The 57,671-nt window shown below is 56.0% G+C and carries 50 protein-coding genes (2 of these 50 cut by a window edge); 37 read left to right on the forward strand and 13 right to left on the reverse strand.

All coding sequences use genetic code 11. The annotated features are described in order from the left end of the window. Window positions 1-118, forward strand: partial view of a cyanophycinase gene (locus Q4G72_RS12130; RefSeq protein ID WP_303311689.1) — the final stretch only. It extends 824 nt beyond the left edge of the window; only the last 118 of its 942 coding nucleotides appear in the window; the start codon falls outside the window, past its left edge; it ends in the stop codon at window positions 116-118. A 106-nt stretch (window positions 119-224) separates the two neighbouring features. Here Q4G72_RS12130 and Q4G72_RS12135 read toward each other — a convergent pair whose 3' ends face one another. After that, window positions 225-1,208 carry an isoaspartyl peptidase/L-asparaginase family protein gene (locus tag Q4G72_RS12135; protein ID WP_368408992.1) on the reverse strand — a complete coding sequence of 328 codons (984 nt, stop codon included), beginning with the start codon at window positions 1,206-1,208 and terminating at the stop codon, window positions 225-227. A 143-nt stretch (window positions 1,209-1,351) separates the two neighbouring features. On the opposite strand from Q4G72_RS12135, the gene Q4G72_RS12140 reads away from it, so the two are divergent. From Q4G72_RS12140 to Q4G72_RS12150, 3 genes are all read left to right on the forward strand, one after another. Continuing rightward, window positions 1,352-1,780, forward strand: a complete 429-nt coding sequence (locus Q4G72_RS12140) for a DUF3127 domain-containing protein (RefSeq protein ID WP_044513802.1) — start codon at window positions 1,352-1,354, stop codon at window positions 1,778-1,780. 139 nt (window positions 1,781-1,919) lie between these two features. Further along, entirely contained in the window at window positions 1,920-2,798 is an 879-nt protein-coding gene (locus tag Q4G72_RS12145; RefSeq protein WP_303311690.1) for an SDR family oxidoreductase, read from the forward strand. Between the two features lie 101 nt (window positions 2,799-2,899). Next, window positions 2,900-3,523 carry an AlbA family DNA-binding domain-containing protein gene (locus Q4G72_RS12150; protein WP_303311691.1) on the forward strand — a complete coding sequence of 208 codons (624 nt, stop codon included), beginning with the start codon at window positions 2,900-2,902 and terminating at the stop codon, window positions 3,521-3,523. Window positions 3,524-3,841: 318 nt separating this feature from the next. On the opposite strand, the gene Q4G72_RS12155 is transcribed toward Q4G72_RS12150, so the two are convergent. Continuing rightward, window positions 3,842-4,372, reverse strand: a complete 531-nt coding sequence (locus Q4G72_RS12155; RefSeq protein ID WP_303311692.1) for a DinB family protein — start codon at window positions 4,370-4,372, stop codon at window positions 3,842-3,844. A gap of 214 nt (window positions 4,373-4,586) precedes the next feature. On the opposite strand from Q4G72_RS12155, the gene Q4G72_RS12160 reads away from it, so the two are divergent. The 3 genes from Q4G72_RS12160 (at window position 4,587) to Q4G72_RS12170 (ending at window position 9,646) form a co-directional block, all read left to right on the forward strand. After that, a complete protein-coding gene (locus Q4G72_RS12160) occupies window positions 4,587-7,625 on the forward strand; it encodes a T9SS-dependent choice-of-anchor J family protein (protein ID WP_303311693.1) in 3,039 nt (1,012 codons plus the stop codon). Between the two features lie 129 nt (window positions 7,626-7,754). Continuing rightward, complete coding sequence (locus Q4G72_RS12165; RefSeq protein ID WP_303311694.1) at window positions 7,755-8,261, forward strand: YkvA family protein; 507 nt, start codon at window positions 7,755-7,757, stop codon at window positions 8,259-8,261. Between the two features lie 83 nt (window positions 8,262-8,344). Then, on the forward strand, window positions 8,345-9,646 hold the full coding sequence (locus Q4G72_RS12170; protein ID WP_303311695.1) for a metal-dependent hydrolase family protein: 1,302 nt from the start codon (window positions 8,345-8,347) through the stop codon (window positions 9,644-9,646). Window positions 9,647-9,652: 6 nt separating this feature from the next. Here the strand turns inward: Q4G72_RS12170 and Q4G72_RS12175 are convergent, their stop codons facing one another. Beyond that, window positions 9,653-10,408, reverse strand: coding sequence for a glycosyltransferase family 2 protein (locus Q4G72_RS12175; RefSeq protein ID WP_303311696.1), 756 nt, complete (start codon window positions 10,406-10,408; stop codon window positions 9,653-9,655). A 98-nt stretch (window positions 10,409-10,506) separates the two neighbouring features. Between Q4G72_RS12175 and Q4G72_RS12180 the strand changes: the two genes are divergently transcribed. Then, complete coding sequence (locus Q4G72_RS12180) at window positions 10,507-10,806, forward strand: YciI family protein (RefSeq protein ID WP_303311697.1); 300 nt, start codon at window positions 10,507-10,509, stop codon at window positions 10,804-10,806. A 72-nt stretch (window positions 10,807-10,878) separates the two neighbouring features. Further along, a complete protein-coding gene (locus tag Q4G72_RS12185; protein WP_303311698.1) occupies window positions 10,879-11,730 on the forward strand; it encodes a LysM peptidoglycan-binding domain-containing protein in 852 nt (283 codons plus the stop codon). A gap of 140 nt (window positions 11,731-11,870) precedes the next feature. On the opposite strand, the gene Q4G72_RS12190 is transcribed toward Q4G72_RS12185, so the two are convergent. Next, a complete protein-coding gene (locus tag Q4G72_RS12190) occupies window positions 11,871-12,749 on the reverse strand; it encodes an SDR family oxidoreductase (RefSeq protein WP_303311699.1) in 879 nt (292 codons plus the stop codon). Between the two features lie 106 nt (window positions 12,750-12,855). Between Q4G72_RS12190 and Q4G72_RS12195 the strand changes: the two genes are divergently transcribed. From Q4G72_RS12195 to Q4G72_RS12205, 3 genes are all read left to right on the forward strand, one after another. After that, window positions 12,856-13,707: an NAD(P)H-binding protein gene (locus Q4G72_RS12195; protein WP_303311700.1), complete on the forward strand. Its 852-nt coding sequence runs from the start codon at window positions 12,856-12,858 to the stop codon at window positions 13,705-13,707. Window positions 13,708-13,746: 39 nt separating this feature from the next. Continuing rightward, complete coding sequence (locus Q4G72_RS12200) at window positions 13,747-15,012, forward strand: BaiN/RdsA family NAD(P)/FAD-dependent oxidoreductase (protein WP_303311701.1); 1,266 nt, start codon at window positions 13,747-13,749, stop codon at window positions 15,010-15,012. Between the two features lie 190 nt (window positions 15,013-15,202). After that, window positions 15,203-15,649, forward strand: coding sequence for a PA2169 family four-helix-bundle protein (locus tag Q4G72_RS12205; RefSeq protein ID WP_303311702.1), 447 nt, complete (start codon window positions 15,203-15,205; stop codon window positions 15,647-15,649). Between the two features lie 160 nt (window positions 15,650-15,809). On the opposite strand, the gene Q4G72_RS12210 is transcribed toward Q4G72_RS12205, so the two are convergent. Together Q4G72_RS12210 and Q4G72_RS12215 are read right to left on the reverse strand one after the other, a co-directional pair. Further along, a complete protein-coding gene (locus Q4G72_RS12210; RefSeq protein ID WP_303311703.1) occupies window positions 15,810-17,777 on the reverse strand; it encodes a DEAD/DEAH box helicase in 1,968 nt (655 codons plus the stop codon). A 380-nt stretch (window positions 17,778-18,157) separates the two neighbouring features. Beyond that, entirely contained in the window at window positions 18,158-18,352 is a 195-nt protein-coding gene (locus tag Q4G72_RS12215) for a cold-shock protein (RefSeq protein WP_044513832.1), read from the reverse strand. A gap of 180 nt (window positions 18,353-18,532) precedes the next feature. Between Q4G72_RS12215 and Q4G72_RS12220 the strand changes: the two genes are divergently transcribed. After that, window positions 18,533-18,955: an acyl-CoA thioesterase gene (locus tag Q4G72_RS12220; protein WP_303311704.1), complete on the forward strand. Its 423-nt coding sequence runs from the start codon at window positions 18,533-18,535 to the stop codon at window positions 18,953-18,955. 116 nt (window positions 18,956-19,071) lie between these two features. On the opposite strand, the gene Q4G72_RS12225 is transcribed toward Q4G72_RS12220, so the two are convergent. Beyond that, window positions 19,072-19,914 (reverse strand): hypothetical protein, encoded by an 843-nt coding sequence (locus tag Q4G72_RS12225; protein WP_303311705.1) that lies wholly within the window; start codon window positions 19,912-19,914, stop codon window positions 19,072-19,074. Window positions 19,915-20,213: 299 nt separating this feature from the next. On the opposite strand from Q4G72_RS12225, the gene Q4G72_RS12230 reads away from it, so the two are divergent. From Q4G72_RS12230 to Q4G72_RS12260, 7 genes are all read left to right on the forward strand, one after another. Continuing rightward, on the forward strand, window positions 20,214-23,624 hold the full coding sequence (locus tag Q4G72_RS12230; RefSeq protein WP_303311706.1) for a UvrD-helicase domain-containing protein: 3,411 nt from the start codon (window positions 20,214-20,216) through the stop codon (window positions 23,622-23,624). 301 nt (window positions 23,625-23,925) lie between these two features. Next, window positions 23,926-25,296 (forward strand): rhomboid family intramembrane serine protease, encoded by a 1,371-nt coding sequence (locus tag Q4G72_RS12235; protein ID WP_303311707.1) that lies wholly within the window; start codon window positions 23,926-23,928, stop codon window positions 25,294-25,296. Window positions 25,297-25,333: 37 nt separating this feature from the next. Continuing rightward, the gene (locus Q4G72_RS12240) at window positions 25,334-28,300 is read left to right on the forward strand and encodes a PD-(D/E)XK nuclease family protein (RefSeq protein WP_303311708.1); all 2,967 of its coding nucleotides are present in this window, start codon (window positions 25,334-25,336) and stop codon (window positions 28,298-28,300) included. Window positions 28,301-28,406: 106 nt separating this feature from the next. Continuing rightward, on the forward strand, window positions 28,407-28,844 hold the full coding sequence (locus Q4G72_RS12245; RefSeq protein WP_303311709.1) for a nucleoside deaminase: 438 nt from the start codon (window positions 28,407-28,409) through the stop codon (window positions 28,842-28,844). A gap of 18 nt (window positions 28,845-28,862) precedes the next feature. Further along, window positions 28,863-29,165 (forward strand): hypothetical protein, encoded by a 303-nt coding sequence (locus Q4G72_RS12250; RefSeq protein ID WP_303311710.1) that lies wholly within the window; start codon window positions 28,863-28,865, stop codon window positions 29,163-29,165. Beyond that, window positions 29,138-29,530: a hypothetical protein gene (locus Q4G72_RS12255; RefSeq protein ID WP_303311711.1), complete on the forward strand. Its 393-nt coding sequence runs from the start codon at window positions 29,138-29,140 to the stop codon at window positions 29,528-29,530. Before Q4G72_RS12250 ends, Q4G72_RS12255 begins: the two co-directional genes overlap by 28 nt. A 112-nt stretch (window positions 29,531-29,642) precedes the next feature. Then, on the forward strand, window positions 29,643-31,421 hold the full coding sequence (locus tag Q4G72_RS12260) for a chloride channel protein (RefSeq protein WP_303311712.1): 1,779 nt from the start codon (window positions 29,643-29,645) through the stop codon (window positions 31,419-31,421). 154 nt (window positions 31,422-31,575) lie between these two features. Here the strand turns inward: Q4G72_RS12260 and Q4G72_RS12265 are convergent, their stop codons facing one another. Further along, a complete protein-coding gene (locus tag Q4G72_RS12265) occupies window positions 31,576-32,763 on the reverse strand; it encodes a cation:proton antiporter (protein WP_303311713.1) in 1,188 nt (395 codons plus the stop codon). Window positions 32,764-32,839: 76 nt separating this feature from the next. On the opposite strand from Q4G72_RS12265, the gene Q4G72_RS12270 reads away from it, so the two are divergent. After that, a complete protein-coding gene (locus Q4G72_RS12270; protein ID WP_303311714.1) occupies window positions 32,840-34,102 on the forward strand; it encodes a BaiN/RdsA family NAD(P)/FAD-dependent oxidoreductase in 1,263 nt (420 codons plus the stop codon). Here Q4G72_RS12270 and Q4G72_RS12275 read toward each other — a convergent pair. Next, window positions 34,099-34,374: a hypothetical protein gene (locus tag Q4G72_RS12275; protein ID WP_303311715.1), complete on the reverse strand. Its 276-nt coding sequence runs from the start codon at window positions 34,372-34,374 to the stop codon at window positions 34,099-34,101. The genes Q4G72_RS12270 and Q4G72_RS12275 overlap by 4 nt on opposite strands. A gap of 217 nt (window positions 34,375-34,591) precedes the next feature. On the opposite strand from Q4G72_RS12275, the gene Q4G72_RS12280 reads away from it, so the two are divergent. Next, window positions 34,592-36,043: a DNA integrity scanning protein DisA nucleotide-binding domain protein gene (locus Q4G72_RS12280; RefSeq protein WP_303311716.1), complete on the forward strand. Its 1,452-nt coding sequence runs from the start codon at window positions 34,592-34,594 to the stop codon at window positions 36,041-36,043. Window positions 36,044-36,077: 34 nt separating this feature from the next. On the opposite strand, the gene Q4G72_RS12285 is transcribed toward Q4G72_RS12280, so the two are convergent. Beyond that, on the reverse strand, window positions 36,078-37,067 hold the full coding sequence (locus Q4G72_RS12285; protein WP_303311717.1) for an aldo/keto reductase: 990 nt from the start codon (window positions 37,065-37,067) through the stop codon (window positions 36,078-36,080). Window positions 37,068-37,228: 161 nt separating this feature from the next. Here Q4G72_RS12285 and Q4G72_RS12290 point away from each other — a divergent pair, with 161 nt between their 5' ends. The 5 genes from Q4G72_RS12290 to Q4G72_RS12310 all read left to right on the forward strand — a co-directional run bounded on the left by Q4G72_RS12290 (window position 37,229) and on the right by Q4G72_RS12310 (window position 40,370). Next, on the forward strand, window positions 37,229-37,720 hold the full coding sequence (locus Q4G72_RS12290; protein ID WP_303311718.1) for a DUF4112 domain-containing protein: 492 nt from the start codon (window positions 37,229-37,231) through the stop codon (window positions 37,718-37,720). Between the two features lie 58 nt (window positions 37,721-37,778). Continuing rightward, entirely contained in the window at window positions 37,779-38,231 is a 453-nt protein-coding gene (locus Q4G72_RS12295) for a hypothetical protein (RefSeq protein ID WP_303311719.1), read from the forward strand. Beyond that, entirely contained in the window at window positions 38,228-38,899 is a 672-nt protein-coding gene (locus Q4G72_RS12300) for an SCO family protein (RefSeq protein WP_303311720.1), read from the forward strand. The genes Q4G72_RS12295 and Q4G72_RS12300 overlap by 4 nt, the downstream gene beginning before the upstream one ends. Next, the gene (locus tag Q4G72_RS12305; protein ID WP_303311721.1) at window positions 38,899-39,321 is read left to right on the forward strand and encodes a c-type cytochrome; all 423 of its coding nucleotides are present in this window, start codon (window positions 38,899-38,901) and stop codon (window positions 39,319-39,321) included. Before Q4G72_RS12300 ends, Q4G72_RS12305 begins: the two co-directional genes overlap by 1 nt. Before the next feature lie 95 nt (window positions 39,322-39,416). Further along, window positions 39,417-40,370: an enhanced serine sensitivity protein SseB C-terminal domain-containing protein gene (locus tag Q4G72_RS12310; RefSeq protein WP_303311722.1), complete on the forward strand. Its 954-nt coding sequence runs from the start codon at window positions 39,417-39,419 to the stop codon at window positions 40,368-40,370. A gap of 59 nt (window positions 40,371-40,429) precedes the next feature. On the opposite strand, the gene Q4G72_RS12315 is transcribed toward Q4G72_RS12310, so the two are convergent. Continuing rightward, window positions 40,430-40,960, reverse strand: coding sequence for a DUF2062 domain-containing protein (locus tag Q4G72_RS12315; protein ID WP_303311723.1), 531 nt, complete (start codon window positions 40,958-40,960; stop codon window positions 40,430-40,432). A 98-nt stretch (window positions 40,961-41,058) separates the two neighbouring features. Between Q4G72_RS12315 and Q4G72_RS12320 the strand changes: the two genes are divergently transcribed. The 3 genes from Q4G72_RS12320 (at window position 41,059) to Q4G72_RS12330 (ending at window position 43,941) form a co-directional block, all read left to right on the forward strand. Beyond that, window positions 41,059-41,997 carry a YihY/virulence factor BrkB family protein gene (locus tag Q4G72_RS12320; RefSeq protein WP_303311724.1) on the forward strand — a complete coding sequence of 313 codons (939 nt, stop codon included), beginning with the start codon at window positions 41,059-41,061 and terminating at the stop codon, window positions 41,995-41,997. Between the two features lie 71 nt (window positions 41,998-42,068). After that, window positions 42,069-43,457 (forward strand): DEAD/DEAH box helicase, encoded by a 1,389-nt coding sequence (locus tag Q4G72_RS12325; protein ID WP_303311725.1) that lies wholly within the window; start codon window positions 42,069-42,071, stop codon window positions 43,455-43,457. 136 nt (window positions 43,458-43,593) lie between these two features. Further along, entirely contained in the window at window positions 43,594-43,941 is a 348-nt protein-coding gene (locus Q4G72_RS12330) for a low molecular weight protein tyrosine phosphatase family protein (RefSeq protein ID WP_303311726.1), read from the forward strand. A gap of 16 nt (window positions 43,942-43,957) precedes the next feature. On the opposite strand, the gene dinB is transcribed toward Q4G72_RS12330, so the two are convergent. Together dinB and Q4G72_RS12340 are read right to left on the reverse strand one after the other, a co-directional pair. After that, entirely contained in the window at window positions 43,958-45,046 is a 1,089-nt protein-coding gene (dinB, locus tag Q4G72_RS12335) for a DNA polymerase IV (RefSeq protein ID WP_303311785.1), read from the reverse strand. An 89-nt stretch (window positions 45,047-45,135) separates the two neighbouring features. After that, window positions 45,136-48,642: a PAS domain S-box protein gene (locus tag Q4G72_RS12340; protein WP_303311727.1), complete on the reverse strand. Its 3,507-nt coding sequence runs from the start codon at window positions 48,640-48,642 to the stop codon at window positions 45,136-45,138. A 359-nt stretch (window positions 48,643-49,001) separates the two neighbouring features. On the opposite strand from Q4G72_RS12340, the gene Q4G72_RS12345 reads away from it, so the two are divergent. The 7 genes from Q4G72_RS12345 to Q4G72_RS12375 all read left to right on the forward strand — a co-directional run. Further along, complete coding sequence (locus Q4G72_RS12345) at window positions 49,002-49,547, forward strand: RNA polymerase sigma factor (RefSeq protein WP_303311786.1); 546 nt, start codon at window positions 49,002-49,004, stop codon at window positions 49,545-49,547. Then, the gene (locus Q4G72_RS12350) at window positions 49,522-50,448 is read left to right on the forward strand and encodes a HEAT repeat domain-containing protein (RefSeq protein WP_303311728.1); all 927 of its coding nucleotides are present in this window, start codon (window positions 49,522-49,524) and stop codon (window positions 50,446-50,448) included. The genes Q4G72_RS12345 and Q4G72_RS12350 overlap by 26 nt, the downstream gene beginning before the upstream one ends. Next, window positions 50,396-51,265: a DUF4097 family beta strand repeat-containing protein gene (locus tag Q4G72_RS12355; protein ID WP_303311729.1), complete on the forward strand. Its 870-nt coding sequence runs from the start codon at window positions 50,396-50,398 to the stop codon at window positions 51,263-51,265. Before Q4G72_RS12350 ends, Q4G72_RS12355 begins: the two co-directional genes overlap by 53 nt. After that, a complete protein-coding gene (locus Q4G72_RS12360) occupies window positions 51,262-52,089 on the forward strand; it encodes a DUF4097 family beta strand repeat-containing protein (protein WP_303311730.1) in 828 nt (275 codons plus the stop codon). The genes Q4G72_RS12355 and Q4G72_RS12360 overlap by 4 nt, the downstream gene beginning before the upstream one ends. Window positions 52,090-52,484: 395 nt before the next feature. Next, window positions 52,485-54,959 (forward strand): DUF5916 domain-containing protein, encoded by a 2,475-nt coding sequence (locus Q4G72_RS12365; protein WP_303311731.1) that lies wholly within the window; start codon window positions 52,485-52,487, stop codon window positions 54,957-54,959. A gap of 225 nt (window positions 54,960-55,184) precedes the next feature. Further along, on the forward strand, window positions 55,185-56,123 hold the full coding sequence (locus Q4G72_RS12370; protein WP_303311732.1) for a zinc-dependent peptidase: 939 nt from the start codon (window positions 55,185-55,187) through the stop codon (window positions 56,121-56,123). Between the two features lie 114 nt (window positions 56,124-56,237). Next, window positions 56,238-57,671, forward strand: the 5' portion of a protein-coding gene (locus Q4G72_RS12375; protein WP_303311733.1) for a M2 family metallopeptidase. Its footprint extends 423 nt past the window's final position; only the first 1,434 of its 1,857 coding nucleotides appear in the window; the start codon lies at window positions 56,238-56,240; the stop codon falls past the right edge of the window.

Raw genomic sequence — 57,671 nt, forward strand, 5'->3', positions numbered from 1 at the left:
GCATGTGCTGGCAAAGGGCAACGTGTATGATATAAAGGAGCGCCGTTTTTACTGCGACCGGCCAACCCATGATCAGCACCTGCTCACGCTGGCGGATGGCTCGCACGTAGCACATTAATTTCCTTAACACAAGGCAAGCAAAAGCCCGTCGTCTGAGCTCAGACGACGGGCTTTTGCCTTTAGAATAGGGGCAGTTGGAAAGCCCCTATATATATAAGGAGTAGTTACTCGGAATAAATGCCAATTTCCAGCGGTGAGCCGGAGGTTCGACTGGCCCGGTACATGCCCTCCGAGTTGAAGGGCATGGCTATATTGCCGGCCGCATCTACTGCCACCAGGCCGCCCTCTCCCCCCACCGGCGCCAACTTATCATGCACTACAACGCGGCAGGCTTCTGCCAGGCTCAGGCCGCGGTATTCCATGAGGCAGGAAATATCGTGGGCCACCACCGCCCGCAGGAAAAACTCACCGTGGCCAGTACAGCTAATGGCGCACGTGGTATTATCGGCAAACGTGCCTGCCCCAATAATGGGCGAATCCCCTATGCGAGAGTAGCGCTTGTTGGTCATGCCGCCGGTGCTGGTAGCTGCGGCCAGATTGCCGTACCGGTCGCGGGCAACCGCGCCCACGGTACCCATTTTCTTTTTAGGGTCTTCCGAGAAAGTACCGGGCTCTACCAGCGGAGCCGGCTGTTTAACCGCCTGACTGTGGTCCAGGCGTACGCGTCCCTCCAGAATAGCTTCCTGGAGCTGGTCGTAGCGGTGCTGAGTAAAAAAGTAGGCGGCAGGCTGCGTGGGTAAGTTATGCTCCCGGGCCAGCTCATCGGCGCCGGGCCAGGCCAGCAGTACATGCTCGGTGTGTTCCATAACTAGGCGGGCCGCCTGGATGGGGTTTTTCACGGTGCGCACACCAGCCACAGCGCCGGCGGCGCGGTTACGCCCATCCATAATGGCGGCATCCATTTCGTGGTGGCCATCGTGGGTGAACACGGCACCGCGACCGGCATTAAATAAAGGGCAGTCTTCCAGGGAGCGTACGGCCATTTCTACCGCGTCCAGGGCCGGACCACCAGCTTCCAGCACGGCATAGCCGATTTCCAGAGCCGTTTGTAATGCTCCGCGGTAAGCCTGCTCCTGAGCGGCCGTCATGCGGGCCCGGGCTATGGTTCCGGCCCCGCCATGCAAGGCCAGCGCCAATTCATTCATCATAAGAGTACTACCTGCAAGGTGAAAAATACGTAGCTAACCCTACGGCCCCAAGCCAGGCAAGTTCACTGACCAGGCACCGGAAGGGTCGTTTTTTTTTCGTAGGTTTGACCTACTGTTTTCACTTCCCCAAACTATCCTTTCTTATGGCTTACGATGCTACCGGCCGCCTGCACGAAATCTTTGACGAGCAGCAGGTGAGCGAAAAATTCCGCAAGCGCGAATTCGTGCTGGAAGTTATAGATGGCCAGTACCCTGAGCATATCAAATTCCAGTTGGTGCAAGACAAAACCGCTCTCATCGACCAATACAAAGTGGGCGACGAAGTTAAGGTAACTTTTAACCTGCGGGGCCGCGGCTTCAACAAAAACGGGCAGATGCTGTATTTCACTAATCTGGAAGCCTGGAAACTGGAACCTGCTTCCGGTGGTGCCAGCGGTGGTGGTGCTTCAGCTGGCGGCTACAACCAGCAGCAAGCTGCTCCACGTCCGGCGGCCAACCAGAATCAGAATCTGCGTGCGCAACCTTCGGCAGCTCCTATTGCCGGCGACGATGACAACGACCTGCCTTTCTAAGGTGAAGTAGCTTTGCTTCCACAAAGAAAATGCCGCTCTCTATGGAGAGCGGCATTTTCTTTTGCTAAAAACCTGCAAACAGTAAACTCCTACCCTGCCTTTACACGTTTATGCGGCAGTGTTTTTTATTTCTTTCCCTATGGCCTTTTCTTCCCCAACTTCTGATATGCACGGCAAAACGGTTCTGATTACCGGCGCCTCGGGAGGAATTGGTTTGGCCACCGCCCGGCAGCTGGCCCGGCTAGGTGCCCAGTTGGTACTGGTGTGCCGAAATCCGGAAAAAGCAGAGCAGGCCCGGGCTTTAGTACAGGAAGCCGCCGGCCCTGAAACGCCAGTGGATGTTTTGCTTTGCGACATGTCGCTGCTTAGTAATGTTCGCAGGCTAGCCGCAGAAGTGGCCCAGCGCTATCCTAAGCTGGATGTATTGATAAATAATGCCGGGATGATGCCAGGCCCCTTTACCATTACGGAAGAAGGCCATGAACTGAGTTGGGTAACGAACCATCTATCAGTCTTTACTTTGACCAACCTGCTGCTTCCCCAATTGATGGCAGCAGAGCAGGCCCGAATTATTACCTTGGCTTCAGAGGCACATTGGCTGGGCCAGATAGAAGCCTCGCAAGAGGCCCGCAACGACCCGCATCGATACAGTGCCATCACCGCTTACTGCGACTCCAAGCTGGCTAATATCTTGTTTACCAACGAGCTGGCTCACCGGCTGGAACTCACGAGCATTACGGCCAACTGCGTACATCCCGGCATGGTAAATTCAGGGCTTATTAATTCCCAGACCCCGCTGTTGATGAAAACCATGTGGTGGATGGCAATGCCCTTTATGATTAACACGGAGCAAGGGGCACAAACCAGTATTTACCTGGCTACCTCACCCGAGGTGGCCCGCATTAGCGGGAAATACTTTAAGCGCAGTAAGCCCGGCCGTAGCTCTGGCAAAGCCCAAAGCCGCGCCGAAGCCAGCCGCTTATGGCGAATTTCCGAAGAAGAAACCGGTATTGAATAAGCTTCATCCTGTAGAGACCCTCGGTATTGCCGGCTATTGAGCCAGGTTTTCTACTTAGCCGCTTTCCTCACGTATCAAGCTCATATTCTTCCGCACATTTCATGTCTGAGTTGCTTGAATTGATAGCACAGGGCGAGGGCGAACGGCTGGAATTCAAAAAGAAGACCACCCATCCCACCCGTATTGCCCGCACGCTGGTATCTCTGGCCAATACTCATGGTGGCCAGGTACTGGTGGGCGTAGAAGATGATGGGCGTGTGGTGGGTGTGCGTGATGCCGAAGAGGAAATGTACGTACTACGGCTGGCCGCCGAGCTGTACACCGATCCGCCAGTGCCGCTCAGCTTCCAGGAAGTGGAAGAGGATGGTCGTACCGTTTTGATTATAACCGTGCGTGAAAGCCGGCAGAAACCCCACCGGGCGCAGGTGGCAGAAGGCGACTGGCGGGGCTACGTGCGTGTGCGCGACGAAAGTGTGCAAACCAGTCAGCTCACGGAAAAGGCCCTGACGCTGGATGACGAGCCCGGGTTGGAAAAGCTTCCGCTCAATAAAGAAGAATTGGCCGTGCTGGATTACTTAAGCAAGAACCCGCGCATTACGCTCGCGCAATACATGAAACTGCTCAATATTGGGCAGCGCCGCGCCTACCGTACCCTCATCAAGCTTACCCTACACGGCTATATCAAGCACCACGACAAGCAAAAGGAGGTGTACTATACCCTCTAGTTGCCACTCAGCCACCACAAGCAGACCAAACTCCGCTTATTTATGCCGGCCAATATCATGGGCCCAAACACAGCGAAGCCGCCCGCGTAAACTACGCGGGCGGCTTCGCTGTGTACATGAAGAGGTTTAATCCTGGCGGCTGTCGCGGGCTTTCTTTTTCTCTTCTTTAGCCGCTTTTTTCTCCTTAGTTGTTTTAGCCGGCTCCTTCTTTTTTTCTTTGCGGGGTTCTTGTGCTTTTGCCATGATGGAGAGAAGTGAGGTAAGTAAATCTGTTTTTATTGCCTAACGAAAAGGCGGCTTTCAGTGTTGTGGAGGGCTTTATTTGAGGCCGGGCAAATACCGCTCGCGCAGAAGCTGCAGGTGGTGCGCCTCATGGCCGGCCATGATATAAGCTAAGGCCCGCACACTAACCGGATTATTGCTGGCCGTGCCCATTCGCTCTAAGGCATCCGGCTGGAAAGAGCGGAGTAAGCTCAGCGAGGCCGCCCGCACGGTATCATATTCCTCCAGAATATCGGCCATAGAGCGGGCATTGGCACCGGAAGCCGGCACGTAATCATTTTGCTCAAAGCCGGGCAAAGGCTGCTGGTCTCCGCGTGCAATACGCAGCGCGCGGTAAGCAAAAATGCGCTCTGTATCTATCATGTGAACCAACGACTCCTTGATGCTCCATTTGCCGGGAGCATAGGCAAACTGTCCCTGTTCTTCCGTGAGAGGCTGCAGAAGTTGCCGTAGCTCACGCGGCTGTTGCTCTAGGAGCACCAATGGGTTAGTGCCGGCGGGGATCAGCCGGACGTAGGTTTCATAGTAAGGGGCGTACTGGCCAGCGGCGGGACGGGTGGAAAGCATGCGGCGGGTTTAACAGAGGAAGTAAATGCGAAACGCTGGCCAAGGTACAGAGAGTTGGCTGATATGGAAGCAGGCCGCGTTTATTCCGCTTACCAGTGCCCTCTGCCGCCATGCAACCGGTAGAGTGGCCGGTATTTTATGGTAACATTCCGGTAATCGTGGAGTAGTTTTGGCCCAGTACTTTTGCTTTTCAGTAATCCCCAACCCATTACGCATGAAAAACACTTTACTCTTTCGCTGTCTGGCGGGCTATGCAGCAGTGCTGCTTTCCACTGGCAGCGCCTTTGCCCAGGCCTCACTGGGCGCCAGCCCGTACACAGAAACCTTTGATGGTATCGGCAGCGGGCTTCCTACCGGCTTTTCGGTCAGAACAGGCGCATCTGCTACAGCCCCAGGAGCTCCGGTAGCCACCTTTGGCACAGCAAAAGTGCTTTGGAACAATACCAGCGGCGCTTTTAAAAACTTTGCTTCCGCTGATGGGCTCACCCAAGCCGCTACAGCTGCTGAGCAAGACGCCTCTACAGATCGGGCTTTGGGTCTGCGCCAGACTGGCTCCGTTGGTGACCCCGGCGGGGCCTTTGTGTTTCAAATAGAAAACACCACGGGCAAAACCAACTTCAAATTAAGCTTCAAGCTGCAGTCCTTGGATGTGGCCTCCACCCGCACCGCAACCTGGACTGTTGACTATGGTATTGGTGCCACTCCTACTGCCTTCACAACGGTAGGCAGCACCGCCACCACGGGAGGCGCCACCTTCTCTAATAATACCGTTACCATTGATTTTGAAAACAAGCTCGATAACCAGACTGGTCCGGTCTGGATTCGCATTGTTGCCTTAACCGCTACAACCGGATCCAGTAACCGGCCTTCGTCAGCCATAGATGATTTCTCCCTGACCTGGACTGCCGGCGCTACTTCCAGCCCGGCTATTTCGGTAACGCCCACCACCCTGAACCTGGGTCGCCCAAACATCGGGACATCTTCTGCCGGCGTTCCTTATACCCTGAGCGCTTCTAACCTGACGGCTGATGTTACGGTGACAGCAATTGCGCCTTTCACGGTATCAAAAGACAATACCACCTTTGCCGCTTCGGTTACGTTTACGCCCGCTGAGCTCACGGCCGGCCTGCCCGTTTACGTTCGGTTTACGCCTACCTCAAGCGGCGCGCAAAGCGGCAGCATTACCAACTCCAGCACCGGCGCCAACGATAAGCTGGTGACCGTAAGCGGTTTTGGCGTTGACCCCGACGACAATCAGTTTTCCTTTGACGAGTGCTCCGGCACCGACTTCGATGGCTGGATGGCCTATAGTGTAACTGGCACGCAAACCTGGGCCTGCACTACCTTTGGTCATGATGCCGCCGATACCGAAGGCAAAGCCAGCAAGCCTTACGGTGTCCAGATCAACGGCTACGCCAGTGGCAATAAGGAGAATGAAGACTGGCTTATCTCGCCGGCTCTGGCGCTGAGCGCTACGCAGTACCCACTCTTCTCCTTCTGGAGCCGCGTGGCATTCACCGGCCCCGGCTTGTCACTGCGCGTGTCTACCAACTACACCGGCTCCGGCGACCCGCACGCAGCGGGCGTTACCTGGACCGACCTGAACGCTGATTTCGCTACGGGCGATACCTGGACCGACACCGGCGACATCGACCTTTCTGCCTATAAAGGCCAAACCGTTTACCTGGCATTTGTTTACACGAGTACCACCACCGGCGCGGCCCGCTGGACCCTGGACGACCTGCGCCTGCGCAACTCCAGCACCCCCGCCGCCACCATACTGGCAGCTATACCCCAGCTGCTGGACTTCGGCTACCAGGTGGTAAACACCGGCGCAAATAAAAGCTTTGTTGCCACGCTGAAAAACCTCACGGCCAACGCCACTATCAGCTCCAACAACCCGGATTTTGTGCTCTCGAAAGACGGTACCAGCAATTTCGTTTCCTCCCTCACGTATACTCCCGCCGAAGTGGCACAAGGCAAGGCTACGGTTACCGTACTCTTTTTGCCTACAGTAGCCATGGGTACCTACAAAGGCACCATCACAATAGCTTCAGCCGGCGCAACCAGCGCTACTGTTACCGTGATGGGCAACACTATTGAGGCCGAGAAGACCCTGGAGGTAGTAAACTGGAACATGGAATGGTTTGGCTCGCCCGATCAGAACCCCGCCAACGACGACCTGCAGCAGGCTAACGCTCTGAAAGTCCTGAAGGCCCTGAATGCCGACGTATTTGCCTTGGCCGAAGTAGTAGATACTGTTCGCCTGGGCACCATCGTGCGTCAGATGGGCGGCTATAAGTATATGGTGTCAGACTTTGGTTCAAACGTAACGGATGCCAACTCGGCCGACTATGCTAAAGCTCAGAAACTGGCATTTGTATATCGTCCTACCATCGTAAAAAATCCCACGTTTACGGGCCTGCTGCGCTGCACTACCTGTGATGATTATGGTTACTGGGCCTCAGGGCGCTTCCCCTATCTGATGGAGGCTGATGTAACCCTGAACAACGTAACGCAGCACATCAATTTCATTCTGATTCACGCCAAAGCCAACGTAACGCCCCTGGCAGAGTCTTATGAACGCCGCAAGAAAGGTGCGGAAGCGCTGAAGGCCAAACTGGATGCTGACTTCGCTGACAAGAATGTTATCCTCCTCGGCGACTTCAACGATGACCTGGACAAGACCATCACCACCGGCATCAGCACTACGGCCTCTTCCTACGCTGCTTTCACGGCAGATGCGACCAACTATACGGCCCTCACACTGCCCCTGAGCCTGGCCGGTGGTAAGTCCACGGTATCGTATAATGATATCATCGACCACGTCGTGGTATCAAATGAGATGAACCAGTTCTATCTGGCTGGCTCAGCCCGCATCCGTACGGACGTGGCTGATCTGGTAGACGACTATGGCAACACCACCACCGACCACTATCCGGTGATGACGCGCTTTAACACAGCCAACATTGCTCTGCCAACCAAGCAGCAAGTGGCACTCAACCGTCAGCTGAGTGTATTCCCTAACCCGGCCAGCACGGCCGTTCGTTTGCAGCTGGCGTCTGCCGGCACCAAGCCCGTGCGCCTGCAGGTTAGCTCTGTTGATGGCCGCACAGTGGTGGAAGCTACCGGCACCCTGGAGCAGATAAACCAGCGCCTGAACCAGCAGTTTGGCCGACTGAGCTCTGGTCTGTATATCATTCGGGTAACCAGCGGCAACAAGCTGTACACCCAGCGTTTGCAGAAGCAATAAGCTCAGTAAATTCAGTAAAAAGCCCGCCGAATCCGGCGGGCTTTTTTTATGCGCCACTGGGTACAGCAACGCCTGGCCAACAGGCACGTACATGCGGGCGTACTTTCTCTTCATTTGATTTATTTCCCTATGTCAACTCTTGCCGAAAAAGGGGTAAAAATTGCCAAGAATGCGGTGTTCAGCATGTTTTTAAAACGAGCTACCCGGCTTCTGGGCAAACCCTTTGCCGTAGTAGTAGCCCTGCGTGAAGTAGCAGCTAAGCTCGATGATGAAAACAGCAAAAAGGGGCCTTTCCAGCAAACCATTGATATGGTGCGCACACTCATTCGCTTGGTAAATGCCTACGTTACGGGCGCTTACCGGCGCATCGAGCCCAGTACTATTATCTCCGGGCTGGCCGTACTGCTTTACGTACTCTCTCCTATTGACCTAGTGCCCGATTTTATCCCTGTTGTGGGTCTGTTGGATGATCTGGCGCTGATCAGCTGGTTTATCAGCAAGTTCCGGGATGAGCTGGTCAGCTTTCAGGAATGGGAACAGGCGCATGCTACCGAGGCTACAGCCATTGCGGCGGCCGTCCCTGCCGCTACCGATGCAACCATAACTGGTGCAGCAACGGAGCTGGGGCATTCTTAAGCATTTGCTTAGCACCTCCTTTATAGAATTCTGGCGCTGTCTTCCATTGAGGAAGGCGGCGCTTTTCGTTTCTTCGTGCCGCTATGATATATCCGCGTTTTTCTCATGTCCCGGTAAAGCAGGTCTTTAGCCTTATTTTATGTCTGCTACTGCTAAGCCTGAAAGCTGTAGGGCAAGCAGGCACTCCCATTACTCTGCTGCAACCCGATGCCGTTTTTGACGGCGAAACGCTGCACGCGGGCTGGGCAGTATTGGTGGAAGGTGAAAAAATAAGAGCCTGTGGCCCAGCGGCGCAGCTTCCAGCGCCTGCAGGAGCCCGTACCATTGCGCTGCCTGGGCTTACCCTCCTGCCCGGCTTCATTGAAGGCCACTCCCACTTGTTGCTGCATCCCTATAATGAGGCGACGTGGAATGAGCAAGTGATGCAGGAGCCGCAGGCGCTGCGCGTGGCCCGCGCCACGGTGCATGCAAAGAAAACGCTGCTGGCCGGCTTCACCACCTCCCGGGATTTAGGCACTGAAGGCGCTGGCTATGCCGATGTAGCCCTGAAACAAGCTATTCAGGAAGGCATTATTCCCGGCCCGCGCTTGCTGGTGGCGGGGCCTGCGCTGGTAGCCACGGGCAGCTATGGGCCTAAGCTCACGGCTGATGTAGCAGTGCCTCAGGGCGCCCAGGAAGCCGACGGGGTAGATGGTATTGTACGCGCCGTGCGCGAGCAGATTGGCAAAGGAGCCGACATTATTAAAGTATATGCTGATTACCGCTGGGGTAAGGATGAGCCTAGCCGACCTACTTTTTCCCAGGAAGAACTTACCCTCATTGTGCAGACGGCCCGCAGCGCTGGCCGACCCGTGGTAGCCCATGCCAGCACCCCGGAGGGCATGCGCCGCGCCACTCTGGCCGGAGTTGAAACCATAGAACACGGCGACGGTGGCACCCTGGAAGTATTCCGGTTGATGAAGAAGAAAGGTGTAGCCCTCTGCCCCACCGTAGCGGCCGGCGACGCCAGCGCCCAATACAAAGGCTGGCGCAAAGGCCAGGATCCATTGCCCGAGCGCATACAGGAAAAGCACCAAAGTATGGCCGCCGCACTACAAAGCGGGGTAGCGTTGGCCATTGGCGGGGATGTAGGCGTATTCACGCACGGAGACAATGCCCGGGAGGCCAAGCTGCTGGTACAGGAATATGGGATGAAACCCCTGGCCGTGGTGCAGGGCCTCACCAGCGGCAATGCCCAACTCTTTCATCTGGCAGACCGGGGCCGTCTGGCACCCGGTCTGCTGGCCGATATAGTGGGCGTGCAGGGTAACCCCACCCAGGATATTCAGACCCTGCACCGGGTAAAGCTGGTTATGAAAGGCGGCATTCTTTACCAGCAGCCTTAGCCCTCGCTAAGGTCGCTCCACGCCTACCGCTTTTAGCTGATCAGCGTATTTATCGTAGAGCACCCGCAGGTCGTGGCCGTGCTTGTCGGCATCTACTCCTTTGCTGATGTTGCTGGTATGGAAGCGGTGCAGGTGGCTGATGTGGGGGCAAACAACGGGCAGATGCCCGGCCAGCAGGAACCGCACATACAGGTCCAGATCTTCGGCCATGGCTAGCTGCTCATCATACCCTTGTACTTCCTGAAATAGGGTACGGCTGTAGCACACATTACCCTGAATAAAGTGCTCCGCTTTGAAGATAGCGCGCAGCATATCGGCCGCCGAATCAAACTGCCAGGCATAATAGTCTTCCTGGGGCAGGTAGCGGCGCTCCTCGTCTATGCGCAGGAAATCCGCTACAAACCATTGGGCTTCCGGGTGGCGGTTTACCTGGGCGGCATAATGGTAGAGCGTACGCTGCAGCAACAGGTCGTCGTCGTCCAAGGGCACAATCCAGGCATGCTGCGGGGCGTGCTTTACCAGCTGGTTGCGAGCGGGACCAGGCAATAGTTTCTGCTGACTGGGCCAATAGCGGAGAGGAAGGCCGGGCTGGGCGGCGGCTTCCTGCAGCCAGTCGGCTGAGCCATCGGTGCAGGCATTTTCGCAGATGAGGTGTTCAGCAGAAATATCCAAAGGAGCCAGTACGCTGGCCCGAACGCTGGCAACGGCTTCTGGCAAAAATTGCCGACGGTTGTGCGTGGGAGTAATAACGACGAAGTGCATGGGTGCTCTTTCGGATTTAACCCAAAAAAGTTACCCCCCGCTGGGCCTCAACTTTCCCGGGCATTCCGGCGTTAGCTAGCCAAGTGTCCCCAGCTACTATGTCCAAGTTCGTCGTATCGGTGCGGCTCCCTGAGTTTTTCGATGAGGAGTTTGTTGCGCTTATTCCGGCTCACCGCACGTTTGTCAATCAGCTGATTGAGCAATGCGTGGTGGAAGTGTATGCCATCAGCGCCGACCGCTCCCGGGGGTGGATAACGATGAACGGACCTTCCAGCGAAGCCGTACGGGCTATTGTGGAGCAGCTGCCGCTGTACCGCTTTTTCAAGCAGATTGAAATTGATGAGCTGTTTTTATTCGACAGTTCCGCTTCCCGTTTTCCGCGTCTCAGCTTGAATTAGCTATATTTCTGATAGCTGGGCTTCGGCTCGGTTTCTGCAGAAGGCCAGTTTGTGTTTTGTTGTTTCTTGTATATGATGCGTTTTCTTCGGCAAATTTCTATGGCACTAACCCTGGCTGTTATGCTAGGCGCCGCCTCTGCTCCGGCCGAAAAAATAACCACTGCCCAGCTGGTTACCCGCCTGAGCACTTCTATCAGTAATTTGAAAACCCTACGCTGTAATGTGCGGGCGCAGGAACGTATTGGCGCAAGCTACCAACAGGCCCGCACCCAAATGAAAATTGCCTACTCCCCGTTACGCGTGTATCTGCGCAACCAGAAAGGCATAGAAGTGCTATGGGTGCATGGCCAGAACGATGGCGACGCCTGGGTATATCCCAACAGCTTCCCCTACGTTACGCTTAGCCTTGACCCGAACGGTACGCTGATGCGCAAAAATCAGCACCATAGCATTCTGGATGCTGGTTTTGGCACTATTGCAGAAATTCTGCACGGCTCCGGCAAGCGCCAGGACCTGGCGTTTGAGCGTAGCTTCCAATACACCGGCGACACGCTGGTATCGGGGCGCCCTTGCTTTGTGCTGCGCTCCGACTTTCCCCAGTTCCGGTACGTGAGTTATAAGCTTACCAAGCCCGAAACAGCCGCTCAGATTGCCGATAAATTCGGGAGTGGCGAGTACCGCATTCTGGAGCGCAACCACCTCAGCCCTGCCGAAGTGGTACCGGCCGGCAGAACCCTGCAGGTACCCAATGCCTACGGCCGACGCACTATTGTTTGTGTGGATCAGAAGCTGTTTCTCCCCATGGCCGTGCAGGTATTTGATGACAAAGGCCTGTTTGAGAAGTTTGAGTTTTCAGACGTCATTGCCAATCAGCCCATTCCGGTAGCCGAGTTCAGCAAGGATTACAAAGAGTATAAGCTGTAACCCTAAAATTGTACCCGGGCCCGGGTATACTTTGCCCTTATCTTTCAACAAAAAGCCTCGCAGTTTGCGAGGCTTTTTGCTTTTAGAATGAATAGGCCACAAAATCAACCCACTCCGACAAATCCGAATGCGTCCGTGGTTTAGCGGCGCATGGTTTTTTCAATTTCGTCCCACATAGGGGCCGGAATTGCTTCCAGCTTGTTGAACTCCCCTGCTCCATTCAGCCACTCTCCCCCATCAATGGTCACCACTTCGCCGTTCATGTAGGCAGAGAAATCCGACACCAGGTAGGCTGCCAGGTTGGCCAGTTCCTGATGCTCGCCTACTCGTTTGAGTGGCACCGAAGCAGCGGGGTCCAGCTTTTTGGCCAGCGGCTCGGGGAAGAGGCGGCTCCAGGCACCTTCCGTAGGGAATGGACCGGGCGCAATGGCGTTGGAGCGGATGCCATATTTCGCCCATTCCACCGCCAGGGAGCGGGTCATAGCCAATACGCCCGCTTTGGCTGCCGCCGAGGGCACCACAAAAGCAGAGCCGACCGAGGCATACGTAGTAACGATATTGAGGATGGTGCCGGGCTTTTTCTCGGCAATCCAGCGCTTGCCAAAGGCCAGCGTGCAGTTGTAAGAGCCTTTCAGTACAATATCTACAATCACATCAAACGCCTTGTGGCTCAGGCGCTCCGTTGGGCTGATGAAGTTGCCGGCCGCATTGTTCAGGAGTACATCTACCCCGCCAAAAGTGTCGATGGTGCGCTGGAGCATGGCTTCCACTTCATCGTATTTGCGCACGTCGCACTGCACGGCCAGCACATTGCCGCCGGTTTTCTGGCGCAGTTCTGCCGCTGTCTTCTCCAGCACATCCAGCTTACGGCTGGTAATGGTAACATCGGCGCCCAGCTGTAGAAAATAAGTAGTCATGGCCCGTCCCAGGCCAGTGCCGCCGCCGGTTACAACAATGGTTTTACCTTGAAGCGCGTTGTCGCGGAGCATGGGTTGGGCGTAGGGGAGGGTTGAGGCCATGAGAGAATATGGTGAAGAAGAAAAGTAGGATGCAAGCAGCGCAATTACGCAAATTGCCGCGGCTTCTTCCTGATAAGTAGTTCGGGTATTTTCCGACTTTTGCCTGATGCTGCCTTACTCCTCTACTTCTGTCCCTGTCCAAACTGTTGCCGTTCTGGGCTGCGGTTGGCTAGGCTTTCCATTAGCTAAGCACCTACTGGCGCATGGGTATACTGTTGGCGGCACCACCACTACGCCGGCACGCCTGCCTATCCTGAAGGAGGCCGGGATACAGGCGCATCTATTACAGCTCAGCCCTACACTTTTACCTACCGACAGTACCTTAAGCCACCTGTTTTCTAAGGCCGATACGCTGATTTTGAACGTGCCACCCCGGGCTAAACAGGGTATTCCGTATTTAGATCTGCTGCGGCCGGTAGCCCAGGCAGCAGTCAATTCAGCAGTAAGGCAGATTCTATTCGTCAGTTCTACTGGTGTGTATGCAGATGCAGACGACAGGATACAGGAGCCGGATGCGGTAGCTACTGCCGATGCGCCCACGGATATGCTCCAGGCAGAATACATGTTCCAAAATCTACCAGGTATCAGTGCTACCATTGTCCGGTTAGCTGGGCTCATGGGCCCTAACAGGGCACCAGGGCGCTTTCTGGCCGGCAGGCAGCAGCTTCCGCATGGAAGCGCGCCGGTCAATCTGATTCATTTAGCTGACTGTATAGGCATCCTTCATACCTTACTTAAGAATCCACAACCCGGCCAAACCTTTAATGCCTGTGCCGAACACCACCCCCCGCGTCAGGAATTTTACCCGGTGGCAGCCCAAGCGCTGGGTTTGGATCCGCCAACTTTTGCTGCTGAAACTCAGACTGGCGGTAAAATCATTGATAGCCGCAAGCTTCGCGCTGCTACAGGCTATCAGTTTTTACATGATGATGTAGTAGCGGCGCTGGCTTTTTGCTAAACAATAGCCCGGCTACAGCCAGTACCGTACCTTTGCCGGGTGACGAATTCAACTCAATGCGTAGCAATTCTGGGCGGCGGTGCAGCCGGCTTCTTCGGAGCCATTGCCTGCGCCGAAGCCAACCCCAACCTGACTGTATATCTGCTGGAAAAAACCGGCAAGCTGCTGAGCAAAGTGCGCGTTTCCGGCGGCGGGCGCTGCAACGTAACCCACGCTGCCGATACCCCCGCCCAGTTGGTGCAGCATTATCCGCGGGGCGCTCGGCAGCTCAAAGAACCGTTTAAACAGTTTGGGGCGCTGGATACTGTGCGTTGGTTTGCCAGCCGGGGCGTGCAATTGAAGACCGAGGCAGATGGCCGTATGTTTCCGGTTACGGATTCCTCCGAAACCATTGCGCAATGCTTATTAGAAGCTGCCCGCAAGGCGGGCGTACAAATCCTGACACAAACGGCTGTAGAGCAGATTGAACCCTTACCCGGCGCAGGATTTCGCCTCCATCTAACAGGCAATCAAAAGTCTCCACTAACAGTAAGCCGCGTTTTGATAGCCACCGGTGGCGCCCCCAAAGCAGAGCAATACACGTGGCTGCAAGCTTTAGGGCACAGCGTGGTAGCACCCGTCCCCTCATTATTCACCTTCAACGTGCCGGAGTCTCCCCTGCGGGAGCTGCCGGGCGTGAGTGTGCCGCAGGCCCGCGTGGTATTAGCCGGGGAAAAGTTAGAATACCAAGGCCCACTGCTTGTTACCCACTGGGGCATTAGTGGGCCCGCCGTACTCAAGCTTTCGGCTTGGGGTGCCCGTCGTCTGTCTGAAATGGGCTACACGGGTACTGCGCTCATCAACTGGATTCCGGAGTATACTGAAGATACCCTGCGCCAGTGGCTGCAGACATTTCGTGCCGACAATGGCCGCAAGATTGTGGTGGCCAACAGCTTGTTTGGGCTACCCCAACGCTTATGGCGAGCTTTAACCGACCTGGCAGGCATTGGCGCGGAAACGCGCTGGAGCGATTTACCCGCTAAGCTGCAGAACCGCCTCATTGAGCTACTGTTGCGGCAGCCGCTGGCCGTGCGTGGCAAAACCACTTATAAGGAAGAGTTTGTCACCTGTGGGGGTATTTCTCTGGCCGAAGTCAACATGAAGACTATGGAAAGTCGCCTGGTGCCCGGCTTATATTTTGCCGGAGAAGTACTAGACATTGATGGCATTACGGGCGGGTTCAATTTCCAGGCCGCCTGGACCACCGGCTATTTAGCAGGCAAGGCAATGGCCAACAGCAGTGCTGTTACACTGCAGACGTCATAAGCGGAACGACTTTCCAGAGGAAGAATAGAGAGGCACTTGGGATTCTGTGGCTGGGTATACATAGGAAGAAGCTGGCCAGACTAGATTTGGTACTATGCCACAGGCGTTAAGTACTAAATCGAAACCTTCCGGGCATGTCGGCAGTAAAGGGAGACACAACCCAGTACCTTAACCCTAAACTCCAACCCACATGGAAGCCAAAGCAACCCAGGCCCTCGTTAACGAACTGATTGAAACTCTGAAAGACGGCCAGAAAGGCTATGCAGAAGCCATGACTGATGTGGAAGACGCACAGTTGAAAGATACGTTCAAGAAATATGCGGCCCAGCGGGCCAGCTATATCACGGAGCTGGAAGACCAGATGTTTAAGCTGGATCTTAAACCCGATGAAGAAAGCTCCATTACCGGTACGGTACATCGTGCCTGGATTAACCTGAAAGGCGCCCTGACCAGCAAAGACAACAAGAGCATTCTGAATGAATGTGAACGAGGTGAGGACTACGCCAAAACAGCTTATCAAACGGCGTTGAAAGCGCAGGATCTGCCCGGCTCACTCAAGACCGTCATCGAAAAGCAATATCAAGGTGTGCAGCAGGCCCACGATACCATCCGGGCCCTGCGTGACTCGGCTAAGTAGCCTTATAGGTTCGCTCCTTTTTTAGTATTGCACTGATTTTGTGGTCGAACCTATTGGATAGTTCACCTGCCTTTTGGCATTTGCCCCAACAAAAAAGGCCCTCCGATTGGAGGGCCTTTTTTGTTTATTAAGGGCCGAAGAATTGGGCCACTCTTTGGTTTTACTCGTCGAAACCTTGGTTGTCGCGCTTGCCTTTATAGCCGCCTGAGCTGCTACCGCTGCCGCCTTTATAACCGCCACCACCATAGCCGCTACCACCTTCGCGGTTGCCGCCTTTGTAGCCACCGCCACCATAGCTGCTGCCGCCCCGGTTTCCACCGTAGCTGCTGCCACCTTCGCGACGGTCACCACCTTTGTAGCCACCGCCACCGTAGCTGCTGCCACCGCGGTTACCGCCATAGCCGCTGCCGCCTTCACGACGCTCGCCGCCACCAAATCCACCGGGGCCACGACGGGCCGGACGGTTCTCATTGGCACCGCCGAAGCCGCGGGTGTTGCCTTCCTGCTGCGCATCACCTTCCTGGCGCGGCGTAGCAATGTTGAAGGCTACCGGACGGCCCTGGATGGAGCTGCGACCTAGCTGATCAATGATTTCCTGTACGAACTCATTCGGCACTTCAACGAAGCTGAACTTATCATACAGCGCAATATCACCTACTTTACTCGCCGTAAGGCTGGTATTCTCGGCAATCAGGTCCACAATGTCGCGGGGGTGCAGACGGTCCTTTTTACCCATTGTTACGAAGAGGCGCGTGAAGCCGGCGCGGGCAGCACCTTGGGTGCGGCTGGCATCCAGACTCTCCTGTGCGCGCTTATCTTCTTTCATGGTCATTTTGAGCAGAGCTGCGGCTACATCCAGGGACGTAACGGCTTCTTCCTGGTCCTGATCAATCAGACGCTGTACGCGGGCAATGTACTTGTCGAGGTTGCCCTTCACAATGACCTCCTTAATGGAGTTCAGCATGAGCGTGGTTTTCACCTCCGATACATCTTCGAAGGACGGCACGCGCTCCTGCTTGATGGTGGCTTTGGTGAAGCGCATGATGTCGCGCAGCTTATAGATGTCGCGGCCGCTCACGAAGGTGAAGGCTTTGCCCAGCTTACCGGCACGGCCAGTACGGCCGATGCGGTGCACGTAATATTCTTCGTCGGCGGGCAGGTCGTAGTTCACTACTACTTCCACGTTTTCCACGTCGATACCGCGGGCGGCTACGTCGGTAGCTACGAGGATTTCCAGGGTGCCTTTGCGGAATTTATCCAGCGTATTCTGGCGCTGCTGCTGGCCCATATCACCGTGCAGACCTTCAGCGAAATAGCCTTTGGCTTGCAGGTCGCCCACAATCTCGTCTACCATGCGCTTCGTGTTAGCGAAGACGATGCCCGACTTGATGTTGTACATGTCGATGAGGCGCGTCAGGACGTCCTTCTTCTGGGGACCACGCACCTCGAAGTAGCTCTGCTCGATGTTGGTAACCGTCATTTCCTGATGGTTTACCTTCACGATCTGCGGATCCTTCTGGTAGCGTTTGGTCATCTCCATGATGGGCTTGCTCATCGTGGCGGAGAAGAATACCGTCTGGCGCTCTTCAGGCATCTTCTTCAACACCGTCTCGATGTCGTCGCGGAAGCCCATGTCCAGCATTTCATCCGCTTCATCAAGGATGATCATCCTGCAATGTTCCAGCTTCAGCGTGCCACGCTCAATGTGGTCCATTACACGGCCGGGCGTACCAATTACAATTTGCACACCGCGCTCCAGGGCGCGGAACTGCCGGTCGTAGCTAGAGCCACCGTAGATAGGCACTACGGCCAGGCCTTTCTTGTATTTGCCCAGTTTCTGGATTTCGCCGGAAACCTGCACCGCCAGCTCGCGAGTAGGGCACAGCACCAAGCACTGCACCTCACGCGAATCAGTATCGATGCGCTCAATGGCGGGGATAGAGAAAGCGGCAGTTTTGCCGGTACCTGTCTGGGCCTGACCAATTACGTCGCGACCAGCGAGCAGGGCCGGAATGCCGGCTGCCTGAATGGGGGATGCTTCTTCGTAGCCTACTTCGGCAATGGCGCGTTGCATTTCTTCAGAGAGCGTCAACTCACTGAACTTCATTTTTTCCGTTTCTTTTTCCATGTCGATGGTTATGGAGAGTGAATAGCTCTGAAAACAGCGGATTCAGCGACGCTCTTCTCCCACTCTACAACAACGACAAGTGACGGAAGCAACGGACGGAAGACAAAGCCGGCCTACAATTTTTTACTGGGCAGCTACAGCTGCGCGGAACAGGGCCGTTCTCAATGCGGCTGCAAAGGTACGTAAAAGAATAGAGAATTGCCAGATGAGCTTGAATTCTGCACCTATACAATGCCGACACGGCCTTCCTGAAATACCAAGATTCAAATTTATTCTACCGCGCTAAAGTGCACTGGTGCATAGCAGGCATAAAAAAAGGCACTCCTGAGGAGTGCCTTTTAAAGGTCGTTTCTAGTTTTAGATAACTAACGACGACTAGACTAAGCCAGCTGTACTTTAACAGCGTTCAGGCCTTTTTTGCCCTGAGCTACTTCGTACTGAACTTTGTCGTTTTCACGAATTTCGTCTACGAGCAGGTTCGTTACGTGTACGAAGATGTCTTCGCCAGTCTCGTCGTTTTTGATAAATCCGAAGCCTTTGGCGTCGTTGAAGAATTTTACAGTTCCCGTCTGCATGTTGGAAGGATATAAGGTTTCGTTAAGAAATGGGTACTGTACTACTGCTGAAACCTTGTTTATTCGGCAAGCTAAGCGAGACTCATCTTCTTAAGTTGCGTCAAATATACAACTTCTCTCATAAGTTCCACCTAGTTATCAGTTGTTGTCTGTACTTAACCCAATTTTTTTTTGCACTCCATGCCGTTACCTCCTGTCGATACTTATTTCTTCTCCCATCTCATCAAAGTGCAACCATCTGATATTGATGAACTGAACCACGCTAACAACGTGCAGTACGTGCGCTGGGTGCAGGACACCGCGGGCGCCCACTGGCTGGCTGTATTCCCTCCTGGGGAGCGGGAGAACTATATTTGGGTAGTGCAGGAGCACCGCATAAAGTATCTGCGCCCGGCATTAGTAGGTGAAGAGCTACGCTGCTCCACCTGGCTGGGCGACATCCGCGGGGCGTTGTCGCAACGATTTACCAGTATAGTGCGCGCCTCCGATAATGTGCTGCTGTGCGAGGCGGAAACCTGGTGGGTGTTGCTGGATCCAGGCACTGGCCGGCCCCGCCGCATAGAACCACAAGTGATACAACGTCTTAAAGAGCCTTTGCCATAGATCATATCTTGGTTTATATCTGGCATTATTGCCTTAATGCGGGTAATAAAGGCCAAACAGGCCCTGGTACTTTTTGAAATACCAGGGCCTGTTTACCTTATAGTGATGCTCTTATTCTACCGACCACCACGGGCATTACGGGCATGGCCTTCCGGGTCGCCAAAGTAGCCGCCATGGCCGGAACGGCCTCCGCGCCGGTCGTCATCATCATCCTGGCGGCGGCTGTACTGGTTCCGGCCCCGGTCATCGTCAAAAGACTGGAAGCGGCCCCGCTCGTCCCGATCTTCATAGCGGGCATTGGAACCGCGGCTACTGCCGTAACCGGAACGGCTGTTGCGGTCATCATCAAAGGATGAGTACTGGCTGCGGCCGCGCGAACCACTTTCGTATAGGTCGCTGCGGTAGCCCTGGCCCATGCCAGAGCCGGGATGCTCCCGCTCATAAGAAGAACCCATTCCGAAGTCGGAACGACTGCTGCGGTAGTCATCGGCATCGTTGTAGCGGCTGCTGGCGCTACCGTAGGGGTTGCCCCAGCTCTGGCTGCTGCGGCCCCGGCGGTTGTCATCATCTGACTCAAAGCGGCCGTACTGATTGCGGGAGCGGTCCTCGTACTGGTCGTAGCGGCCGCCGCGGTTTACGCCGGAGGAGCCTGATGACCGGTCGCTCATGCCGTAGCCGGACGAACCGTAGTTAGAGGAACTGTAGTTGGAGGAACCATAACCGGAGCCCGATGAGCCATAGCCGGTTGCACGGCCCAAATCGTAGTCGGATCGGTTGCGGTTTTGCGAGGAGCTATATTGGTTGCGCATGCCGCGGTCATCATCTTCGTAACGGCCGGAATATTGGCTGCGCCCACGCATGTCATAATCGTCATCATCCATAGAGCTACGACGACGCACATCAGAGTCCTGATAATTCTCGCGGTAGTCGCCCCGCGAATATTGATTTTCCTGTGGCATAGTATGTGGGTGTTAAGTAGTGAACTAATAAGGCCCGATTTTACTAATTTCCGGTGGCTTAGGTTAGTGGTTGAGCTTGCTTTTCGGGCCTGATTCTTGCTCAAAATTCACCATCAATTTTTAATTATATATTTACATTTCAGTTACTTATAAAATTATCTCGACCGGGTCGGGACAAAATTTTATAACCCATTTTGGCGCAATGCCAGCATTTTATTACGGCTGATTCCTGTTGTATTTCTTTTGCCTTATTACTGCTTGCTGAGGCGTAACTTGCCCCGCTATTCAGCGCCTTTTTTATGCCTGCTACTTTCCGCATTTATTCTTCCTCTGCCGGCTCGGGCAAAACCTATCAGCTCACGAAAGAATACCTGAAGCTGGCACTGGGCTCCGATGACCCGGCTTATTTCAAGAGCATTCTGGCCATCACCTTCACCAATGATGCCGCCGGCGAAATGAAGGAGCGCATCATAGGCGCACTGCGGAAATTTGCCTACCCGGAAGAAGGAAAACCGGATATGCTGCTGGCCGAAGTAACAGTAGAACTAGCCGCCGAAAACCGCTTGCCCCGGCTGGCGCAAACCGTAGCGGAGCAGGAGCAGGAAGTGCGACGCCGGGCTGCGGCCACGTTTCGGCTGGTGCTGTATCACTACGCCGATTTTGCTGTCAGCACCATCGACTCTTTTGTACAGCGCATCGTCACGGCTTTCACGCGGGAGCTGGGCTTGCCGGCCTCGTTTGAAGTAGAGCTGGATACGGATACTGTGCTGCAAAGCGCAGTAGCTGTGCTGCTGGATAAGGTAAACCGTGACCCGAACAGCAAGCTGCTTTCCAAAACCCTTTCGGAGTATGCCTTAAGTCGCGCCGATGAAGGTAAGAGCTGGAACAACCTCCCTGATGAGCTGGCTGAGTTCGGGCAGTTTCTCTTTAATGAAACGGTGCACGAGGCCGTTACGCAGCTGCAGAAGCTGACGCTACAGGACTTCCGGCGCCTGCATGAAACCATACGCCAGCGTCGGGAAGCCATTGAAGCACAATTCCGGGCTGTGAGCGAGCGGGCGCTGGCCGCCTTGCAGGCGGCCAGCGTAACAGAGGCCGACTTATACCAGGGCAAAAGCGGCATCATCGGCTACGCTACCAAGTGGGAAGAGCGCCTGCTGGCCGACAAGGAGCCCAACACCTACGTGCGCGCCACCGTGGAGCAGGATAAATGGTACAGCGGCAAAGTAAAAACCGAAGCCGACCGCCAGCGCGTGGACGCTGCCAAACCGGTCCTGCTAGCGGCGTATGAAGAGTTTGAACAGCTTCGGGCTCAGGTGCTGCCAGATTATGTGCTGCTCACGGCTATGCAGCCCTATCTGTTTCATGCCTCCCTGCTTAATGAGCTGAATAAGGTAGTAGAGCAAATCAGCCGGGAGCGGAACATCGTCCTTATTAGTGAATTCAACCGGCGCATTGCCAGTATTGTGCTCACGGAACCAGTGCCGTTTCTGTATGAGCGCCTCGGCGACCGGTACCTGCATTTGCTGATTGATGAGTTTCAGGACACCTCCGTGCTGCAGTGGAATAACCTGCTGCCGCTGGTGGAAAACGCCGTATCTACTGGCAACCTTTCCCTGGCCGTAGGCGACGCGAAACAAGCTATTTACCGTTGGCGTGGCGGCGAGATGGAGCAGATTCTGCGCCTGCACCAGGGCCAGACGGAACTGCTGGTCAATCGCGCCAACGACCCGGATCTGCAGGAACTGCTGCGCGAGCGGTACTACACCCTGGACCAGGTACTGGAACCGGCCGCGCTTAACATGAACTTCCGTTCGGCTGCTGAAATCATTGGGTTTAACAACGCTTTTTTTGAGCATGTGAGCCAGCGCCACGCTATGCTGCCGTTGGTGCAGGGCATTTATGACGCCCATTTTGGACAGGAAGTGCCCGCCACCGGCCAATTGCCGGGCCACGTGGAGCTGCTTTTTACCCAGAATAATGCTCCTGCGCGCCGCTACGATGCCCTCGCCGGGCACTACACCGAAGAAATGCTGCCCGGCTTTCTGCCAGATGCTGTTCTGGACTATGATGAAAGCACCCTTTATCTGACCCTGCAGCTGGTGGAGCAGGCGCTGGCTGAGGGCTTCCGGGCGCAGGATGTGGCCGTGCTGTGTCGCACGCGCCGGGGCAGCCGGTTAGTAGCTAAATTCCTGAAAGAGCGAGGCTATCAGATTATCTCCGCCGATTCGCTGTCCCTGGAATTCGCAGAAGTAGTGAATCTGCTGGTTGCCGTGTTCCGGGTGCTGAATCAGCCGGCGGATACGCTGGCCCGCGCCGAAGCACTGTTGCTGGTAGATAAAGTGGTGCGCCGCCTGGCCCCTACCCCGGCCCGCGCCCGCCATATTGCGGAGCTGGCCAACGCGCCTCACGCCCGCGACTTTTATGACGAGCTGCGCACACTGGGCTATGATATCAGGGAGCAGGAAACCGGCAACCTCGGCCTGTATGAGCTGACGGAACGCCTGATTGGTACGTTCGGGCTGCTGGGCCGCAATGCGGAAAGTGAATACCTGTTCCGCTTCCTGGACCTCACGCTGGAATTCAGCCTGCGCCAGGGTAATAACCTCAACAACTTTCTCACTTACTGGGACCAGCGCAAAAGTGCCCTCAGCATAAACGCCCCTGCTGGCCGCGACGCCATTACCATCACCACCGTGCACAAAGCCAAAGGCCTGGCCTACGGGGTAGTGATAGTACCATTTGCTGACTGGAGCTTAGAGCCGTACCGTGGCACGCTGCTCTGGGGACGGCTGGAAGAAGACGAAAAGCCAGTTCCCGAAATGCCCGGCGTAGCTGTAGTAGGTCTTACCAAAGCACTGCAGCGCACAACCCTGGCCACACAATATGTAGAGGAGCGTGAAAAAACTTTCCTCGAAGGCCTTAACATGCTGTATGTAGCCTTTACCCGGCCGCGTCACCGGCTCTATATCATTAGTAAACGGCCCGATGCAAAGAAGAAAACAGATGACGCCCCGATAAGCATTGACCCAGCCCGCTCTGTAGCCGAATTGCTGCATCAGTACCTACTTGATTTAGGTCAGTGGGATGAGGAGCGCCTGGCCTTCGTGCTAAGCCAGGGCAGTGAGCCCCCAACCAGCAGTGCCAGGCAGAAAACCGACAGCTTCCCTCTTACCAATCTTATCTCAGTACCGTGGGAAGAGCGCCTGCGCCTGCGCCGCCATGCTTCTACGGTGTTTGATTTTGATGAGCAGGAGCAATTAGGCGAATGGAACCGCAAGCTGCACTATGGGCTGCGCCGGCTCCATCGGGCCTCGGAGGTAGAGCGAATAGCCGGTCAGTTGGCGGCGGAAGGCATTATCAGCACCAAGGAAAAGGCAGAAATGACGCAAAAGCTGCGGCAGGTGGTAAATAACCCGCAGCTGGCACCCTACTTCGGCCCGCAGGTGAGCGTGGAAACCGAACGGGAAATTCTGATTGGTGGCGTGCGGCGGCGCGACTACAAGCCCGACCGGGTGGTATTTGAAACCATGGCCTTGGCAGGCCGGGGCGGAACCCGCGTTACCCTGCTCGATTTTAAGATTCCGCCGCCCAAGCCCCAGCACCGGCACCAATTACAGCAGTATGCCCAGCTTTTCCGGCAGCTGGGGTACGCCGAGGTGCAGTGCGTGCTGTATTATTTTGGCACGGAGGAAGTGGTGGTGTTCTGATTTTCAAATCCATCAATCCGTTTTTACTACGATTTTATCTTCACCAGTGCGCCAATATTTACTGAAGCTCCGCCTGATTTTCTTACCCTTCCTGTGGATTGTATCAGGCTTCACATTGCTATACGCTTTCCTTGATTGGTTACTCTTTATTCATTTGCAATGGCCGGAGCCTCGCAAAGACCTCCTCGAGTTCATTGGGCCCGGCATAGTGGTTGGTGTGCTTACACTAATCTGGTTGCGGCCACGGGTTCATCTACTTGTCCGAAGAGAGGATGCTCGCTGGACGACATTATTCTATTTAATGCCCGTATTAATTGGTGTAGCTACCTCCACAAACACTAATAAATACCTCACAACAAGCCTGGGCAAGCTTTCCAGTATGCACAGCATGGAGGAGCTACCCCGCCACGAACCCACTCGCTATTATGCCGTGCGAAATTGCTGGGTAGACCGGCTACATGCCAGTTACTATTCCACTTCATCCATTTCAGGCAAGCATAATGACCGTCTGAACTTTGATTTGTATGTCAGCACCCCTCTGTTTTCTACTGCCGCCGACACAGCACTGAGCCCTGTGGTGGCGTGGCTAGGCACTACATACCACGAGCAGATCAGTGCCCGGAGCAGCGAGGACGAAAAGGAAGCAGCCTATAGATCATTCATTCAACGCGCTGAGAAAGAATATAATGACCCGCAGCTGGTTAACTTTCTATACCTCACGCGCGCCAGCAACTCCACTGAATTTGATGGGTACCAAGCATCAGCACGACTAAGCCCTTATTTTCACAGGAAGACTACCGTGCAGCCTTTGATTCTGCTTCCGGAATTTACCCCTTTTGAACAACGAAGTGGTAAGTCATTTCAATGGATATTTCTATGGCTTGCCATCGGCTCTCTGGGCTTTAGCTTTATGCTAATCTTTCCCAGTCTGCACCTGGAGGCTGAGCAAGTGTATGGTCAGAAGCGAGGAAGGCAACAGTCTTTGCCACAGCATGATGATGACTTGAAATCATTACTTGGCTTCTTAAAACCAGGGCCGGGCCACTGGGCTACCTCTTTCCTGTTGCTTGCAAACCTCCTAGTTTTTGTATGGATGCTCTTTTCAGGTGTTGGCCCCTTCTCTATTCAGCCCGCAGAACTGATCAATTGGGGTGGTATTTATGGCCCCGCTATTGAGAAGGGGCAGCTCTGGCGAATCATTACCGCGGGTTTTGTTCATGCCGGTGTCATGCACCTAATCAACAATCTGGCAACTCTTGGTCTGCTTGGTTATCTCCTAGAGGAAAAGATGGGCTTTAAGTGGCTGACGTTGGTTTATTTTTTAGCACTGGTAGGAGCTAGCTACACCAGTTTATGGTGGCACCCCAATACAGTATCTGTGGGCGCCTCGGGGGCTATTTTTGGCCTGACGGGGCTTTGCATTTCATTGGTGTTGCGCCCCCAGGTTCAGGAGGAATTTCGGGGTGGCCTTCTTATAGCTGGCATCTTATTTTCCGGCATAAGCCTGCTTTTAGGATTTGTGCTGCCGGGCGTGGATAACGCCGCTCATCTGGGCGGTTTGACTACGGGCCTCCTGGCAGGGCTAGTCTTTTATCCTTTATTCAAGCACAAGATTACAGAGCACCCTACCCGAAGAATGCACCAGTCCAAACCGCAGTACGTTCGGGACTAACTGGTATCTGCTTTCCACTTTTCCCTGCCTATAAGTAATGGAGTCGTCCGTTCTAACAACCTCTACCACCACCTCCTTCCTCGCTCAGGTAGCCCAGGACCTCACGGCGCGCTACTCCCCAGAGGAGCTTTCTGATTTGGTGGTGGTGGTGCCCACGCGGCGGGCGGTGGTATATCTGAAGAACGAGCTGGCCATGAGCCTGAGCACGGGCGAGGCGCTGTGGAGCCCGCGCGTGGCGGCCATGGAAGACTACATGGTGGAGCTGGCCGGCGTGCAGGTAGAGGAGCCCATTGCCCTGCAGCTGTTGCTTTTCGACATCCTGAAAGGCATCGACCCCAAGCTGGACTTTGACCAGTTTGTAGGCTGGGCCGGCCTGCTGCTGGCAGATTTTTCCAACCTCGACCAAAACCTGGCTCCGCCGGCCAAGGTGTTTGAATATCTCACGCAAGCCAAAGCGCTGGAGCGCTGGGACCTGACGAAAATGCCCGACCCGGACTCGCTCACGGGCCAGTATTTCCGCTTCTGGGATGATCTGGAGAAAGTGTACCACCGGCTGAAAAAGCAGATGATGGCGCAGCACCTCGCCTACCCGGGCCTGGCGTACCGGCTGGCAGTAGAAAGCGTGGAAAAGCGTCTGCACCGCGGTGAAGAGCCCGCTCAGCACGTATTTGTGGGCCTGGGCGCCTTGTCGCGGGCCGAAGAACGACTGATTCGCTTGCTCCTGAAACAGGGCCGGGCAGAAGTGCGCTTTGATGGGGACCCATTTTACCTGGAAGTTGATTCGCCCAATAGAGCCGGCCAATACCTGCGGCGCTACCTTACCCGCTGGGAGCTGCCCCGCGAAGCATTTGGCGGCAATGTAGAATGGCTGCGCGGGCTGCCCCGCACGATGCGCTTTGTAGGCGTAGCCAATGCTTCGATGCAGGGCAAAGTGGCCGGGCAGCTGCTGGCAGAATCAAGGCAGCAGAACCCCCATGCCACAGTGGCGGTGGTACTGCCCGATGAAACCCTGCTGTTGCCGGTGCTGCACGGGCTGCCGCCGGAGCATGTGCCCAGCTACAATGTTACTATGGGTTTGAGCTTCCAGAGCACGCCGCTGTTCAACCTGGTAGATCTATTGTTTGAGGTACACCTCACCGGCATACGGGAAGGCGGCGAGGGGCCGGATTATGGGGTGCCGCGCTACCATCACTTGGCTGTGACCAAGCTGCTGGCGCACCCCTTCCTGCGGCGCTATCAGCAGTGGCTCGACCATCAGCCCAACGAAACCTACCACGGCCTGTTGGACAAGGTTTGCCGACAGATTGTGCAGCGCAACGCGGTGCTGCTGCCCGCCCGCGAGCTGCTGGAACTGGGTCATCATCACCCCATCATCGAAGCTCTGTTTCGCACTTGGAATGACTGCGACGACATTATCCGGGCCTGCTACACGCTGATTAATCTGCTGAAACAGGTATATGAAGAGCAGCATTCAGCTATTGAAGCAGAATATTTGTATCTGTTTTACACGCTGGTGAAGCAGCTGGATTCCGCGTTTGATTGCCGGGAGCAGCGACTATCGGTGCGTTCATTCCGGCGGTTTCTGTACGAGCAGATGCGCACTACGCGCCTGCCTTTCAGCGGGGAGCCTATTGCCGATGTGCAGGTAATGGGCTTACTGGAAACCCGTGCTCTGGATTTCGACCACATCATCATTCTCAGCTGCAACGAAAACGTGTTGCCGGCACCCAAACGGCATGGCTCCCTGTTTCCTTACGATGTGCTGAAGGAGTTTCGGATGCCCACCTATGCCGACCATGAATCGGCCACAGCATATCATTTCTGGCGGCTGCTGCAGCGTGCGCGCCGCGTAGATCTGGTGCACGTACTGCCCGGCGCTGAAGGCACCCGCACCGGGGAGCGGAGCCGTTTTCTGCTGCAGATTGAAAATGATTTGCTGCCGCAGAGTCCTCATATGACCCTGGAAAAACTCACCGCATTGGTTGAAGCGGATACGGAAGGTAGCGGCCACCCACAGCCTCAGGCCCTGCCCCAGCAAACCGCCGGCGACCTGGTACTGGAAAAGGATGGGGAAATGCTGAATGCCCTGCGCAGAGTGCTGGACAAAGGTCTTTCGCCCACAGGATTAAATCAGTACCTGAGCTGCTCTCTGCAGTTTTACTTTGCCCGCATAGCCCGCTTTCAGGAAAACGACGAAGTAGAAGAACATCTGGGTGCGGATGGTTTTGGCACCGTGGTGCACGAGGCGCTGGAGACAATGCTTACTCCGTTTGTGCAGGAAAACCGGCCGCTTACCCTGCAGGATATTCCGGCCCTTTTGAAACAGGCACCGGTGGCCGTACAACAGGCCCTGAGTCAGGAAGAAACTGACCGCCACGCCCGCGCCGATGAAGGCCTGAACCATGTGCTGGGCCAGGTGGCCACGCAGTTAGTACGCCGCTACCTGGAAGGCCTAACGGAGCAGCCTGACGCGCTGCCGCTCCGGGTGCATGCCCTGGAAGAGCAGCTGCACGCTACGGTATTTGTGCCGCGCCCCGATGGTGAGAAACTGCCCATGCGCCTGATTGGGTATGCTGACCGCCTGGATGAGCTGCCCGATGGCCGCCTGCGCGTTATCGACTATAAGACCGGCCTGGTGCAGGCCGCTGAGCTACGGTTGCAAAAGCGCGGCGAAGGCCCGGCCGAAGCCGTGGAGCGCCTGCTGCACGATACTACTTCCGCCGCGGATAAAGTGCGTCAGCTCTGGCTTTACCGTTTTATGCTGGAGCAAAATGGCCGTCCGGCTGCTGATGCCGCTATTATTTCGTTGCGCAACCTTGGGGCCGGCTCCATGTCGGCGGACATGAGTTTTCTGACTGAAGGCGGTACTTCCTTTATGGCGCGGAGTGAAGAACTGCTGGGCCAGCTGGCTAACCGCATACTGGATCCACAGGAGCCCATTCGCAAAACGGATGATTTAGAAAAGTGCCAATACTGCCCCTACCGGGGCATTTGTGCCCGGTAAGAATATCCGTTGCCGCTGCCATTTCTGCCGGGGCATCCGTACCTTGCAGCCTACTCCTTTCTCTCCAAACTGAACGCGCCTGGCGCTTTCCTATAAGATTAATATCATGGACGAATTCATGCAGGCTGCCATTGACGAAGCCCGTCAGGGACGAAAAGAAGGCGGTATTCCCATTGGCTCGGTACTCGTGCGTGACGGACAAATCGTAGCCCGGGGTCATAATAAACGCGTGCAGGAGCTGAACCCCATTCTTCACGGCGAAATGGATTGCCTGAACAATGCGGGCCGTCAGGCGCAGGGTTACCGCAACACCGTCATTTACAGCACCCTAATGCCGTGCTACATGTGTGCCGGCACCATTGTGCAGTTCAAAATTCCGAAAGTAGTAGTGGGTGAGTCGCGCACGTTTGACGGCGCCCGCGAGTTTATGGAAAGCCACGGTGTGGAAGTAGTGGATCTGGATCTGCCGGAGTGCGTGCAGATGATGGAAGAGTTCATTGAAGCCGAGCCGGCGCTCTGGAACGAAGACATTATGGAGGAATAAACCACTTCTGCCATTTCAATGTCTGCCCCGCTCTCCTCTTCCAAAAAATGTCCTCACTGCGGCTTCTGGTCGGAGTGGCGGCAGCAGGTAGATGACCGGTGCGAGCGGTGCGGCCAGCTGCTGGACCCCGTGCGCAGCCGCAGTGAGCACACGAGGGAAAAGGAGGCGAAAGAGGCGCTGCCAGGCGTCATGCTAATTGAAATAAAGCCGGAGGATGGAAAAATGCTGCGGTTTTTCAAATACATCATTCGGGGCGGCCAACTGGCGTTTGCGGCCCTGCTGGCGTTTATGCTATGGCTGTTAACGGCATTGGCAGGCTGAGAATACCGGCGGAGCTGCGGCATCCGTTGTTCTTGTTGGGCACAGCACTGTACCTGTTCTCCTGTCTGAACCGGTATTGGCCCATCTGGCATTTGCCCACCTTCATCAATTCCCACCTGGCCGATCTGGTAGATCTGCCCCTGCAGTTAACCCTGATTCTGTGGGTGATGCGTCGGTTTTATTTCCGACAACCGACTTTCACCCTACCTGTTGCCTGGATCATCAGCTCCTGGGTGGTTATTGCCATCTGGTTTGAGTTAATTATGCCGCAGTTTAATCCCAGAATGGTAGCTGACCCCTTGGACGTGGTGGCATACACGCTGGGCGGGCTGGTATTTTGGCGGTGGATGAACGCGCCAGCGTAAGGCCAGAATAAAAAAAGCACTGTTTTTGCGGTGGGTTTTATAATTTGTCCGTTATCGTTACAACGGGCATGCATTGTCTGCTACCTGTTATCTGGAAGTGAAATAATTCCTCATGCCCAAAAGCATCGTTCATCGACTCCTGGGTCCGCTGCTTTTGTGGCGCTTGCGCCACATCAACGACAGGGCCTATCTGATTCTGTTGAGCGTAGTAGTGGGAATAATGGCCGGCCTGGCCGCTGTTCTACTTAAAAACTCGGTGCATTATTCTCAGTTCCTGATTTTTGCCTGGGTACCCGAGCAGTATCGGGTGTTTGCGCTGTCGCTCTACCCCATTATTGGTATTTCACTGTCGGTGCTATTTACGCGCTACGTGTTGGGTGGCACGCTGAGCCGGGGCATTGGTCCCATTGTCTATAACATTGCTCGTCAGAACAGCATTGTGCCGCGCAGCAAACTGTTTTCGCAAATGGTCACGGCTTACTTCACCGTTACCTTTGGGGGCTCGGCCGGTCTGGAGGCTCCTATTTCCGTTACCGGTTCGGCCATTGGCTCCAACGTAGCGCGCATTCTGCGCGTGGGCAAGCGGGAACGGCGCCTGCTGGTGGGCTGTGGGGCAGCGGCCGGGGTAGCAGCCATTTTCAACAGCCCCATTGCCGGGGTCCTGTTTGCAGTAGAGGCCATTCTTTCCGAGTTATCGGCCCCGTTCTTTATTCCCCTGCTTATTTCCTCGGCCACGGCTACGGTGGTATCAAAGCTGCTCTATGCCGGGCAGCCCTTTGTGCTGATTACCACCAGCTGGCCGGTAGAAGCTATTCCCTTCTATCTGATGCTGGCCCTGTTCACTGCTTTGCTATCCGTATATATGATACGCGTGTATTTCGCGGCAGAGCGGTTTTATGAGCGGTGGCCCGGCGTATACCATAAAATCCTGTTTGGCGGCCTGGCCCTGGGGCTCCTGGTCTTTCTGTTTCCTCCCTTATATGGCGAGGGCTACAACATTGTGCAGCTGTTGCTCAGCGGGCAGTCAGCCCACCTGGTAGATGGCTCCTTGTTCTCCGTGTACGGCGACGAAAGCGTGGGGCTGGTGTTGCTGGTGGCCATTGGCAGTATGCTGCTGAAAGTGGTGGCCACAACGGTTACAGTGGGCTCAGGCGGTAATGGGGGTATGTTTGGCTCCTCGCTGTTTGTGGGGGCGCTGGCGGGCTTCGTGTATGCCCGCCTGATTAACCTGAGCGGAATTGATACCGTGCCCGAGGTCCATTTCATTGTACTGGGTATGGCCGGCATGCTGGCGGGCGTTATTCACGCGCCGCTTACGGCCATCTTCCTGATTGCGGAAATTACCGGCGGCTATGCCCTGTTTGTTCCGTTGATGGCCGTTACTTCCTGTTCGTACCTGATTACCAAATACTTCGAACCTTACTCTGTATATACCCGCAAGCTGGTGAAGCAGGGAATTTACATGCACGCCGACCGGGACCGGGGCCTCCTGGCCCAGCTGGACCTGCACCACCTCATTCAGACTGATTTCGTGAGTGTGCGCCCCGAAACCACCCTGGGCGAACTGGTGGATATTTTTCGGCATGCCACCCGAAATCTGTTCCCGGTGGTGAATGGCGAAGGCGAATTGCAGGGTATTGTCACGCTGGATACCGTGCGGGATGCCCTCTTCGACGACGAGCATTATAAAACCACCCTGGTGCGTGACCTGATGATTCAGCCCCCCGCCATTGTGAACCCCGACGATACTATGCTGGACACCCTGCGCTGCATGGAACAGGTGGGCGCCTGGGCATTACCCGTAGTGGACCGCGGCCGGTACGCAGGTTTCCTGTTGAAATCCGCCATTCTGGCCGGTTACCGGAAGCAGTTGATTAAGGAAACGGATTAGGAGCGGCAGACTTGCCGGCCGCCATCCAGGACCAGATAAATACATGAAGCAAAAAGCCCTTGCCGTCTACGTTGATGGCAAGGGCTTTTTTAAAGAGTAGCGCTGGGCAGCTTAATGTTTTAAAAACGCAGCAACTTCTGCTGGATTTTCACTCTCAATATTCCCCCAGCTCGGGCTCCCGGCCGGCCAGTAGCAGCCCCACCATCATCATCACGCCGGTAAGCAGAATGACTACGAAGAGGATGTTTTCGCTGACCTCGCCAATGAGATGTTGCTGCGGGATGCTGTAAAACAGCAGCACACTGATCAGCCCCTTTGGCGCAATAAACAGCTCCGGCACCAGGTCGGTGCGGGCGGCATAGCGCAGGTAGAAAAACCGGATGAGCGTGAGGATGGCTACAATCAGCAGGCCCTGCACGATGAGACTCAGATTCAAAACGTTGGCCAGCGTAATGGAGAAGCCGAACAGCAGGAAAAAGAATGTACGAATGAGAAACGCTGATTCGGCGGTGATGCTTTTGAGCTGATGCACCTCAGCGGCCAGTCGCTCCGGGTGTACCAAGCGGCGCAGCCAGCCTTTCAGGAAAACATCGGCGTTATTCACGGCCAGTCCAAATACCAGCACCAGCACCAACGACGACAGGTGAAACTTCTTGGCCAGCGAATAAATCAGAATCAGGAAGGCAAAAATCAGAAAGAACTTGACGTGCAGCCGAATGCGGTGCAGCAGAAAAGCCAGGGCCACAGTACTTACCACGGAAAGCACCAGCACCGCCACCACATCCCGCGAGAAGGTGATAATCGAAACTCCCTGCGCGAAATTATCCTGGATGGCAAAGTTGAAGAGCATAATGCCCAGGATATCGGAAAAGGTGCTTTCATACACAATGAACTCCTGCTTTTCGCCCGTCAGGTTGGCCACGCTGGGTATGGCAATGGCGCTGCTGATAACCGTGAGGGGCACGGCATTTACCAGGCAGCTTTGAAATGAGACGCCTAAATATGCTTTCAGCAGCAGAGCAATAGCCACCGTTTGCACCAGCAGGATGAGCGCGGCCGCAAAAAACGCCCGTCGGATTAAAGGTGCTTTGCCAGCCTCCAGCCTTAGATCCAGCGCGCCTTCCAGCACAATCATGATCAGCCCGATTATCCCGAAGATTTCGAGTACTACGGAAGGGATATTCAGGGAGGCATCAAAGTAGTCGGCGGCCTGACGCAGGGCAATGCCGGTGAGGAGCAGCATCAGCACCGAAGGCACTTTGGTGGCCCGGGCCGCCATATCAAACAGATACGACAGAATAACCGCAATACTCAGGTAAATCAGAATAGAATAAGGTCCCATAGGCAAAGGCATGTTGGGGTAGAATGTACGCGCCTCAGGTCGGGAAGGAGGAAAACAGCCGAACTTTACTGGCGCAATGCATTGTATCTTGTCGCCCCGGGTGATGAGCGAACAGACATATTTAAAGGCAGAGGTAGTAATTGTGGGCGGCGGGCCGGCCGGACTGCTGGCCGCGCAACGGCTGGCGGAAGCTGGCCATCAGGTAATGATTTTTGAAGCGCAGGCCACCGTAGGGCGCAAGTTTCTGGTGGCCGGGCACGGTGGTTTCAACCTGAGCAACGCCGAGCCGGAAGCTACTTTCGCCACCCGATATGGGCTAGACAGCGCCGCCTTTACTTCTTTTCTAACGCACTTCTCTCCTGCTGCGCTGCGCCGCTGGGCTGCCGATCTGGGCATTGAAACCTTTGTGGGCACCAGCGGACGCATTTTCCCCTTAGCCGAGCACAAACCCGCCGACTTACTCCGCGCCTGGGTTGCCCGCCTGCAGCAGCTGGGCGTGGTTCTGCACACGCGGCACCGCTGGCTGGGCTTTGAGGGCAGCACCGGGCTGCGCATCCAGAATACGTCCTCCGGCAAAGAACTGGTAGTGGAGCCACAGGCCACCCTTCTGGCTCTGGGCGGCGCCAGCTGGGCCAAGACCGGCTCCAATGGCGCCTGGGTACCGGCTTTTGAAAGTATTGGCGTGCCCTGCGTGCCTTTTTCGCCAGCAAACTGCGGCGCCGAAGTGGCTTGGTCGGCTTTCTTTCAGCAGAAGGTGGGCCGGGCACCGCTTAAAAACATAGCGCTGCGCTACGGCTCCCAGCGGGTGCGGGGTGAGTTAATGCTCACGGAATATGGCGTGGAAGGCACCCCGGTATACGCCCTCACGCCGGCACTGCGCACGGAGTTGGCCAAGGACCACAGAGCCACCCTCTTGCTGGACCTGAAACCCGACCTCACCGATGAGCAGCTCCTGCACCGGTTGCGCACCCCCCGGCGCGGCAAGTCTCTCGCCGATTTTCTAAAACAGGTGTTGCATCTGCCTTCACCAGTACCCACACTGCTACGCGAAATTGCGCCGGAGGCTGCTACGGCTACACCAGAGACGCTGGCCCACCTGCTGCGCCACCTTCCGCTACCGGTTACCGCCCTGCGTCCCTTAGATGAAGCCATTTCGACGGCCGGTGGCGTTTCCTGGGAAGCACTAACGCCTGACCTGATGCTGCGCCAGCGGCCCGGCACTTTCATAGCGGGCGAAATGCTGAACTGGGAGGCCCCCACGGGCGGCTATCTACTTCAGGGGTGTTTCAGCACGGGAGCCTGGGCAGCCCAGGGCATGCAGGCATATTTACGCAGCTAGTCGGGGCGGGGTGCCAGGCGGGCACGCCTCTCTTCGGCTTCTTCGGCGGCAGCTAATATGGCTTTGGCTTCTTCCAGAAGCCTTTCTCCCTGGTCGCGGTGCTTGTGGTATATCAGCCCAAACAGAATAAAGAAGGACACGATAGGCAGCAGCCACCCCAAGGCAAACCAGAGCCAGAACGAGCGGCCGTAGCTGTACGCGCAGTAGCCCGTCGTGATGGGGATAAACGACATGGCGCAGGCAAAACCCAGCAGAATATCAACAAAAAACATGATGGCAACAGCTGAAAGCGCGCAAAGTGGCTCTTGTCTAATTTAGCCAAATTAGCAGAGGTTAACAAGAACCGCCCGGGTTTTATACAGTGCTAACCTGCGGGCTCTGAAATGGTTGTCGTTAAATATGTTGCCTCACCCCTACCTTTCCGTCTATTTCGCGTAGGTATGCGTGCACTACGCCATTTTGCCGCCCCGCGGCCGCTCACCGTTGCCCATGTGGGATTCTCAGAAAAGCCTTTTCCGCGTCTCAGCCCAGCTCTTTGCCGAAGGAATTTTCAATTTACTTGACCGCAACCTGCGCCCGGAAGTTTTTCTGTTGGGCTTAGCCTCAGCTAAGGAAGCCGCAGAACCCGGGGCCGTGGTAGTAGAGCCTCCCACGCACCGCTACCAGCCCACTCACTTCCAGGGAGTGAAAGAGCGGGCCGCCCTGCTGGAGCCCGAAGGACTACGGGAAGTAGTGTATCACCTACACCCCCTGGATCACGACCGTTACGAGAAAAACCGCTGGTATGGCTTGCTACGCCGCGCTACGGCCGAGACGGTGGCTTCTTTGGAAACGGCTGCCGACGAACCCCGGGTTTCTTTCTGTTCACTGCCGGTTACGGTAGATGGCTACCTGGTGCTGGTTGTGGTACAAATGAATGCTGAGGCATTTCGGGGGCATTATGCGCTGCCGGCCGTACCCAGCGGGCGCCCCGGCTCCCTGCTTCAGGCTACGGTGCAGGAGTTTCTGATTGACTGTACCCGCGCCCTGCGGGAAACCGATGGGGACGAAGACCGGCCAATTCTGGACCGGGATTATAACGAGCTGCTACGTGCCGCCGGCCGCCGCTTTATGCTGGGCGTCGCCAATGGCACCCACGGCCTCTACGATGCCTGCAACGGTGTAGCCGCCCTGCGCCATGAAGGGGATGAAGGTATTGGCCTGATGGTTATTGCCCGCCGCCACCACGCCGCCATTCAGCCTATACTGACACTAGAAGCTCCTATTCCGCTGCGTGACCACCGCTCCGTGCGCAAGCTCCTGGAGCTTAGTGAGGATAACGCTGCCCTTATCACGGATGCCACCAATCTGTTTGGGCTAGGCCGGGTAGTAGACCCCGACGACCCGCGCCATGAGCCGCTGTTTACCGTACATTTTACCAAGCACTACAGCTGGGATTTAACCCACAACGGCGAGGTGATGATGCGGGTAGTATCGAATACGCCGCGCCTGCCCCGCTCCCGCGTGGATGAGTATAACTTCGAACGGGCCATTCACCGCAACTGGCCCAACCTACCGCAGGCGGATATTCAGCATCTTTGGTCGCTTACGCTGAGCGCCACTTCGCAGCCCACGGGCACTATTCTGCTGATTTCAGAAGGAGCCAACCACGAAGCCGCCCGGCTTTCAAACCAGTGCTACCGCATTACGCCCTGCCGGATTAACCCCAGCGTGATGCGCCTGATTACCAACATTGATGGTGCCGTGCTAATTGATCCGACCGGTACTTGCTTTGCTATTGGGGCCATTCTGGATGGCCTGGCCACGGCTAAAGGCGACTCCTCCCGGGGCTCCCGCTTTAACTCAGCGTTGCGTTACGTGGAAAGTAGCCGCTACCCTTGTCTGGCCATCGTGGTGAGTGAGGATGGCTGGATTGACCTATTGCCACCGCTGCAAAAATAACCGGCGCCTTCTGGAAAGGCGCCGGTTAAATCCATTATCCATTTACAGATTTCATCATCTCAGCTGGGTAACGCTGCCCGGCTGCGGCGCCTTGCGGAGCAATGGCATTAATAGCCTGCAGGTCTTCGGGAGTGAGCTGCACGTCCAGCGCGCCCACATTTTCTTCCAGATATTCCACCCGCTTGGTGCCGGGGATGGGCACAATATCGTTGCCCTGGGCCAGCACCCAGGCTAAGGCCAGCTGACCGGGTGTGCAGCCTTTTTCGTTGGCCATTTCCTTGATGCGCGCCACTAAGTCTAGGTTGCGCTGGAAGTTTTCGCCCTGAAAGCGGGGTGTAAAACGGCGGTAGTCATCGGCCGCCAGGTCGTCAAACTTCTGAATCTGACCGGTGAGGAAACCACGGCCCAGCGGCGAGTAAGGCACAAATCCAATGCCCAGTTCCCGGCAGGTTTGCAGGGTGCCATCCTCAGGGTCGCGGCTCCAGAGGGAATATTCGCTTTGCAGCGCCGTTATGGGGTGCACGGCATGAGCACGGCGTACCGTGTCGGGTGCCGCTTCCGATAAGCCCAGGTAACGCACTTTGCCTGCTTGCACCAGCTCGGCCATGGCGCCAACGGTTTCCTCAATGGGTGTGCTGGGGTCTACCCGGTGCTGATAGTACAGGTCGATATAATCAGTTTTGAGGCGACGCAGACTGGCCTCGCAGGCCTGACGCACGTACTCCGGGCGGCCGTTGATGCCGCGTTTGGAGGGGTCGTTTGGGTCGCGCTGAATTCCGAATTTGGTAGCTATAACTACCTGCTTGCGCTGGCCGGCAAAGGCGTGGCCCAGCAGTTCCTCGTTTACAAAAGGGCCGTACATGTCAGCGGTGTCAAAAAAAGTAATGCCCAACTCCACGGCGCGGTGCAGCGTGCGGGTGCTTTCAGCATCGTTGCGCTGGCCGTAAAAATCAGACATGCCCATACAGCCAAGGCCGAGAGCAGATACTTGCAGGCCATTATGACCTAAAGTGCGGGTTTGCATAAGTAATGAGATAAAGTGTGAAGAGAATAATGCAGGAAGATGCCTGAAGCCGCAGGCCTGAGCACAACCTTATACTATAGCAACGCCGTTGAAGGGCACATGTTCAGCAACTGCGTAAAGCACTACGCTGCAGGCTTCCCTCCCTCTTCTATTCACTTCCCATGCCTTCGCCTTCTTCCTTTTCCAATGATGAGCGCCTGCGTTGGGTTGAGCGGGTGGCCCGCCTGATGGACAGCCAGTTTCGGCTGCCCGGCACTTCCTTCCGATTTGGGCTAGACCCGCTGCTGGGATTGATTCCGGTAGTAGGCGACCTTTCTACCTTTGCCGTGTCGGGGGCGCTGTTGCTCACCATGATGCGCCACGGGGCCAGCCGGCACCTGGTAGTGCGTATGGCGCTGAATATATTGCTCGATACTGTTATCGGGGCTATTCCCATTATCGGCAACCTGTTCGACTTTGCCTACAAAAGCAATGAGCGGAATGTGGAGCTGCTGCGCCGCCACTATGCCGAGGGCAAATATACCGGCAGCGGCAAAGGACTGATTGTGGTGGTGATGCTGGCATTTTTGCTGTTCCTTGGGTTGCTATTCTGGGGCTTGTGGGCCGGCACAGCCTGGCTGTGGGACTACGCGCACCTGCGCAATGTTTGGTAGCCCCGGAAATGCACTAAAACGGCACGGCAGACAAGCAAACGTGCCGTACCTTTGCGCCGTGAAAAGCATTCTTTCAATTTTCCGGACGGCACCCCTGTTTTTAGCCCTGCTGCTGGCAGCCTGTTCCCCTTCGGCTGATGCGCCTGCGCAGGAAGCTGCAGCCGAAAAGCGCGTGCTGGCCGTGCACGATTCGCTGATGGCCCAAATGGATCAGCTTTACACCCGGCGCCAGGAGCTGCAAAAGGTTACCACGCTGGACACTGCCATAGCCGGCCGCCAGAAAAAAGCCCTGCTGGCGGCTGAAGCAGCTATGATGAACTGGATGCACCAGTACCGCCGCCCTGCCGATACAGTAGGGCACCTGCCTAAAATGGTGTACTATACCGTTCAGCAACATAAAATCGATTCGGTGGCACACCTGATGCACGCCAGCCTCGATTCGGCCGACATTCTGCTCCGGCAGGCCGGCACTTCTTCCCAGTCCTCTGCCCCGACGACAACCACCCCATGATACACCCATTTTTCCGCCGAGTCCTGCTGGCTCTGTCCGGCACCCTGCTGCTCGCTTCCTGCTCTGATAATAAGCAGCAGGCCACTACTCTGCCCTACATTGGCGAGCATGACGTGCGCGCCCGTACTGACGGTGGCCCGGCCGATACGATTTACGCCACCATCCCCCGCTTCACGCTCACTAATCAGGAGGGCAAAACCGTCACGGACAGCACTCTGGCGGGAAAAGTCTACGTCACCGATTTCTTCTTTGCTACCTGTCCCAGCATCTGCCCTAAAATGCAGAGCGAAATGCTGCGGGTATACGAGAAGTACAAGAACAACCCGCGGGTGGCTTTCCTCTCCCACACCATTGACCCGGCCCACGACTCTATTCCGGTATTGCGTGACTATGCCGAGCGTCTGGGCGTGACCAATGCCAGCCAGTGGCAGTTTGTGACGGCTCCGCACGATACTATTTTTGCCCTGGCCCGCGCCTACATGACGGGTGCCGAGGCCGATAAGAAGGCCGCCGGTGGTTTCGCTCACAACGGTACTTTTGCCTTGGTAGACGGGCAGCGCCACGTGCGCGGCCTCTATGATGGCATGAACCCCCAGGAGGTAGACCGCCTGTTGCGGGAGATGCCGCTACTGTTGGCTGAAGAGTCTGCCAAACAATCCAAACCCTGATGCCACGGGCGTTGCAGGTACTGCGGGGGGCTGCTATAGCCACGGCCTTTGGACTGCTGGCCGGTTGCTTTACCAATAAGCAGAATGAAGGCGCGCGCCTGTATCAGGAGCACTGCTCTAACTGCCACGGCGAGCAGGGCGCCGGCCTGCGCCGCCTGATTCCGCCGTTGGCCGGCTCCGATTATTTATCGACTAACCGGGCTGCTTTGCCCTGCATTCTGCGAAAAGGCCAGCAAGGCCTGGTGGTGGTGAATGCGGTGGAGTATAACCAGGTGATGCCGCCCCATGAAGACCTAACGGACTCGCAGATTACCAACATCTTGAACTTCCTGCAGCAGTCCTGGGGCAACAAAGGAGAAGCCTATACCATCCGGGAAGTATCGGAGCTGCTGGGGGCCTGTAATGGCAGCGACGGACGCTGACGGCACTTTTTAACATGATTTTCACGCACCATTTGCCGGTAGTTTTCGGCCGGAATGGCTAGCTTGGGACACCTTTTCATTCGCTACGCATTACCATGGGTCTGTTTGACTTTTTGAAATCCAAGAAAACCGCTGAGCCTACTCCGGCTGTTTCGCCTACGCCCAGCACCCCGGCGCCGGAAGCAACCGGCCCCCGCTATAAGCGTCCTAATTACACTTCTTCTACCCCGGTAACGCCGCACATGCCGCCGGTGCCCCCACCCCAGGAGCCCATCCGGCCCCTTATGCCGCCCATGCCCACCTTCGAGCCGAACAACGCGCTGGAAGTGGCTCTGCTACAGGCGGCGCAGGACCCGGCTTTTCGCTCTATGTTTTACCAGGAGCTGCTCCGTCAGGAGCTGGTGATACTGCCGGCCGTAGATGAAGAAAATCCTACCACTGGCCTGGTAATTCCGGAGCCTGGTATGCAGATTCAGCTTCAGGTGCTGAACGATGGCAAGCTGCCGGTTTTCAGCTCCCTGGACCGGGTGTATGAGAATGGCGCCGTTAGTGGGGATGTTGCCTATATGCTGGTTCCCGGCATCGATTTCTTCCGGATGGTGCAGGGCGCAGAGTGTGTGCTGAACCCTTTCTCGCCGTTTGGCAAGCTGCTAACCGTACCCGAGCTGGAAGATTTACTGGCGGGCAACCTGACAGACAACGGCCCACAGACTGGCCCTGACGGCGACAAGCAGGTTTCCCTGGGGCAGCCGGAGGAGCGCCCGGAAGCACTCATTCATGCCGTGCGGGTATTCTGCGCTTCACACCCCGCTATCGAAACCGTATACCTGGCTCAACTCACGGTAGAGGACAGCCCTACCCCGCCACGGCTTCTATTAGGTTTCACTATTGATAACGAGGACACCAGCCTGTTTCCCGAAATGGGTCCCATCGTACAGGGACATCTACAGCAGGACCAGACCATTGATCTGATGCTGATTAATCCCTCTGCCGATGATCCATTGGCGAACTACTTCCGCAGTACAGAGCCTATCTACCAGCGCGGTTAGTCACCAGGCAGCCTTCATAAAAAAAGCCTCCGTTTATAAACGGAGGCTTTTTTTATGCCTTAGGCGCTGAGCGTAGCCTTGGCCTTTTGCCGGGCGGCCAGACGGGCAAACAGCGGGCGCAACGCAACAAACAAGACGGGTACTACCAGCACCGATATGCCCAGCCAGAGCACCAACGCCCCCAGCTCTGCCCGCCAAAGTACCTGCAGGCCTCCGGCCCAATCCTCAGCAAAGTAATAGCGCAGCTTCTCCAGCGTCAGCGCCGAGTTAGTATTATGGGAGATTAGCCGCTCACCCCATTGCAACAACGGAATCATCAGCAGCAGCTGCACAGGGCTCATCAAGTGGCTTACCAGTAGCATGGCCGCAACATTCAGCCGCAGCCGCACTGCGCCCGCAGTAGCCAGCAGGGTAGTGACGCCCAGTAGCGGCACCAGCCCAAATGCAATACCCAGAGACACGGTAAGAGCCAGCTGACGGGGCGAGAGGCCCTGCCGCAGCAGGTTCAGCAACGGCTCAATGGCCCGCCGCCGAAACCAACTGACGGGCTGAGCTGGCGTGTCAGAAGAAGTTGGAAGGAAATCAGACAAAATACGTGCAGACAAAGGGTATAGGCGGATGAGGCGCGGCCGTGTATCTTCGCGCTACGCACCCTACGGCCCGCCGCCGACTGACGGTAGCGAAGCCCATGACAAAAGTACGCGAGCCAGGCGAGCCTCACCCCAAAGACTGGACGGATTTCTTCGTGCTACTGCACCGCGCCGGCCGGGTGCTGGCCGCCAACGACCCGCTTCGGCTGGGAGCCGCCACGGCTTTCTTCACTACGTTTGCCCTGCCGCCCATTCTCATCATTCTGGTGCAGATAATTGGCTCCTTCTACTCTACTTCCCTGGTGCGCAGCCTGCTGCTGGTAAAACTGTCTCACCTGTTGGGCGCCTCGGCCGCCGAGCTGGTACAGCAGATTCTGCAGAACGTAACCAACGTAGAGCGTAGTCGGCTGGTCACGTGGCTGGGCTTTGGGTTTCTGCTGTTCATTGCTACTACCCTGTTTGTGGTGATTCAGAACTCGCTTAATCAGCTGTGGAATATCCGGCCCCGCCGGGCTACGCACAAGCTGCTGAAGCTGCTGAAAGAACGGGCCCGTTCCTTAGGGGCGCTGCTGGCTACGGCCCTGCTTTCGGTGCTGGCTTTTGCTTCCGATACCGTGCTGGCGTTGTTTGCCGATTACATCAAGGATTTCGATACCACGTTTGGCTACTATGTGATTCAGGTGCTGAATCAGGTGGTGTCTTTACTGATTCTCACGGCCTGGTTTGCGGCCACCTTCCGAAACCTAAGCCTGGCCAAAGTACCGTGGCGCGCGGTGTTGCGCGGCGCCATGCTCACGGCCGTGCTCATCGACCTGGGCGAGTTTGTGCTGGGGCATTTGCTGGTACCGCGCAATCTGGGGCCTATTTACGGACCGGCTTCCAGTATTGTGCTGGTGCTGCTGTTCGTGTTTTACTCGGCCATGATTTTCTATTTCGGAGCATGTTTCACCAAAGTGTATGCGCACTACATCGGGGTGGATATCCGGGCTAAAAAGTCAGCGGTCCGCTACCGCCTGCTGGACATAGTCGACGAGTAGACGGACGGCCGTAAACGCGAAAAGCAGTGGCTCCGTAAATCTGCCCTACCTTTGCAGCAAATAACCCGTGTATGTCTACTGCTACTTTCGCCGACCTCGGCCTCGCTCCTTCCTTTCTGCAGGCCCTGGAGGAACTAACTTTTACCACCCCTACCCCCGTGCAGGAGCAGGTAATTCCGTTGGCGCTGGCCGGGCAGGACATTGCAGGCCAGGCTCCCACCGGCTCGGGTAAAACCGCTGCCTATGGTCTTTCCATTCTGCAGCAGTTAGATGTAAAGCAGGATGCTGTGCAGGTAATAGTGCTGGTACCCGCCCGCGAACTGGCTCTGCAGGTGCGCGACGCCCTGAAGAAGCTGGGCAAATACCTGCCCAACCTGCGCATAGCCGCTTTCTACGGGGGCCACGCCTTCCGCGAAGAAACCCAAAGCCTGAAACAGGCCCCGCACGTGGTTGTGGCCACCCCGGGCCGTCTGCTCGACCACTTCGAGCGCCGCACTATTATCCCTAACCAGCTGAAAATTCTGGTGCTGGATGAAGCCGATAAACTCCTGGAGCTGGGCTTTCAGGATGAACTGGTGGAGATTGTGAAGCGCCTGCCGCGCCGCCGCCAAACGCTGCTTTTTTCGGCTACTATGTCGGATAAGGTGGTGGATCTGATTCGCAGGAACCTGACCCGCCCCCGCGTAATTGACGTGGGCCAGGATGATGACCGGCTGCCCGAGAACCTGCACCTGTTGGGCCATGTAGGCACCCTGGAGCAGAAACCCGCTGCCTTGCTGCACCTGCTGCATCAGCCCGAAACGGGCCGTGCCCTAATCTTCTGCAACACCCGCGACCGGTGCACCGAACTTACCCGCTTCCTGCAGGGCCGGGGCGTAGCCGCCGAGGTACTGCACGGCAAAATGCCTCAACCCGAGCGCGACAAAGCCCTGCTAAAGCTGCGCAACGGCTCCAGCCAGGTACTGGTAGCCACCGACGTAGCCGCCCGCGGCATCGACGTAACCCTGCTGGATACCGTAATTCAGTATGATGCGCCGGACAAAGCCGATGGTTTCCAGCACCGGGCGGGTCGTACGGCCCGTGCCGGCGCCGAGGGTACTGCCCACATTCTGGCTACTCCCAAAGAGCAGGCCCACGTGCAGAAATGGCCCATTGCCGCCAGCATTAAGTGGGATGTTATTAAAGCGCCTAAGCTGCCCCCTGCCTCGCCTAAGGCCCCTAAACCCACCAACGTGACGCTGCACATTTCTGCCGGCAAAAAGGAAAAAGTGAGCATTCACGACTTGGTGGGCACTTTTATGGCGCACGGTGGTCTGGAGCGCGACGCGGTAGGTCATATCGAAGTATTCGACCACTACAGCTATGTGGCCGTACCTCGCCAGATGGCTACTGAGGTGGCTGAGCGGGTAACGGGAGCTAAAATTAAAGGCCGTAAAATCCGGGTTTCGGTGGCGGAATAACTTCAAAGCGAGTTCAATCAGCACAAACCTGCTTTCTGTTTTTTAAAAATAAGAGAACTGACCGCAGCAATACATACTGTATTGCTGCGGTCAGTTCTCTTTTAAAGACCACTTCCCGCTTCTTTTAGATTATTGAATGAGTCACCGTCGAAAGCTTCTCTTTATTTGCAGCCAAAACCGCTGGCGGAGTCTTACGGCGGAGCAGCTTTTTACTGATCATCCGGAGATAGAAGCCCGTTCGGCGGGCACAGAGCCGGGTGCCCGGGTGCGCGTTACGGCCGGGCATCTGGGCTGGGCCGACACCGTGTTTGTGATGGAGCGCCGGCACGCGGATATATTACAGCAGAAGTTTGGCCCTGAGCTAGCTGGTAAGACCATCATTAACCTGCGTATCCCGGATAAATTTCAGTTTCTCTCCCCTATTCTGCAGGAACTACTACGCGAGAGGCTGCGGGAACATCTTGGGCCAGATGTGTGGCTGTAAGTCTGACGCTTGCATTCTAAAGGTTCAGTCGGAGTTGCTGTCCGGCAATGGGCTCCGTGGCATCCAATGAAGAAAGGGAAACACCTAGCAGACGCACGCCTTTTATCAGGGGTAGAATGCCTAGGAGCAACTCGCTGCTTACCTGCTGGAAGGCAGCTAGTGTAGTAAGCGGCACGCTGAAAGTGCGGCTGCGGGTAATAACCTGAAAGTCAGCATACTTGATTTTCACCGTAACGGTACGGCCCCGTACACCCATGCGCTCCGTGGTTTCCCAGACGGAATGGATTTCAGGCTCCAGGCCCGCCAGCAGCTCCTCCGTAGTGGTCAGGTCCTGCCCAAACGTATTTTCGGAGCCGATAGACTTGCGGACCTGGTCGGCTTCTACAGGGCGGTGGTCCTCGGCGCGCGCCAGGCCAAAGTAGTAACCACCGGCTTTGCCAAAGTGCTGGCGAAGGAAAGTCTCCGTCTGCTGACGCAGGTCAAGGCCCGTGAAGATGCCCAACTGGTTCATACGGGCAGCCGTAACCGGGCCAATGCCATGAAACTGCCCTACGGATAGGGCCTCTACAAAAGCCGGCCCCTGATGCGGGCGTATGACATAGAGGCCATCGGGTTTGCGGTAGTCGGAGGCCAGCTTGGCCAGCAGCTTGTTGTAGGAAACCCCGGCAGAAGCTGTCAGCTGCGTTTCTGCCTTTATGCGCGCTCTGATCTGCCGGGCCAGTTCCGTGGCGGTAGTGGCCTGGTCCTGCAGCGTATGCGTTACGTCCAGGTAGGCTTCGTCCAGGGAAAGCGGCTCAATGAGGAGAGTGTAGTCTTCCAGAATGGCGCGCACCTGCCGCGAAACTGCTTTATATACCTCAAAGCGGGGCTTCACGAAAATCAGTTCGGGGCATTTGCGCTGGGCAATAGTGGAGGGCATGGCGGAGCGCACCCCAAACTGCCGGGCCTCGTAGCTGGCAGCGGCTACCACACCGCGCTGGCGCGGGCTGCCTACGGCCACTGGCTTGCCGCGCAGCTCCGGGTTGTCGCGCTGTTCCACCGACGCATAGAAGGCATCCATATCCAGATGGATAATTTTGCGCGTATGGGGTTGCTCAGCGGCCATCATGAGGAAGAGCAACAAAGATACGGCCACCGGAAGAGGAATCCGCAGGCGTTCAGCCCGTCAGATACAGCCCGAAACCATCCTGGCAGCTAGGCTTCACTCTGCAGCGTCTGAAGCTCCTGAGTCATCTGAGAAATCAGCTCCTGCAGCAACCCAATGGTGTTCTCAATAAGGGGATTTAACACCTCCGGGGCAAAGTCGCCGGCCCATTTGTCCAGTTGCATCACCAAGGGCAGAATCCGGTGTACCTGCACGTGCTCCAGGCTGGGCTTTAGCTTGTGTGCACTGGCGCGCAGCAGCTGCACATCCTGCTGCTGGCGGGCGGTGCGCAGCTCATCAATAGCCTCCTGCGCGCTTTCGATGAACGACTCCAGCATCAGGAGTACGAAGCCGGCGTCCCCTTGCCCTATTTTCTGAATGATTTCCAGATTATAGAAGGCCGGCTCCGGGGGCAGCAGCGCACGCTCTCCATCGGCCTGAGATACCGGCAACTCAGCACCCGTCAGCCAGGCGCCGATAATTTTGAGCAGCTCTTCTTCCTGAAAAGGCTTGCTGAGGTAGTCGTTCATGCCGGCCTGCAGGCATTTTTCCCGCTCCCCCTTAATAGCATTGGCGGTGAGGGCAATAACCGGGGTGGTGAGGCCCAGCTGTTCCCGCAGGAAAGCAGTAGCCTCCAGCCCATTCATCACGGGCATCTGCACATCCATCAGGATAACATCAAACGCCTGCTGCCGGGCCAGCTCTACGGCAATGGCGCCGTTTTCCGCTTCGGTAATCTGCATGTCGGCATTGCTGAGGAAGCCTTTGGCAATCTGCCGGTTAAACACATTGTCTTCCACCAGCAAAATGTGCTTGCCCCGTAGTATCTCGCGGCTTTCGGGGGTGGCTTCCACCTTTTCCGGCATATCTTTCTCCGTCCCCACCGGCAGAACCAGCGAGAAGTAGCTGCGTGTACCGTGGTATTTCTGGCTTTCTATGGCCAGCTCACCGCCCATCAGGTTTACCAGACCGCGGCTGATGCTCAGGCCCAGACCTGTACCGCCAAATTTGCGGGTAACAGAAGAATCCTCCTGGCTAAACTCTTTGAAGATATCGGCCAGGTATTCCGGATCGATGCCAATGCCGGTATCGGACACGGTAAACTGGATTTCTACCTGGCCTGCCTGCTGGGCCACCAGCTCGCAGGTAATAGTTACCTGGCCTTTCTCCGTGAATTTGATGGCATTGCCAGCCAGGTTCAGCAGGACCTGGGTAAGACGGTAAGGGTCGCCTAGCAGCACCTCCGGAATGCGGGCATCAACCGAAGTGAGAAATAGCAGGCCTTTTTCTTCTGCCTTAAAGTGCAGGCTCTTTTGAATCTGCCGCAGCAGATGGTCCATTGTAAACCCTATGTTTTCAATGGAAAGCTGACTGGCCCCGATTTTGGACAGGTCCAGAATATCATTAATAATCACCAGCAGGTTTTCGCCGGAAGAGGCAATGGCCCGCAGGTAATTCTGCTGCTCCTCATTGAGCGGTGTTTTGGCCAGCAGCTGGCCCATTCCGAGAATAGCATTTAGCGGCGTGCGGATTTCATGGCTCATGTTAGCCAGGAAAAGCTCTTTAGACCGGGTAGATTCTTCGGCAAACTCCTTAGCGGCCCTCAGATTGTGCTCCAGTTGCTTCTGGTGGGTGATATCCAGCGTAATGCTGATGATGCCATATATCTGCTTCTGGTCATTATAGATAGGTGCGCCACTAATCAGCAGCCATTTTTGCTCTCCGTTTTTGCTGATAATAGCCAGCTCATACGTATCGGAAGCGCCTTGCATCCGGCTGCTGTTTTTGGCGGCCAAAAGCGGTACATCGTTCGGGTGCAGAATCTGATTGATAGCTTCCTGATGCAGAAACTCTTCCCGTCTAAAGCCGGTAATGTCGCAAAAAGCCTGGTTCACGTAAGTTACCTGGTTGTTCAGGTCAATTTCTACCAGGCCCAGGTTCATGCTCTCAATAATGCCGCGGTATTTCTCTTCCCGGCGCTTCAGGGCATCTTCGTTGTTTTTCCGCTCGGTAATGTCCTCGAACTTCCACAGGTTACCGATGTACTTCTCATTTACCTGAATTGGCACAAAGTCACTCTGCAGGGTGCGGCCATCTTTCAATTTGAAGATATCCCCGGTTACCAGATGCCGGTTCCGGATCAGCTCTTCGTGGCGCTGCACAAACCCTTCTTCGTCTTTAAACCTGTTCTTGGCCTGCTGCCCAAACAGGGAGGTATCAAGACCAATAAGGCCTTCGGGGGTGGCATGCACGTCAAACATGCGGCAGATGGCCTCGTTGGCCAGTACTACCCGGTTGTTTTCGTCTTCCAGCAGAATACCTTCCTGGAAGTTGGAGATGGTGGTGTACAGGCGCAGCGTAGTGGCCTCAATAGCCAGATTGGCTTTTTTGATTTCGGAAATATCGGTGTGTACGCCGGTCATGATCAGGGGCCGGCCCTGCTCGTCATATTTGGTTACCAGCCCCCGGGTGAGCACCCACTTATACTCGCCGCTTTTGCACATTAAGCGCCGCTCTACTGAATACATGGGCACCTCGCCGCGCAGGTAAGCATCGGAGGCCTGCATGCTAAGGGCCTGATCTTCCGGGTGCACATGGTTAAGCCAGGTTTGCTGTTGGCTTTCGAATTCTTCCTCGCTGTAGCCCAGCATTCGGATATAGGCTTTGGAGAAATATTCCTCCCCGGTCTGGTAGTTAAACTCCCAGGCCCCGTCGCCGAAGCGCTCCATGGCCAGCTGCCAGCGCTGCTCACTTTCCCGCACGGCTTCCTCAGCCTGTTTCAGGGCCGTAACATCCAGCAGTATGCCGCTAAACATGCTGCCCTGCTCATCAGTAACGGAGTGTAGTGAGTTGGCACGGCACCAACGCAGGGGCTGCCCCGGCACCACCAGGCGTCCTTCAAAAGACCAGGAATTCCCTTCCTGCCGGGCTAGCTCCATGGCGGCATCCCACTGCGGCTTATCCGCCGGGTGAACAATGTCGCTCAGGTGGCTGATTTGCTCCGGCGTGATGCCAAATATTTCGTACAGCTTTGGGCTGACGTAGGAAAAGCCGGCGAATCCATCCTTGTCTTCCCGCCACTGAAATAGCACGCCGGGCACCTGCTCCACCAAAAACCGGAACCGCTCTTCGCTTTCGGCCAAGGAGCGCTGGGTGGCTTTTCTTGCCGAAATATCTTCCAGCAGGCACGCAAACGGCTCTTCACCGTTGGGGTCAATACTCAGGGGCTGCACTTTTACCTGCACCCAGCTGGCAGCGCCATCTTTGCGGGGTGCCAGCACTTCAAAGCGAAAAGGAGTACGGGCAGCCAGCTGTTGCTGCAGGTAGGTTTGGTGCCCATCGTTGCTGGCACTATTGCGCAGAATATGCCAGGCCGGCTGGCCAATTACTTCGCTTTCCTCAAACCCCAAAAGCGCGACAAAACCCTTGCTCACCCAAGTAATATACCCTTGCTTATCCAGCAACGCTACCGCATCAAATACTTGCTGCAGCAGTAGCAGTTCCTGCTCCCGCGGGTTGGAAGGTTGAGGGTAAACAAGATTTTTATCGGTATTCATGATGCGAATCTAATAGAAGGCATCTGGCTGAAAGCCTCCCAGCGGAGTGGCTTTGTCCTTCTCTGCCTGCCAGTTAGCCTGACCCAAGAGCGTATCAAACCGGCCAAGTGACTATTTGCCGGCAAGTAGCTCATAAATAGCTTCCCGCTGCTATATCCCCTAGATACCAATTTGCCTTTATAAAAACCAGCAGATGCTGAGGGTTCCCGATTTCAGCCCTGTTTAGCAGGGCTGGAATCGATTTCTAAAAATAATTTAAAATAAGCTGTAACCTTCCCCAAAAGCCGAAGTTTCCACGCTCGAATACGCCACACCTACTTATCGACTTTCCTTTGAACTCGCTCACGGACAACTCGCTCATGCTGCAAGTGAAGGCCGGCCAGGTCGATAAGATGGGCTTGCTGTTTGAGCGCTACCACCGGCCGCTGTTGGGGTTTTTCTACCACTCCAACGGTAATGCCACGGCTAGCGAAGACCTGGTGCAAACCGTATTCTACCGGATGCTGAAATACCGCCACACCTTCACCGGCGACGGCGAGTTTCGGACCTGGATGTACCACCTCGCGCGCAACGTGCTAGCCGATGCCGCGAAGAAAAATAAACCCTCGGCCCACCACCAGGACATAGCAGACTGGGCCGAGAAAATTGCAGGCGGAACGTTGGCCGACGCAGGCCTGCAAAAGGCACAAGAGGTAGCGCAGCTTCACCGGGCCATGGCCCGCCTCAGTGCCGAGCAGCGGGAAATACTCGTCATGAGTCGTTTTCAGGAGCTCAAATACGAGCAGATAGCGCAACTGCTCGATACAACGGTAGGAGCCGTGAAGGTGCGCGCACACCGGGCTCTGTGCCAATTGAAGGACATTTATTTGCTAATGGAAAATGGAAGCAAAGTTCGGAAACTGTGAGAGTGTGCAAGAGGGGCTGATGGACTTGCTGGCCAACGAATTGTCGGCACAGGAGCAGCAGGCCATGCATACCCATCTGGCCCACTGCCCTGCCTGCCAGCATGAGCTGCAAGCGGTACAACAGCTCTGGCACACCATGGGTAACCTGCCTGTGCCCGAGCCCAGTGAGCAGCTGCGCCCCCGCTTCTACAGCATGCTGGCGGAGTTTCAGGCCGCCGAGCTGCAAAAGAAGCGCTGGTCCTTAGCAGGCCTGGTACAACAGCTGCAGGAGTGGTGGCAGCCAGACTACGCTACTCGCCTGGCCTACAGCATGGTGCTGCTGGTGGTGGGTTTAGCAGCCGGCTATGGCCTGCGCGGCCGCGGCGAGGCAGCCGATAGCCAGCAGCCTCTGGCGGTAACGGAGGCCCCGGCGAACGGGAATGTGCAGCAGGCGCAAATGCTCACGCTTCTGGCTAACCCCTCGGCCGTGCAACGGCTGCGCGCCGTGAGCTACGCGGAGGAGCTGGCACCCAGCAACGACCGGGTAGTGGCCGCTCTGCTCAGCACGCTTAACCAGGACCCGAACGTGAATGTGCGCCTGGCTTCTTTGGAAGTACTGAGCGGCCTTTCGCAGGACCCTACCGTGCGCCAGGGTCTGGTCCGTTCCCTGGCCCAACAAGAGTCCCCGCTCGTGCAGTCGGCTATGGCCGATGTGATGGTGCAGCTGCAGGAGCGCCGCTCGGTGCGCCCCCTGCGGAAGCTTTTGCAGCAGGAAAACCTGAACGAGCAGGTAAAAACCAAAATCGAGCAGAGTATTCAGTCTTTGTCCACAGAACGGTCCTCTGACCACTCAACCCCTTCAACCTACGATGAAACCAATCACCATATTCGGACTAATCTGGACACTACTGTGGCTGCCTAGCTGCTCCTTACAGGCCCAGGACCGTGAATCGACGGAGAAAATAAACCGTGAGTTTACGCTTACGGGTGCCGCTGGCAGCAGCACGCTGGCTGTGTACAACATCTTCGGCTCGGTTACAGTGGAAGGCTACAGCGGCAACAAAGTGGTAGTAGAAGCTACCAAGACCATTAAAGCCGACAATGCCACTCTACTGGAGCAGGGGAAAAAGGAAGCCCAGATGGGCTTTGAGCAGCGCGGCGACAGTTTAATTGTATTCCTGCAGGGGCCCCAGGACTCCCGGCCCCGCCGGAACCGAAACTGGAACAACCACGACATTGACTACGAGTACTCCTTCGATATCACGGTGAAAGTGCCCCGGGATATGAAGGTAAACGCCTCCACCGTAAATGGTGGTGAGATGCTGGTACAGGATGTGACCGGGGTGGTACAGGCCCGCAACGTCAATGGCCCCGTCAGTGTCCGGAATGTCCGGGAGGCAACGGTAGCCAAAACGGTGAATGGTAAAGTAGAAGTCTCGCTGACCCATGCGCCTACGCAGGCAGCTTCCTACCAAACCATTAACGGCGACATAGCGGTGAGCTATCCGGCTAACGCCTCAGCAGAGCTGCATTTCAAGAGCATGCACGGCGAGATGTACACTGACTTTCCTCAAACAGAATTATTACCGGCCCGCGTGACGCAGAATCAGCAGCGCGAGGGCGCCGGCACCAAGTATAAACTCAACAAAGAAACGGCCGTGCGGCTGGGCAAAGGCGGCCCCGATATCCGTCTGGAAACCCTGAACGGCGACGTTACCATCAAACAGCAAACCCGATGAACAAGATAGTATTCCGTACCCTGCTGGCTTTTCTGGCCCTAACCTGGGCGCAGCCCCTGCTGGCCCAGCAGGCCACCAAAGAGCAGATGGTGGTGGCGCTGAGCTCCCCCGGCAAGCCCGGCACCCTGCACCTCAAACTGGTGGGCGGCGGCATTCGGGTGATAGGCACCACGGGCAAGGACGTGGTGATTGAAACCTCCACGCGGGGTGGGCGGCGCGAGTCCAGCTCCTCGGATGCACCCGCCGGCATGCGCCGCATTTCGCAGGCTGATAACATGGATGTAACGGCGCAGGAGCGCGGTAACCACGTGTATATCAAAACCCAGTCCTGGCAGCATCCGGTTGATTTCGTTATTCGGGTGCCCAGGCAGTTTTCCCTGCAGCTTTCTACCGTGCAGGATGGCGACATTGTAGTTGAAAACGTGGCCGGCGAGCTGGAGGTATCCAATGTGAATGGCTCCGTGCGACTGAAAGACGTTTCCGGCTCGGCAGTGCTCAGCACAGTAAATGGCGAGCTGGTGGCTGACTTCAATAACGTAACAGCCGGCGCACCTATGGCCTTCTCCACGGTGAATGGCAAAGTGGATGTTACGCTGCCCGCCAAAGCCAAGGCTTCGCTTAAGCTAAAATCGGATATGGGCGAAATCTACAGCGACTTTGATCTGGCCGTAGATAACTCCGCCCCTAAGGTCACACGCACGGCCAAAGAAGGCACCTACCGCGTGAACACTGATAATTGGACCTACGGTAAAATAAATGGTGGCGGCGCGGAGTTTATGATGAAGAGCCTGAACGGTGATATTTTCATTCGCCGGGCCAAATAAAACGCTAACTTCTAGCCACAAGTATTATGTGAACCCAGTCCCGGCCTCTCTACTGATACTGCAATATCAGGAGGATGCTGTGGTGAGTGACTCCGAAAGGGAGAGTTGCCGGGACTGAGTACACCTTTTTCGGCTAATTTTGAGGGCGCCCGCACGGGCAGAAACCCTCCCATCTACCGCCGCCTCGCTGGTATTCAGCGCTTCCAGGTTTTCTAACGCTACTCTACAGGCCGCTTTACGCTGCTTTCGGGCACCCTGTGCCTGGCTTCAGGCCCTTTTTCGGGCTGCACCTCCCCGCTCTTCTTCAGCCTTTGCTTCTGAAACCAAACACTATGTTTCGTATCTCTATTCTCTGTCTTTGCTGCCTGCTGCTATGTTTCAGGACCATAGCCCAGGTGCCTGCTACCCCTGTCAGCCCCACGGCAGCATCTCCCAAAAAGCAGCTGCAGGCTGTGCGCATCAGTGGAGGAGTTAAGCTGGATGGTTTGCTGGATGAAGCCGTGTGGCAGCAGGCTCCCATTGCCACTGACTTTATTCAGCAGCGGCCCAACCCGGGCGTACCGGAAAAGCACCGCACGGAAGTGCGCGTGCTCTATGATGATGCCAACCTCTACATCGGGGCCATCATGCACGACTCTTCTCCTGACTCCATTATGCGGGAGATGACCCAGCGCGACCAGTTTGGCAACTCCGATTTATTTTCCGTGTTTCTGGACACGTACCACGACCAGCTAAACGGCTACAATTTTACAGTTACTACCTCGGGCGTGCAGCTGGATGGACGCTACTCCCCGGCCGGCGGCGAAGACTTTAACTGGAATGCCGTGTGGGATGCCCGCACCACCCAGCACGGCACCGACTGGATAGCCGAAATGCGGATTCCCTATTCGGCCATTCGCTTCAGCAAACAGCCGGAGCAGCTCTGGGGCCTCAACTTTGCCCGCCAGCGCAAGCGCGACAACGCCCAGTATTTCTGGAATGAAGTGAAGCCCACCGTAAATGGCTTCGTAAACCAATGGGGCGAGCTACGCGGGGTACATGATATAAAGCCGCCCCTACGCCTGTCCCTCACGCCCTATATCTCCGGCTACGTGAACGACAACCCGCTAAATGCGGAAGGCACCAAGCGCACCACCACCAGCTTTAATGGCGGGGCCGATGTGAAGTGGGGCATCAATGAAAGCTTTACGCTGGATGCCACCCTGGTGCCCGACTTTGGGCAGGTGCAGAGCGACAACCAGGTGTTGAACCTTTCGCCCTTCGAAGTGCAGTTCAACGAGAACCGCCAGTTTTTCACGGAGGGCACCGAGCTCTTCAACAAAGGCAACCTGTTCTATTCGCGCCGCGTGGGCGCCACGCCCATTGGGTTTTATGGGGTGAGCATGGGCGCTAACGAGAAGATTCTGCGCAACCCGGCCGAAACCCGCCTGCTGAACGCCACTAAAATTTCGGGGCGCACCAAAAAAGGGCTGGGCGTGGGTTTGTTCAATGCTCTTTCCAATGATGTGTATGCTACCGTACGCAATACGGAAACCGGCGAGGAGCGGGAAGTATTAACCCAGCCCTTCAGCAACTACAATATTGCCGTGCTGGACCAGTCCTTGAAAAACAACTCCTACGTCTCGCTTATCAATACCAACGTCACGCGGCAGGGCAGCACTTACGATGCCAACGTAACGGGCGGCCTGTTTCGCTTCAACAACAAGAAGAACTCTTATGCCCTGGATGGCAGCCTGGTGTACTCACGGCGGCGCGGCACCCAGTTTGGGTCCGACAAACCAATTGATGACCAGGATGGCTACAAATACTCCCTGGGTGTAGGGAAAATCAGCGGAAACCTGACCTGGGGGTTAAATCATAGCATTGAGTCTGATAAGTACAACCCGAACGACTTGGGCCTGTTGTTTTCCAATAACAGCATCTCGCAGTCGGTGGATGTGGCTTACCGCAAGTACAAGCCGTTCTGGAAGGTAAACAACATGGCATTTTTTGGGCAGATTGGGCACGAGCTGCTGTATCGCCCTACCCGCTACCAGAGCATGTACTTTTATAACGGCTTCAATACCACCTTCACCAAAAGCTTTCTGCAAGTAGGGTACGACTTTGTGCTTAGCCCTGTGAGCCACGACTACTTTGAGCCGCGCGTATTCCCCCTGGGCAACTACTTTGTGCGGGTGCCGGGCAATTCCGACTTCGTGGCTTTTTTCAACTCCGATACCCGCAAACGGTTTGCATTGGGTATGAATGCCGGTTGGCAGCGCTTCGGACTGGATGAGCGGCTGCCGCGTGAGCGACGCCTGAGATACAGCCTGGGCGCTTACCCCCGTTACCGGGTAAACGACCATCTGACTTTCAGCTACAGCCTGGACTGGAGCCTGAGCCGAAACCAGATTGGCTATGTGAACGGTGGCCTCAGCCGGGACGAGCCGCTGGATATGCCCTTCACCGGCCAGATTCTGCTGGGCCGGCGCCATGTGTCTACCGTTTCCAATGTGGTATCGGCGGCCTATACCTTCACCAACCGCATGTCCTTTACGCTACGCACGCGCCACTACACCAGCAACGTGCGCTACGCCGACTTTGCCATCCTTAACCCGGATGGGGAGGAGCTGCTGGCTGATTACCGCCGCAACCGCGACAATACCTATAATGCCTTTAATGTGGATGCGGTGTATTCCTGGTGGTTTGCCCCGGGCTCGCAGGTAAGTGTGGTATGGAAGAATGCCGGCTCTACCTTCCTGCAGGCGGAGGAAGCCACGCCTCAATACTTCGACAACTTCAACAATACTATCAACACCCCGCACAACAACTCCTTGTCAGTTAAGGTGTTATACTACCTCGACTACCTGATGGTGAGAAGGCCGAAATAACCGGCTAATATCAGCATCTGCTCAGAGCCGGTCCGCATGGCTGCCCCTTTCCACTCTATTTTGCCGGCCCATTATGGCAACCGGAAAGAGTTGGAAAGGGGCAGCCTTGCGTACCGGCTGTTCGTCTTTGAACATCATGCGGCCCTATGGCTGCTGTAATGCAGTATGGACAAAGGCGTTGCAATGCGCCTATAACCTTCCTTTCTGCCCCGCGTTATGCCGCCCATGCAGTATTTCATTTTTGCAGCCCTGGTGGCGGTGCTGATTTTTATCTTTTACCGCTACGCCACGCGCGACGCCCGCCTGCGCCGGCAGGCCCTGGCAGCAGCCTTTCCAGAAGCCTGGCGCCAGATTCTGGCCGAGCGGGTGGCCTTTTATTTATCCCTGACCAAAGACGACAAAGTCCGGTTTGAAAAGCAGGTGCAGGTGTTTCTGGCCCGCACCCGCGTAACCGGCATTCAGACCGAAGTAGATGATGTGACGCGGGTGCTGGTGGCTGCCTCGGCCATTATTCCGGTATTTGGCTTTCCTGACTGGGAATACAGCAACCTGAGTGAGGTGCTGGTGGTGCCCGATGCCTGGAAGGAACGGCAGGACCCCACTAAAGAGCAGGCGCCGTTAAGTGGCACGCTCCTGGGGTCGGTGCGCAACTTCCAGACCTCGCACTACATGCATTTGTCCAAAGCTTCGCTGGAGCAAGGCTTCCGCGACGCCCTGGACCGGCAAAACGTGGGCATTCATGAGTTTGCACATTTGCTGGATGAGGCTGACGGGGTTATAGACGGAATTCCGCGCCTAGCCCTGCCTGATGAGTTGGTAAAGCCCTGGCAGGAGGTTATGCAGAGCGAAATTGAGGCTATCAGGGCCGGCAATTCCTCCATCAATGACTATGGTGGTACCAGTGAGGCCGAGTTTTTTGCGGTAGTGACGGAGTATTTCTTTGAGAAGCCCGAGAAGCTTCAGACAGAACATCCCGAACTCTATGACCTGCTGCTGCGCCTGTTTCGGCAAAACCCCAAAAAGCGTTTCCTGCGCTTGGCTGTAGACCCGCGTGAATGGCTCCGAAGCCTGCGCACGCAAAAGAAGTTTGGGCGCAACTCGCCCTGCCCATGTGGGAGTGGCAAGAAATACAAGGACTGCCACTTGCTGCAGGAAGCGGCCTGAGTTGAGGGGCGTAAGCTACCTGAAAGGCGGCGAAGGGAATTCCGGCTGGATAGTTAATTTAGGCCTTCAGCAGCCTCTAGTGGCTTCCCTTGACCTCACCCTTCTCCCCATATCATGAAGAAAACCTTGCTATCCGGTTTGGCCCTGGCCGCGCTGGGCACCAGTGTATGGTCGTGTGCGAGCACCAGCCAGACGCCCGTGGCCACTACCACGCCAACTGAAACCGCCCCGGCAGCGGCCACTCCCTCCTGGAGCCAGCAGGCAGATGACTTTCTGAAGTCGTATTCTGCCGAGTACCAGCGCCTGTACACGCAGTCCAGTGAGGCAGAGTGGCGCTCCAACACGCACATTGTGCCCGGCGATACTACCAATGCCGGAGCCACCACCCGCGCGAATGAGCGGATGGCCGCCTTCACCGGCAGCACGGCCAATATTCAACGTCTGCGGGAGTTCCTTGACCACAAAAGCGAGCTGAATGATATTCAGATAAAGCAGCTGCAAACGGCCCTGTATAATGCCGCCAACTCACCCCAGACCATTGCCGATGTCGTGAAGGCGCGCATCAAAGCGGAGGCTGCCCAAACCGAAAAGCTCTACGGTTTCGATTACAAGTACCAGGGCAAATCGGTAACGACCAACGACCTGGACGAGCTGCTGCGGAAGGAAAAAAGTCCGGCCAAGCGCCAGCAGATCTGGGAAGCCAGCAAAGCCATAGGCCCCACCCTGAAAGAGGGACTGCTGAACCTGCGTGACCTGCGCAACCAAACGGTGCAGGCGCTGGGCTACCCCGACTATTTCACCTACCAGGCCTCCGACTACGGCATGACGCGGGAGGAAATGATGGCTCTGGTGCGCAAAATCAACGATGAGCTGCGCCCGCTTTACCGCGAGCTGCACACCTACGCCCGCTACGAGCTGGCTAAGAAATACGGCGTAAAACAGGTACCTGACTACCTCCCCGCATCCTGGCTGCCCAACCGCTGGGGCCAGGACTGGAGCGCCATGGTGGATGTGAAAGGGCTTAATCTGGACCCGATACTGGCCAAGAAAGGCGCTGAGTGGCAGGTAAAGCAGGCGGAGCGTTTCTATCAAAGCCTGGGCTTCCAGGCACTACCCGCCTCGTTCTGGGAGAAGTCCAGCCTGTACCCGCTGCCGGCCGGTGCTACCTATAAAAAGAACAACCACGCCTCGGCCTGGCACATGGACCTGAACCAGGACGTGCGCAGTCTGATGAGCGTGGAAGGCAATACGGAGTGGTATGAAACCACCCACCACGAGCTGGGCCACATCTACTACTATCTCACCTACTCCAACCCCGATGTGCCGCTGCTGCTGCGCCAGGGTGCCAACCGTGGCTACCACGAAGCTATGGGCTCCCTCATGGGACTGGCTGCTACCCAAAAGCCTTTCCTGGCCGGCCTGGGCCTGGTAGATGCCAAAACGCAGACCGACCAGACGCAAACCTTGCTGAAGGAAGCCCTCAACTATGCGGTGTTCATTCCGTTTGCCTCGGGCGTTATGAGTGAGTGGGAAAACAGCTTCTATGCT

It is taken from the genome of Hymenobacter sp. BT730, from assembly GCF_030542105.1.
Taxonomy (GTDB): Bacteria; Bacteroidota; Bacteroidia; order Cytophagales; family Hymenobacteraceae; genus Hymenobacter.

Bases quoted from the DNA above. Each gene is read 5' to 3' on its own strand.
- Q4G72_RS12135 (WP_368408992.1), bottom strand. From the start codon at position 1,208: ATGATGAATGAATTGGCGCTGGCCTTGCATGGCGGGGCCGGAACCATA.
- Q4G72_RS12140 (WP_044513802.1), top strand. From the start codon at position 1,352: ATGGCTTACGATGCTACCGGCCGCCTGCACGAAATCTTTGACGAGCAG.
- Q4G72_RS12145 (WP_303311690.1), top strand. From the start codon at position 1,920: ATGGCCTTTTCTTCCCCAACTTCTGATATGCACGGCAAAACGGTTCTG.
- Q4G72_RS12150 (WP_303311691.1), top strand. From the start codon at position 2,900: ATGTCTGAGTTGCTTGAATTGATAGCACAGGGCGAGGGCGAACGGCTG.
- Q4G72_RS12155 (WP_303311692.1), bottom strand. From the start codon at position 4,372: ATGCTTTCCACCCGTCCCGCCGCTGGCCAGTACGCCCCTTACTATGAA.
- Q4G72_RS12160 (WP_303311693.1), top strand. From the start codon at position 4,587: ATGAAAAACACTTTACTCTTTCGCTGTCTGGCGGGCTATGCAGCAGTG.
- Q4G72_RS12165 (WP_303311694.1), top strand. From the start codon at position 7,755: ATGTCAACTCTTGCCGAAAAAGGGGTAAAAATTGCCAAGAATGCGGTG.
- Q4G72_RS12170 (WP_303311695.1), top strand. From the start codon at position 8,345: ATGATATATCCGCGTTTTTCTCATGTCCCGGTAAAGCAGGTCTTTAGC.
- Q4G72_RS12175 (WP_303311696.1), bottom strand. From the start codon at position 10,408: ATGCACTTCGTCGTTATTACTCCCACGCACAACCGTCGGCAATTTTTG.
- Q4G72_RS12180 (WP_303311697.1), top strand. From the start codon at position 10,507: ATGTCCAAGTTCGTCGTATCGGTGCGGCTCCCTGAGTTTTTCGATGAG.
- Q4G72_RS12185 (WP_303311698.1), top strand. From the start codon at position 10,879: ATGATGCGTTTTCTTCGGCAAATTTCTATGGCACTAACCCTGGCTGTT.
- Q4G72_RS12190 (WP_303311699.1), bottom strand. From the start codon at position 12,749: ATGGCCTCAACCCTCCCCTACGCCCAACCCATGCTCCGCGACAACGCG.
- Q4G72_RS12195 (WP_303311700.1), top strand. From the start codon at position 12,856: ATGCTGCCTTACTCCTCTACTTCTGTCCCTGTCCAAACTGTTGCCGTT.
- Q4G72_RS12205 (WP_303311702.1), top strand. From the start codon at position 15,203: ATGGAAGCCAAAGCAACCCAGGCCCTCGTTAACGAACTGATTGAAACT.
- Q4G72_RS12210 (WP_303311703.1), bottom strand. From the start codon at position 17,777: ATGGAAAAAGAAACGGAAAAAATGAAGTTCAGTGAGTTGACGCTCTCT.
- Q4G72_RS12215 (WP_044513832.1), bottom strand. From the start codon at position 18,352: ATGCAGACGGGAACTGTAAAATTCTTCAACGACGCCAAAGGCTTCGGA.
- Q4G72_RS12220 (WP_303311704.1), top strand. From the start codon at position 18,533: ATGCCGTTACCTCCTGTCGATACTTATTTCTTCTCCCATCTCATCAAA.
- Q4G72_RS12225 (WP_303311705.1), bottom strand. From the start codon at position 19,914: ATGCCACAGGAAAATCAATATTCGCGGGGCGACTACCGCGAGAATTAT.
- Q4G72_RS12230 (WP_303311706.1), top strand. From the start codon at position 20,214: ATGCCTGCTACTTTCCGCATTTATTCTTCCTCTGCCGGCTCGGGCAAA.
- Q4G72_RS12235 (WP_303311707.1), top strand. From the start codon at position 23,926: ATGCCCGTATTAATTGGTGTAGCTACCTCCACAAACACTAATAAATAC.
- Q4G72_RS12240 (WP_303311708.1), top strand. From the start codon at position 25,334: ATGGAGTCGTCCGTTCTAACAACCTCTACCACCACCTCCTTCCTCGCT.
- Q4G72_RS12245 (WP_303311709.1), top strand. From the start codon at position 28,407: ATGGACGAATTCATGCAGGCTGCCATTGACGAAGCCCGTCAGGGACGA.
- Q4G72_RS12250 (WP_303311710.1), top strand. From the start codon at position 28,863: ATGTCTGCCCCGCTCTCCTCTTCCAAAAAATGTCCTCACTGCGGCTTC.
- Q4G72_RS12255 (WP_303311711.1), top strand. From the start codon at position 29,138: ATGGCTGTTAACGGCATTGGCAGGCTGAGAATACCGGCGGAGCTGCGG.
- Q4G72_RS12260 (WP_303311712.1), top strand. From the start codon at position 29,643: ATGCCCAAAAGCATCGTTCATCGACTCCTGGGTCCGCTGCTTTTGTGG.
- Q4G72_RS12265 (WP_303311713.1), bottom strand. From the start codon at position 32,763: ATGGGACCTTATTCTATTCTGATTTACCTGAGTATTGCGGTTATTCTG.
- Q4G72_RS12270 (WP_303311714.1), top strand. From the start codon at position 32,840: ATGCATTGTATCTTGTCGCCCCGGGTGATGAGCGAACAGACATATTTA.
- Q4G72_RS12275 (WP_303311715.1), bottom strand. From the start codon at position 34,374: ATGTTTTTTGTTGATATTCTGCTGGGTTTTGCCTGCGCCATGTCGTTT.
- Q4G72_RS12280 (WP_303311716.1), top strand. From the start codon at position 34,592: ATGTGGGATTCTCAGAAAAGCCTTTTCCGCGTCTCAGCCCAGCTCTTT.
- Q4G72_RS12285 (WP_303311717.1), bottom strand. From the start codon at position 37,067: ATGCAAACCCGCACTTTAGGTCATAATGGCCTGCAAGTATCTGCTCTC.
- Q4G72_RS12290 (WP_303311718.1), top strand. From the start codon at position 37,229: ATGCCTTCGCCTTCTTCCTTTTCCAATGATGAGCGCCTGCGTTGGGTT.
- Q4G72_RS12300 (WP_303311720.1), top strand. From the start codon at position 38,228: ATGATACACCCATTTTTCCGCCGAGTCCTGCTGGCTCTGTCCGGCACC.
- Q4G72_RS12305 (WP_303311721.1), top strand. From the start codon at position 38,899: ATGCCACGGGCGTTGCAGGTACTGCGGGGGGCTGCTATAGCCACGGCC.
- Q4G72_RS12310 (WP_303311722.1), top strand. From the start codon at position 39,417: ATGGGTCTGTTTGACTTTTTGAAATCCAAGAAAACCGCTGAGCCTACT.
- Q4G72_RS12320 (WP_303311724.1), top strand. From the start codon at position 41,059: ATGACAAAAGTACGCGAGCCAGGCGAGCCTCACCCCAAAGACTGGACG.
- Q4G72_RS12325 (WP_303311725.1), top strand. From the start codon at position 42,069: ATGTCTACTGCTACTTTCGCCGACCTCGGCCTCGCTCCTTCCTTTCTG.
- Q4G72_RS12330 (WP_303311726.1), top strand. From the start codon at position 43,594: ATGAGTCACCGTCGAAAGCTTCTCTTTATTTGCAGCCAAAACCGCTGG.
- dinB (WP_303311785.1), bottom strand. From the start codon at position 45,046: ATGGCCGCTGAGCAACCCCATACGCGCAAAATTATCCATCTGGATATG.
- Q4G72_RS12340 (WP_303311727.1), bottom strand. From the start codon at position 48,642: ATGAATACCGATAAAAATCTTGTTTACCCTCAACCTTCCAACCCGCGG.
- Q4G72_RS12345 (WP_303311786.1), top strand. From the start codon at position 49,002: ATGCTGCAAGTGAAGGCCGGCCAGGTCGATAAGATGGGCTTGCTGTTT.
- Q4G72_RS12350 (WP_303311728.1), top strand. From the start codon at position 49,522: ATGGAAGCAAAGTTCGGAAACTGTGAGAGTGTGCAAGAGGGGCTGATG.
- Q4G72_RS12355 (WP_303311729.1), top strand. From the start codon at position 50,396: ATGAAACCAATCACCATATTCGGACTAATCTGGACACTACTGTGGCTG.
- Q4G72_RS12360 (WP_303311730.1), top strand. From the start codon at position 51,262: ATGAACAAGATAGTATTCCGTACCCTGCTGGCTTTTCTGGCCCTAACC.
- Q4G72_RS12370 (WP_303311732.1), top strand. From the start codon at position 55,185: ATGCAGTATTTCATTTTTGCAGCCCTGGTGGCGGTGCTGATTTTTATC.